Raw genomic sequence first — 57671 nt, forward strand, 5'->3', positions numbered from 1 at the left:
CCTCATCCCCGCACTTTTCAACGTGCGTGGGTTCGGGCCTCCATTCAGTGTTACCTGAACTTCACCCTGGACATGGGTAGATCACCTGGTTTCGGGTCTACGACCACGTACTCATGCGCCCTATTCAGACTCGCTTTCGCTGCGGCTCCGCATCTTCTGCTTAACCTTGCACGGGATCGTAACTCGCCGGTTCATTCTACAAAAGGCACGCCATCACCCGTTAACGGGCTCTGACTACTTGTAGGCACACGGTTTCAGGATCTCTTTCACTCCCCTTCCGGGGTGCTTTTCACCTTTCCCTCACGGTACTGGTTCACTATCGGTCACTAGGGAGTATTTAGCCTTGGGAGATGGTCCTCCCGGATTCCGACGGAATTTCACGTGTTCCGCCGTACTCAGGATCCACTCTGGAGAGAACGAAGTTTTGACTACAGGGCTGTTACCTCCTATGGCGGGCCTTTCCAGACCTCTTCATCTACCTCGTTCCTTTGTAACTCCGTATAGAGTGTCCTACAACCCCAAGAGGCAAGCCTCTTGGTTTGGGCTAATCCCGTTTCGCTCGCCGCTACTCAGGGAATCGCATTTGCTTTCTCTTCCTCCGGGTACTTAGATGTTTCAGTTCCCCGGGTCTGCCTTCTCATATCCTATGAATTCAGATATGGATACCACTCCATTACGAGTGGTGGGTTTCCCCATTCGGAAATCTCCGGATCAAAGCTTGCTTACAGCTCCCCGAAGCATATCGGTGTTCGTCCCGTCCTTCATCGGCTCCTAGTGCCAAGGCATCCACCGTGCGCCCTTTCTAACTTAACCGTTAAAAAGAATCACTATGTGATATCTTGTGTTACTAATTGAATGTGATGTCTACTGTTATCTAGTTTTCAAAGAACACGTTTCGAAGGAATGATCCTTCAAAACTAAACAAGACAGGGAACGTTCTGTTTATAAGACCCAAGGTCTTATATTCCGTAAATATCCTTAGAAAGGAGGTGATCCAGCCGCACCTTCCGATACGGCTACCTTGTTACGACTTCACCCCAATCATCTGTCCCACCTTCGGCGGCTGGCTCCATAAAGGTTACCTCACCGACTTCGGGTGTTACAAACTCTCGTGGTGTGACGGGCGGTGTGTACAAGGCCCGGGAACGTATTCACCGCGGCATGCTGATCCGCGATTACTAGCGATTCCAGCTTCACGCAGTCGAGTTGCAGACTGCGATCCGAACTGAGAACAGATTTGTGGGATTGGCTTAACCTCGCGGTTTCGCTGCCCTTTGTTCTGTCCATTGTAGCACGTGTGTAGCCCAGGTCATAAGGGGCATGATGATTTGACGTCATCCCCACCTTCCTCCGGTTTGTCACCGGCAGTCACCTTAGAGTGCCCAACTGAATGCTGGCAACTAAGATCAAGGGTTGCGCTCGTTGCGGGACTTAACCCAACATCTCACGACACGAGCTGACGACAACCATGCACCACCTGTCACTCTGCCCCCGAAGGGGACGTCCTATCTCTAGGATTGTCAGAGGATGTCAAGACCTGGTAAGGTTCTTCGCGTTGCTTCGAATTAAACCACATGCTCCACCGCTTGTGCGGGCCCCCGTCAATTCCTTTGAGTTTCAGTCTTGCGACCGTACTCCCCAGGCGGAGTGCTTAATGCGTTAGCTGCAGCACTAAGGGGCGGAAACCCCCTAACACTTAGCACTCATCGTTTACGGCGTGGACTACCAGGGTATCTAATCCTGTTCGCTCCCCACGCTTTCGCTCCTCAGCGTCAGTTACAGACCAGAGAGTCGCCTTCGCCACTGGTGTTCCTCCACATCTCTACGCATTTCACCGCTACACGTGGAATTCCACTCTCCTCTTCTGCACTCAAGTTCCCCAGTTTCCAATGACCCTCCCCGGTTGAGCCGGGGGCTTTCACATCAGACTTAAGGAACCGCCTGCGAGCCCTTTACGCCCAATAATTCCGGACAACGCTTGCCACCTACGTATTACCGCGGCTGCTGGCACGTAGTTAGCCGTGGCTTTCTGGTTAGGTACCGTCAAGGTACCGCCCTATTCGAACGGTACTTGTTCTTCCCTAACAACAGAGCTTTACGATCCGAAAACCTTCATCACTCACGCGGCGTTGCTCCGTCAGACTTTCGTCCATTGCGGAAGATTCCCTACTGCTGCCTCCCGTAGGAGTCTGGGCCGTGTCTCAGTCCCAGTGTGGCCGATCACCCTCTCAGGTCGGCTACGCATCGTTGCCTTGGTGAGCCGTTACCTCACCAACTAGCTAATGCGCCGCGGGTCCATCTGTAAGTGGTAGCCGAAGCCACCTTTTATGTTTGAACCATGCGGTTCAAACAAGCATCCGGTATTAGCCCCGGTTTCCCGGAGTTATCCCAGTCTTACAGGCAGGTTACCCACGTGTTACTCACCCGTCCGCCGCTAACATCAGGGAGCAAGCTCCCATCTGTCCGCTCGACTTGCATGTATTAGGCACGCCGCCAGCGTTCGTCCTGAGCCAGGATCAAACTCTCCGATAAAGTAGTTTGACTGACTACGCACATCGCTGTGCGATTTTATAATAAAACTTGAATTAACAGGTACGTTTTGTCTTGTTTAGTTTTCAAAGATCATTTTGTTTATCGCTTTGTTAAAGCAACTTTATTAGTATATAACGTCGCTTTCTCAAAGTCAACAACTTTTTTTATTTTTAATTGCACTAATGTGCAACTGCTTGGCGGCGTCCTATTCTCACAGGGGGAAACCCCCGACTACCATCGGCGCTGAAGAGCTTAACTTCCGTGTTCGGCATGGGAACGGGTGTGACCTCTTCGCTATCGCCACCAAACAATTGAGAGTGTTCTCTCAAAACTAGATAACAGGTGTAACATCATTAGATATTAGGTTAAGTCCTCGATCGATTAGTATCTGTCAGCTCCATGTGTCGCCACACTTCCACCTCAGACCTATCAACCTGATCATCTTTCAGGGATCTTACTTCCTTGCGGAATGGGAAATCTCATCTTGAGGGGGGCTTCATGCTTAGATGCTTTCAGCACTTATCCCGTCCGCACATAGCTACCCAGCGATGCCCTTGGCAGAACAACTGGTACACCAGCGGTGCGTCCATCCCGGTCCTCTCGTACTAAGGACAGCTCCTCTCAAATTTCCTGCGCCCGCGACGGATAGGGACCGAACTGTCTCACGACGTTCTGAACCCAGCTCGCGTACCGCTTTAATGGGCGAACAGCCCAACCCTTGGGACCGACTACAGCCCCAGGATGCGATGAGCCGACATCGAGGTGCCAAACCTCCCCGTCGATGTGGACTCTTGGGGGAGATAAGCCTGTTATCCCCGGGGTAGCTTTTATCCGTTGAGCGATGGCCCTTCCATGCGGAACCACCGGATCACTAAGCCCGACTTTCGTCCCTGCTCGACTTGTAGGTCTCGCAGTCAAGCTCCCTTGTGCCTTTACACTCTGCGAATGATTTCCAACCATTCTGAGGGAACCTTTGGGCGCCTCCGTTACCTTTTAGGAGGCGACCGCCCCAGTCAAACTGCCCACCTGACACTGTCTCCCCGCCCGATAAGGGCGGCGGGTTAGAAGGTCAATACAGCCAGGGTAGTATCCCACCGATGCCTCCACCGAAGCTGGCGCTCCGGTTTCCAAGGCTCCTACCTATCCTGTACAAGCTGTACCAACATTCAATATCAGGCTGCAGTAAAGCTCCACGGGGTCTTTCCGTCCTGTCGCGGGTAACCTGCATCTTCACAGGTACTATAATTTCACCGAGTCTCTCGTTGAGACAGTGCCCAGATCGTTGCGCCTTTCGTGCGGGTCGGAACTTACCCGACAAGGAATTTCGCTACCTTAGGACCGTTATAGTTACGGCCGCCGTTTACTGGGGCTTCAATTCGCACCTTCGCTTACGCTAAGCGCTCCTCTTAACCTTCCAGCACCGGGCAGGCGTCAGCCCCTATACTTCGCCTTACGGCTTCGCAGAGACCTGTGTTTTTGCTAAACAGTCGCCTGGGCCTATTCACTGCGGCTCTCTCGGGCTTGCACCCTAACAGAGCACCCCTTCTCCCGAAGTTACGGGGTCATTTTGCCGAGTTCCTTAACGAGAGTTCTCTCGATCACCTTAGGATTCTCTCCTCGCCTACCTGTGTCGGTTTGCGGTACGGGCACCTCTCACCTCGCTAGAGGCTTTTCTTGGCAGTGTGGAATCAGGAACTTCGCTACTATATTTCGCTCGCCATCACAGCTCAGCCTTATGGGAAACGGATTTGCCTATTTCCCAGCCTAACTGCTTGGACGCGGATATCCAATACCGCGCTTACCCTATCCTCCTGCGTCCCCCCATTGCTCAAATGGTGAGGAGGTGGTACAGGAATATCAACCTGTTGTCCATCGCCTACGCCTTTCGGCCTCGGCTTAGGTCCCGACTAACCCTGAGCGGACGAGCCTTCCTCAGGAAACCTTAGGCATTCGGTGGAGGGGATTCTCACCCCTCTTTCGCTACTCATACCGGCATTCTCACTTCTAAGCGCTCCACCAGTCCTTCCGGTCTGGCTTCACAGCCCTTAGAACGCTCTCCTACCACTGTTCGAAGAACAGTCCGCAGCTTCGGTGATACGTTTAGCCCCGGTACATTTTCGGCGCAGAGTCACTCGACCAGTGAGCTATTACGCACTCTTTAAATGGTGGCTGCTTCTAAGCCAACATCCTGGTTGTCTAAGCAACTCCACATCCTTTTCCACTTAACGTATACTTTGGGACCTTAGCTGGCGGTCTGGGCTGTTTCCCTTTCGACTACGGATCTTATCACTCGCAGTCTGACTCCCAAGGATAAGTCATTGGCATTCGGAGTTTGACTGAATTCGGTAACCCGGTAGGGGCCCCTAGTCCAATCAGTGCTCTACCTCCAAGACTCTTACCTTGAGGCTAGCCCTAAAGCTATTTCGGAGAGAACCAGCTATCTCCAGGTTCGATTGGCATTTCACCCCTACCCACACCTCATCCCCGCACTTTTCAACGTGCGTGGGTTCGGGCCTCCATTCAGTGTTACCTGAACTTCACCCTGGACATGGGTAGATCACCTGGTTTCGGGTCTACGACCACGTACTCATGCGCCCTATTCAGACTCGCTTTCGCTGCGGCTCCGCATCTTCTGCTTAACCTTGCACGGGATCGTAACTCGCCGGTTCATTCTACAAAAGGCACGCCATCACCCGTTAACGGGCTCTGACTACTTGTAGGCACACGGTTTCAGGATCTCTTTCACTCCCCTTCCGGGGTGCTTTTCACCTTTCCCTCACGGTACTGGTTCACTATCGGTCACTAGGGAGTATTTAGCCTTGGGAGATGGTCCTCCCGGATTCCGACGGAATTTCACGTGTTCCGCCGTACTCAGGATCCACTCTGGAGAGAACGAAGTTTTGACTACAGGGCTGTTACCTCCTATGGCGGGCCTTTCCAGACCTCTTCATCTACCTCGTTCCTTTGTAACTCCGTATAGAGTGTCCTACAACCCCAAGAGGCAAGCCTCTTGGTTTGGGCTAATCCCGTTTCGCTCGCCGCTACTCAGGGAATCGCATTTGCTTTCTCTTCCTCCGGGTACTTAGATGTTTCAGTTCCCCGGGTCTGCCTTCTCATATCCTATGAATTCAGATATGGATACCACTCCATTACGAGTGGTGGGTTTCCCCATTCGGAAATCTCCGGATCAAAGCTTGCTTACAGCTCCCCGAAGCATATCGGTGTTCGTCCCGTCCTTCATCGGCTCCTAGTGCCAAGGCATCCACCGTGCGCCCTTTCTAACTTAACCGTTAAAAAGAATCACTATGTGATATCTTGTGTTACTAATTGAATGTGATGTCTACTGTTATCTAGTTTTCAAAGAACACGTTTCGAAGGAATGATCCTTCAAAACTAAACAAGACAGGGAACGTTCTGTTTATAAGACCCAAGGTCTTATATTCCGTAAATATCCTTAGAAAGGAGGTGATCCAGCCGCACCTTCCGATACGGCTACCTTGTTACGACTTCACCCCAATCATCTGTCCCACCTTCGGCGGCTGGCTCCATAAAGGTTACCTCACCGACTTCGGGTGTTACAAACTCTCGTGGTGTGACGGGCGGTGTGTACAAGGCCCGGGAACGTATTCACCGCGGCATGCTGATCCGCGATTACTAGCGATTCCAGCTTCACGCAGTCGAGTTGCAGACTGCGATCCGAACTGAGAACAGATTTGTGGGATTGGCTTAACCTCGCGGTTTCGCTGCCCTTTGTTCTGTCCATTGTAGCACGTGTGTAGCCCAGGTCATAAGGGGCATGATGATTTGACGTCATCCCCACCTTCCTCCGGTTTGTCACCGGCAGTCACCTTAGAGTGCCCAACTGAATGCTGGCAACTAAGATCAAGGGTTGCGCTCGTTGCGGGACTTAACCCAACATCTCACGACACGAGCTGACGACAACCATGCACCACCTGTCACTCTGCCCCCGAAGGGGACGTCCTATCTCTAGGATTGTCAGAGGATGTCAAGACCTGGTAAGGTTCTTCGCGTTGCTTCGAATTAAACCACATGCTCCACCGCTTGTGCGGGCCCCCGTCAATTCCTTTGAGTTTCAGTCTTGCGACCGTACTCCCCAGGCGGAGTGCTTAATGCGTTAGCTGCAGCACTAAGGGGCGGAAACCCCCTAACACTTAGCACTCATCGTTTACGGCGTGGACTACCAGGGTATCTAATCCTGTTCGCTCCCCACGCTTTCGCTCCTCAGCGTCAGTTACAGACCAGAGAGTCGCCTTCGCCACTGGTGTTCCTCCACATCTCTACGCATTTCACCGCTACACGTGGAATTCCACTCTCCTCTTCTGCACTCAAGTTCCCCAGTTTCCAATGACCCTCCCCGGTTGAGCCGGGGGCTTTCACATCAGACTTAAGGAACCGCCTGCGAGCCCTTTACGCCCAATAATTCCGGACAACGCTTGCCACCTACGTATTACCGCGGCTGCTGGCACGTAGTTAGCCGTGGCTTTCTGGTTAGGTACCGTCAAGGTACCGCCCTATTCGAACGGTACTTGTTCTTCCCTAACAACAGAGCTTTACGATCCGAAAACCTTCATCACTCACGCGGCGTTGCTCCGTCAGACTTTCGTCCATTGCGGAAGATTCCCTACTGCTGCCTCCCGTAGGAGTCTGGGCCGTGTCTCAGTCCCAGTGTGGCCGATCACCCTCTCAGGTCGGCTACGCATCGTTGCCTTGGTGAGCCGTTACCTCACCAACTAGCTAATGCGCCGCGGGTCCATCTGTAAGTGGTAGCCGAAGCCACCTTTTATGTTTGAACCATGCGGTTCAAACAAGCATCCGGTATTAGCCCCGGTTTCCCGGAGTTATCCCAGTCTTACAGGCAGGTTACCCACGTGTTACTCACCCGTCCGCCGCTAACATCAGGGAGCAAGCTCCCATCTGTCCGCTCGACTTGCATGTATTAGGCACGCCGCCAGCGTTCGTCCTGAGCCAGGATCAAACTCTCCGATAAAGTAGTTTGACTGACTACGCACATCGCTGTGCGATTTTATAATAAAACTTGAATTAACAGGTACGTTTTGTCTTGTTTAGTTTTCAAAGATCATTTTGTTTATCGCTTTGTTAAAGCAACTTTATTAGTATACAACGTCGCTTTCTCAAAGTCAACAACTTTTTTAAATCTTTTTTGGTGGAGCCTAGCGGGATCGAACCGCTGACCTCCTGCGTGCAAAGCAGGCGCTCTCCCAGCTGAGCTAAGGCCCCATAAAAATGGTCGGGAAGACAGGATTCGAACCTGCGACCCCATGGTCCCAAACCATGTGCTCTACCAAGCTGAGCTACTTCCCGATTTCCCATATTGATAAAATATATGGCGCGCCCGAGAGGAGTCGAACCCCTAACCTTTTGATCCGTAGTCAAACGCTCTATCCAATTGAGCTACGGGCGCATTTTCACTTGTATCAACATCCCGTTGGGATGAAAAAATGGAGCGGAAGACGGGATTCGAACCCGCGACCCCCACCTTGGCAAGGTGGTGTTCTACCACTGAACTACTTCCGCATATCGCAATAAAAAAAGCTTTCTCCTTTTGAGAAACCTTGGTAAGAGTAATGCGTTTAAATAAAGCTTCCAAGCGGGCTCGAACCGCTGACCTCTTCCTTACCATGGAAGTGCTCTACCTGCTGAGCTATGGAAGCAATGGCTCCGCAGGTAGGATTCGAACCTACGACCGATCGGTTAACAGCCGATAGCTCTACCACTGAGCTACTGCGGAATGATATAAGCTTCATAAACAAACATGGTAGAAATAGATAAAACTGCTTGGCGGCGTCCTACTCTCACAGGGGGAAACCCCCGACTACCATCGGCGCTGAAGAGCTTAACTTCCGTGTTCGGCATGGGAACGGGTGTGACCTCTTCGCTATCGCCACCAAACAATTTGAGAGTGTTCTCTCAAAACTAGATAACAGGTGTGACATCATTAGATATTAGGTTAAGTCCTCGATCGATTAGTATCTGTCAGCTCCATGTGTCGCCACACTTCCACCTCAGACCTATCAACCTGATCATCTTTCAGGGATCTTACTTCCTTGCGGAATGGGAAATCTCATCTTGAGGGGGGCTTCATGCTTAGATGCTTTCAGCACTTATCCCGTCCGCACATAGCTACCCAGCGATGCCCTTGGCAGAACAACTGGTACACCAGCGGTGCGTCCATCCCGGTCCTCTCGTACTAAGGACAGCTCCTCTCAAATTTCCTGCGCCCGCGACGGATAGGGACCGAACTGTCTCACGACGTTCTGAACCCAGCTCGCGTACCGCTTTAATGGGCGAACAGCCCAACCCTTGGGACCGACTACAGCCCCAGGATGCGATGAGCCGACATCGAGGTGCCAAACCTCCCCGTCGATGTGGACTCTTGGGGGAGATAAGCCTGTTATCCCCGGGGTAGCTTTTATCCGTTGAGCGATGGCCCTTCCATGCGGAACCACCGGATCACTAAGCCCGACTTTCGTCCCTGCTCGACTTGTAGGTCTCGCAGTCAAGCTCCCTTGTGCCTTTACACTCTGCGAATGATTTCCAACCATTCTGAGGGAACCTTTGGGCGCCTCCGTTACCTTTTAGGAGGCGACCGCCCCAGTCAAACTGCCCACCTGACACTGTCTCCCCGCCCGATAAGGGCGGCGGGTTAGAAGGTCAATACAGCCAGGGTAGTATCCCACCGATGCCTCCACCGAAGCTGGCGCTCCGGTTTCCAAGGCTCCTACCTATCCTGTACAAGCTGTACCAACATTCAATATCAGGCTGCAGTAAAGCTCCACGGGGTCTTTCCGTCCTGTCGCGGGTAACCTGCATCTTCACAGGTACTATAATTTCACCGAGTCTCTCGTTGAGACAGTGCCCAGATCGTTGCGCCTTTCGTGCGGGTCGGAACTTACCCGACAAGGAATTTCGCTACCTTAGGACCGTTATAGTTACGGCCGCCGTTTACTGGGGCTTCAATTCGCACCTTCGCTTACGCTAAGCGCTCCTCTTAACCTTCCAGCACCGGGCAGGCGTCAGCCCCTATACTTCGCCTTACGGCTTCGCAGAGACCTGTGTTTTTGCTAAACAGTCGCCTGGGCCTATTCACTGCGGCTCTCTCGGGCTTGCACCCTAACAGAGCACCCCTTCTCCCGAAGTTACGGGGTCATTTTGCCGAGTTCCTTAACGAGAGTTCTCTCGATCACCTTAGGATTCTCTCCTCGCCTACCTGTGTCGGTTTGCGGTACGGGCACCTCTCACCTCGCTAGAGGCTTTTCTTGGCAGTGTGGAATCAGGAACTTCGCTACTATATTTCGCTCGCCATCACAGCTCAGCCTTATGGGAAACGGATTTGCCTATTTCCCAGCCTAACTGCTTGGACGCGGATATCCAATACCGCGCTTACCCTATCCTCCTGCGTCCCCCCATTGCTCAAATGGTGAGGAGGTGGTACAGGAATATCAACCTGTTGTCCATCGCCTACGCCTTTCGGCCTCGGCTTAGGTCCCGACTAACCCTGAGCGGACGAGCCTTCCTCAGGAAACCTTAGGCATTCGGTGGAGGGGATTCTCACCCCTCTTTCGCTACTCATACCGGCATTCTCACTTCTAAGCGCTCCACCAGTCCTTCCGGTCTGGCTTCACAGCCCTTAGAACGCTCTCCTACCACTGTTCGAAGAACAGTCCGCAGCTTCGGTGATACGTTTAGCCCCGGTACATTTTCGGCGCAGAGTCACTCGACCAGTGAGCTATTACGCACTCTTTAAATGGTGGCTGCTTCTAAGCCAACATCCTGGTTGTCTAAGCAACTCCACATCCTTTTCCACTTAACGTATACTTTGGGACCTTAGCTGGCGGTCTGGGCTGTTTCCCTTTCGACTACGGATCTTATCACTCGCAGTCTGACTCCCAAGGATAAGTCATTGGCATTCGGAGTTTGACTGAATTCGGTAACCCGGTAGGGGCCCCTAGTCCAATCAGTGCTCTACCTCCAAGACTCTTACCTTGAGGCTAGCCCTAAAGCTATTTCGGAGAGAACCAGCTATCTCCAGGTTCGATTGGCATTTCACCCCTACCCACACCTCATCCCCGCACTTTTCAACGTGCGTGGGTTCGGGCCTCCATTCAGTGTTACCTGAACTTCACCCTGGACATGGGTAGATCACCTGGTTTCGGGTCTACGACCACGTACTCATGCGCCCTATTCAGACTCGCTTTCGCTGCGGCTCCGCATCTTCTGCTTAACCTTGCACGGGATCGTAACTCGCCGGTTCATTCTACAAAAGGCACGCCATCACCCGTTAACGGGCTCTGACTACTTGTAGGCACACGGTTTCAGGATCTCTTTCACTCCCCTTCCGGGGTGCTTTTCACCTTTCCCTCACGGTACTGGTTCACTATCGGTCACTAGGGAGTATTTAGCCTTGGGAGATGGTCCTCCCGGATTCCGACGGAATTTCACGTGTTCCGCCGTACTCAGGATCCACTCTGGAGAGAACGAAGTTTTGACTACAGGGCTGTTACCTCCTATGGCGGGCCTTTCCAGACCTCTTCATCTACCTCGTTCCTTTGTAACTCCGTATAGAGTGTCCTACAACCCCAAGAGGCAAGCCTCTTGGTTTGGGCTAATCCCGTTTCGCTCGCCGCTACTCAGGGAATCGCATTTGCTTTCTCTTCCTCCGGGTACTTAGATGTTTCAGTTCCCCGGGTCTGCCTTCTCATATCCTATGAATTCAGATATGGATACCACTCCATTACGAGTGGTGGGTTTCCCCATTCGGAAATCTCCGGATCAAAGCTTGCTTACAGCTCCCCGAAGCATATCGGTGTTCGTCCCGTCCTTCATCGGCTCCTAGTGCCAAGGCATCCACCGTGCGCCCTTTCTAACTTAACCGTTAAAAAGAATCACTATGTGATATCTTGTGTTACTAATTGAATGTGATGTCTACTGTTATCTAGTTTTCAAAGAACACGTTTCGAAGGAATGATCCTTCAAAACTAAACAAGACAGGGAACGTTCTGTTTATAAGACCCAAGGTCTTATATTCCGTAAATATCCTTAGAAAGGAGGTGATCCAGCCGCACCTTCCGATACGGCTACCTTGTTACGACTTCACCCCAATCATCTGTCCCACCTTCGGCGGCTGGCTCCATAAAGGTTACCTCACCGACTTCGGGTGTTACAAACTCTCGTGGTGTGACGGGCGGTGTGTACAAGGCCCGGGAACGTATTCACCGCGGCATGCTGATCCGCGATTACTAGCGATTCCAGCTTCACGCAGTCGAGTTGCAGACTGCGATCCGAACTGAGAACAGATTTGTGGGATTGGCTTAACCTCGCGGTTTCGCTGCCCTTTGTTCTGTCCATTGTAGCACGTGTGTAGCCCAGGTCATAAGGGGCATGATGATTTGACGTCATCCCCACCTTCCTCCGGTTTGTCACCGGCAGTCACCTTAGAGTGCCCAACTGAATGCTGGCAACTAAGATCAAGGGTTGCGCTCGTTGCGGGACTTAACCCAACATCTCACGACACGAGCTGACGACAACCATGCACCACCTGTCACTCTGCCCCCGAAGGGGACGTCCTATCTCTAGGATTGTCAGAGGATGTCAAGACCTGGTAAGGTTCTTCGCGTTGCTTCGAATTAAACCACATGCTCCACCGCTTGTGCGGGCCCCCGTCAATTCCTTTGAGTTTCAGTCTTGCGACCGTACTCCCCAGGCGGAGTGCTTAATGCGTTAGCTGCAGCACTAAGGGGCGGAAACCCCCTAACACTTAGCACTCATCGTTTACGGCGTGGACTACCAGGGTATCTAATCCTGTTCGCTCCCCACGCTTTCGCTCCTCAGCGTCAGTTACAGACCAGAGAGTCGCCTTCGCCACTGGTGTTCCTCCACATCTCTACGCATTTCACCGCTACACGTGGAATTCCACTCTCCTCTTCTGCACTCAAGTTCCCCAGTTTCCAATGACCCTCCCCGGTTGAGCCGGGGGCTTTCACATCAGACTTAAGGAACCGCCTGCGAGCCCTTTACGCCCAATAATTCCGGACAACGCTTGCCACCTACGTATTACCGCGGCTGCTGGCACGTAGTTAGCCGTGGCTTTCTGGTTAGGTACCGTCAAGGTACCGCCCTATTCGAACGGTACTTGTTCTTCCCTAACAACAGAGCTTTACGATCCGAAAACCTTCATCACTCACGCGGCGTTGCTCCGTCAGACTTTCGTCCATTGCGGAAGATTCCCTACTGCTGCCTCCCGTAGGAGTCTGGGCCGTGTCTCAGTCCCAGTGTGGCCGATCACCCTCTCAGGTCGGCTACGCATCGTTGCCTTGGTGAGCCGTTACCTCACCAACTAGCTAATGCGCCGCGGGTCCATCTGTAAGTGGTAGCCGAAGCCACCTTTTATGTTTGAACCATGCGGTTCAAACAAGCATCCGGTATTAGCCCCGGTTTCCCGGAGTTATCCCAGTCTTACAGGCAGGTTACCCACGTGTTACTCACCCGTCCGCCGCTAACATCAGGGAGCAAGCTCCCATCTGTCCGCTCGACTTGCATGTATTAGGCACGCCGCCAGCGTTCGTCCTGAGCCAGGATCAAACTCTCCGATAAAGTAGTTTGACTGACTACGCACATCGCTGTGCGATTTTATAATAAAACTTGAATTAACAGGTACGTTTTGTCTTGTTTAGTTTTCAAAGATCATTTATGCCGCTTAACGAAGCAGCTTTATTACTATAACATTCAGCTTCTTTTAAGTCAACACCTTTTTTAAAGTGTTAATGAAGCTTTTATTTGTTGTCAGCTGTTCATCAGCGACGAATAATAATATAACACGGATATTATCAAATGGTCAATAACTAATTTAATCTGTTTTAAAGAGACTTTTTATCAGTTATATTCGTTTGGCCAGGCACATAAGATGTAACACAAGAATGATGGACAAGATAAGGAGGCATCATCAGTGAATCACTTCTATGTGTGGCACATAAAACGTGTTAAACAATTTATCATTATACTGATCGCCGCATTTGCTGCAGCCAGCTTTTTTTATATCCAAAGAGCTGTCCCGCTCCCTGTATTTTCGACTGATAGCGGACCGAAAGCCATTTATAAAGGAGAAACAGATTCAAAAGACATTGCGCTTACCTTTGATATCAGCTGGGGGGATGAAAAAGCTGAGCCTATTCTAAATACCCTGAAAGCCAACGGTATCAAAAACGCTACGTTTTTTCTTTCCGCTTCTTGGGCCGAGCGCCACCCGGACACGGTGGCTCGCATTGTAAAGGACGGCCATCAAATAGGGAGTATGGGTTATGCTTATAAAAACTACGCCAATCTAGAGGATAGTGAAATAAAAAAGGACATTAACCGTGCGCGGACTGCCTTTGAAAAATTAGGAATCAAAGACATACGGCTATTAAGACCTCCTACCGGCCAGTTCAATAAAAATGTCCTATCAATCGCAAAGCAGTATAACTATACAGTCGTTCACTATAGTGTGAACTCCCATGACTGGACGAATCCAGGCGTTGAAAAAATCGTCGATAATGTAAACCGTCAAGTTTCAGGAGGAGACATTATTCTTTTACACGCCTCAGACTCAGCTAAACAAACAGAAGAGGCTCTGCCTGAGATTATCCATCATATGAGAGAAAAAGGTTTAAAGAATGTCAACGTGGGAGATCTCATTGCAAACACAAATGCTAAATCCGCCGAAGTAAAATAAATTATTTCGCTGCAAATTTCGGCAGCATCAGCAATTGAAAAGCATTACACGCCATTAACGGAAAGAGCATCAAGTAAAGCCAGTCCTCATCATTTACTCTGAGCGCAGGAAACCATTCCAATGCAGTGATCACAACCATTAAAAATAAAGATGACACAAACGTTTTCTTTGAGGACTGCTTTTGTTTTATATACGCGGTAAGCAAACCGAAGATCAATAAAAATAACGGCAGCCAAGCATAGCCAGCCATTGACTCTCCTCTATCGCCGAAAAATAAAAACCGCACGTACATTAAATCAAAAGCGACAAACAGGATGAAAAACAGCTGCAGTAAATTCCATAAAGATGAAGATCTTAATATTTCGAGTGCAAACCGGTGAACTGTTAAAAACACGAAAAAGCCCATTTGGCTGATGACACTAAAAATCATACCGACACCGATAAACCAAAATAAAACAGAGAAAATCTGGCCCGCTTCAAAGTTCAGAAACAGCTCCTTATATCCCCCCCATTTTAAAGCAAAACCCACAACACTCGTGACAACCGCTCCGACAGCTAAAATAGAAAAGAAAAAACGAACTAAGCCACGGCTTTTCATTTCTTTATTCAACCCCTCAAAAATCGCAGATCGCGATATTTTGTTATGTATAATTCCAACCGGATGAATCATATTAAAAGTAAGATAAGTATGTGAAAGGAGCTTAAGCATGTCAAAAGCCAAAACGCTATTGATGGGCTGTTTTTTGATATTATCTGTAACAGCTTGCGCTCCAAAAGACCAAGCAGCGGATATGGATTATGATCAGACCAAAAAAATGGTTGTTGATATATTAAAAACAGATGATGGAAAGAAAGCAATTAAGGAATTATTAAACGATGATGCGATGAATGAAGCACTGGTGATTGATCAGGATGCCATTAAAAAAACAATAGAAAAAACACTCACCTCTAAAAAAGGTGCGGATTTTTGGAAAAACATCTTTGAAGACACTGAATTTGCGGAAAGCTTTGCTAAAACCCTTCAAACAGAGCATGAAAAAGTAATTAAAAAGCTAATGAAGGATCCGGATTACCAGAAAATGCTGATGAGTGTTATGCAGGACCCGGGAATGAATAAAAAATACAGCGAACTGGCAAAAAGCCAAGAATTCCGCAGTTATTTAGAACAAGTAATTACCGAAACACTTTCTAGTCCGCTTTACAAAAAACAGTTCGAAGATGAACTGAAAAAAGCAGCAGCAGAAACCGCTAAAGAAGGTGAGTAAAGGGAAGCCGGGATCAAAAAATCCCGGTTCGCCTTTTTATATTTGCACTTCCATTTTTTCAACGACTTTTTTTGCAATATCATGATATATTTCACCGATTGGATGGCTTTCGTCATAAACAGACGGAGCAAATTGATCTTTATCCCAATCAGGCTGTTTCAACGGTATTCTGCCGAGCAAAGGCACTTTAAGCTCCTCAGCAAGTTTATCTCCGCCGCCTTTGCCAAAGACATATTCTCTTTCCCCGGTCTTTGCACTTTCATAATAAGCCATGTTCTCTATGACGCCGACGACCTCATGATCTGTTTTAATAGCCATAGACCCCGCTCTGGCCGCAACAAAGGCTGCAGTCGGGTGCGGCGTTGATACGATAATTTCTTTACTGCTCGGAAGCATCGTATGTACATCAAGTGCGACGTCCCCTGTTCCAGGCGGAAGATCGAGAACGATATAGTCTACTTCTCCCCATTCTACTTCGTGGAAAAAGTTGTTGAGCATCTTGCCCAGCATTGGCCCTCTCCAGACGACAGGAGCATTTTCTTCAACAAAGAAACCCATCGACATGACCTTTACACCGAAGCGTTCAACAGGAAGCAGTTTGTCTCCTTCAATTGTTGGACGAACTGTAATGCCCATCATATCCGGCACACTAAAGCCATAGATATCCGCGTCAATTAAACCGACCTTTTTCCCAAGCCGAGCCAGAGAAATAGCAAGGTTCACTGACACAGTTGATTTGCCTACTCCGCCTTTTCCGCTCGCTACAGCAAGGAAAACCGGCGGGTTATCCATATTTAACAATGTTTTGTTTTCTGTTGACGGCGCCCGAAATTTCTCAACTGTTTCTTCAGGCAGCTCTTCAAATCGAAGGCCTACCGTCTCAGCGCCTGCCCCTTTTAAGACATTTACGATTTCTTGCTGAACCTGCATTTGTTCTGCTGTTCCGGTTTTTGCAAGAGCCACTTTTACACTGACATGCCGTTTTTCAGGCTTTATTTTTACTTCCTTAACGGCATCCAATTCTCCCAGAGGTCTTTGAAGAAAAGGTTCGCGCATTTCACCGACTAGTTTTCTTACTTCATCTTCTCTTATCATCGAACCTCACCCTTTTGTGTATTCGTTTACAAAGATTATTATATCATACATAAACAGCGGGTGTCTTTTGCTTAGAACCATGAGAAAACCCTCCTTTACTCCGGAGGGTCGCCTTTTTCTGTAAAGTATCTCAATATTCCTTTATATATGGAAGATGCCACTTTGTCCTGATATTTCGGTTTCCCCAGCATCTTTGCTTCTCCAGGATTGGATAGAAAACCGACTTCCACAAGCGCACCTGGTTTTGTGACGTTTTGCATTAAGTAAATTCCATGAATTCGCTTTGCTTTTCGGGTTGTATTCTCCAGGTTTGTTCTCAACTCATCTTGAATGTATTTTGCAATTTTCTCGTTTTCCTCGTATTTTCCGTAATAAAAGCTTTGGGCTCCGCTCCATTTTTGTGACGGGATCGCATTAAGATGAATGCTAAGGTAGAGCTCAGCCTCTGAATTGTTAATTAAGTTCACTCGCTGTCTTAAGTCTTCCGCTTTTCGTTTACTATAGCCTCTTGTCCCTTCAGGAGCTAGATCGGTGTCACTTTCTCTAGTCATAATCACTAAGGCACCTTGTTCCTGAAGATAATCCCTGACTCTGAAAGCCACTTCCAGGGTTATATCCTTCTCTAACAGCTTGCCGCCCACTGCCCCTCCATCCGGCCCGCCATGACCTGGATCAAGATAAATAATTTTCCCGCTCAAAGGCAGACTCCACGGATTCCAAGAATCGTTATTGCTGAATTGATACTTGAATAGAAACAGTAATACGATGAAGCCTAGCATAAAACTGAGCCATTTAAGCTTTTTCCTCATCCCTTCCCCTCCCGCTTGTCCGTTATTACATAAGTATGGGACAGGGTCGGGAAATATGATTAACGCATGCGAAGCTTACATTGTTTTTCTCTTTGGACAAAACCTTCTGTCCACCAGTCTTTGATGAATTTTCGCGCAGCTTCATAAACTGTGTTTTTATCAAACGTTGCGTATTGCTCATGTGTCCAATGATAAAGGTATTCAAAAAACTCCATACGAAGCTCTTCTTCTTCCCTTGCAGAGCGGGCACTAACACTTTGCATAGATTCTCCATAATACCCGAAAACACCGAAACGCCCGCCTAACAAATAAGCTTCTATCGCAAAATCAATACAGCCTTCACTAATAACGTCCCTTTCATCCTGCAAAAATGGAAATAATGGAGTAAGACAGGCCTTTACAGACTGAATGATTTGTCTAAGTGAGAGTTCTTTGAGCAAGTTTTTTTCTAATTCAAAATCCTTTTTGCGTTTCACATCCATAAAAGACAGTACCTCTGCCATACAAATTCACTCTCCTTTTACCGGTTATTTTGAGGTTTGGGAGGTGAAACCATGCCCGAATTCGGTTGGAAATTCGCCCAAATGAAGGTGTCGATAACTTGAACATATTAAAAAGAGTATAAAAAAAGCAGCTTTCTGCGGGTTTAGGAACGTATGTTTGTTCACGAAAGTAGAAGCAGCACAATAATAAAAGGCAGCTCCCTCTAATAGGTCGCTGCCTTCATACTTTAATGCTTCTTGTTGCAGAATATGTATTAATGTATTGATCCAATACAAAACCGCCTTTATCTTCATAAAAACCAGTGACAATAAAACCGGCGTCGAGCTGTCCCTTAATTTGGTCCTCTAAGGAATGCCCGAATTCCAGAGCTTCATTATTTTCAATCAGCTTTTTCACCTTATGTTTTGGAAGATCTTCTGAGTCGGCGTATGGAATAGAGTGCTTTACTTTTAAAACGCCCTGCTCTTCTAATTCAATGTCAAACAGAAAAACAACTGGATTAACAAATCCTGAAATTAAAACGCCATTTCTTTTCAGCACGCGGTTCGCTTCTTTCCAAACCGGCAGGATATCTTCAACAAAAACATTGGAAACTGGATGTACGATGAAATCAAATGATTCATCTTCAAATTGACTGAGATCATCCATACTTCCTTTAACGGTGCGTATGGTCAAGCCGTCGCGATCAGCAACCATTCTGTCCTGCTCCAGCTGCTGTTCTGAGTTATCTAAGACGGTGACATCCGCTCCGGCTGCCGCTAAAACCGGGGCCTGCTGTCCGCCTCCTGAAGCCAAACAAAGCACCTTCAAGCCTTTTACAGGAGGAAACCAATCCTTTGGCACATTTTTCATAGGGGTTAACCTTATATCCCAATTCCCTTTTTTCGCTTGTTCAATGACATGCCGCTCTACAGCAACAGTCCATTCATTGCCTGTCTCTACTTTTTGATCCCAGGCTTTGCTATTATGATCTACTAACGCATTCATGAATCGTTCTCCTTACTTTAATGTTTAGAGTATAACAAATATTTCTAGATTGATACCGCTTTCCCTTTTCATATTCAGAAAAAAATTCATAAAACCGCAATAAATTGACAAAGGAGCTATGTGATTTGATTGCTAGTGATTATAATATCACTTTTTCAAATCAAATTATTGGTAAAGCACTTGATGCCGGCATTACGCTTTTCATTGCCTTATGGCATGTAAGACTCACTTCAGCACTAGACGTTTCTTTCTGCGATGCGAGTCGGTATTTGAGCGGTTTCGTGTTTCCAAAAACGAGTTGAAAATCCTTCAATTTGTGATAACAAAGCATTTTAGCGATAAATGCGTATGCCATCTGCAAAGGACGTTTGAATGCAGCACGCAGAGGCGCCTCTATTTATCAAGATTCTGATACACTAGTCATAGCGCTTGAATTCATCTGTTCGTATCCAGTGGCTCATGAAGATCATTGAAGCATTGAATTGAATGGTGACACATTTTGTACTGCTAGCTGTTAAAAGCTTGTGAGAAAGACCAGCAATGAAAGACGGTCGTTTTATAAAACTAAAAACGGATGCCTGTTTAATCGCTTCTGCTTTAATTCTTAAAAGAAAATAAAAAAAGCCCCCAACCCATGGTTGAGAGCTTTGAAACGTAAAATTAACGTTTTGAGAACTGAGGTGCACGACGAGCGCCTTTAAGACCGTATTTTTTACGTTCTTTCATACGAGCGTCACGAGTCAGAAGACCTGCACGCTTAAGTGTTGCACGGTATTCTGGATCTGCTTCAAGCAAAGCACGAGCGATACCATGACGGATTGCTCCAGCTTGACCAGATAAGCCGCCTCCATGTACGTTTACTAAAACATCATAAGTGCCAGCTGTTTCAGTCAAAGTTAATGGTTGTTTGATATCTTCGATTAGAGCTGGAGATGGGATGTGCTCGCTGATTTCACGATTATTAACGACGATACGACCTTCTCCTGGAACTAAGCGCACACGCGCTACAGAACTTTTACGACGGCCAGTACCGTAATATTGAACCTGTGCCAAATTGGTAACCTCCTTTTTAATTAACCGCGAAGTTCGTAAACTTCAGGTTTTTGTGCTTCATGTGGATGCTCAGAACCACGGTATACGTTCAATTTTTTGAACATTTGACGACCTAGAGAACCTTTTGGAAGCATGCCTTTGATAGCCAGCTCAAGCATTTTCTCAGGGTAGTTTGTACGCATTTCAAGAGCAGTTCTTGATTTTAATCCGCCTGGATGTTGAGTGTGACGGTAGTAGATTTTGTCAGTTAACTTTTTACCAGTTAACTCGATTTTTTCAGCGTTGATGATGATCACATGATCTCCAGTATCAACGTGTGGTGTGTAAGTTGGTTTGTGTTTTCCGCGAAGGATAGCTGCAACTTCTGAAGAAAGACGGCCTAAAGTCTTGCCAGCAGCATCAACAACTAACCACTTGCGTTCAATAGTACTTGCGTTAGCCATAGGTGTTGTACGCATTGAATTTCCCTCCTAAATGATCTGTCATTTTCAATAAACTTCGATTACGTTCTATTTCACAACACAATAAGTTCCGGGGCTTATCGTGGGGTTGAAATACATACCATATGATATCTTATAACTTTATGCAGACTCTGTCAAGAAAATATTATACACCTGGTTTAGTTGTCATAGTAAACGTTCCATAAGTACAGTCCGTGTCCCGGTGCTGTGCGCCCTGCCGCTTCGCGATCCTTCGCTGCCAGCATGGATTTCACATCATCGGGAGAAATTTTTCCAATACCTGCATCCAGCAAAGTACCCGCAATAATTCTGACCATATTATATAGGAAGCCACTGCCTGTGATCCGCATTTGCAGGCCGTCATCAGTCTCAGTCCACTCGAGTTCGTAAATCGTTCTCACTTTGTCCTGCACTTCCGTTTTAGCCGCACAAAAGCTTGTAAAATCATGTGTTCCTAAAAGATGCTTTGCCGCTTCTCTCATGTTCTGCACATTGAGGCGATATGAAAAATGGTAAGCGTAATGCCGTTTAAATACGTCCGGGTGTTTCTCCGTGTATACAAAGTAGCGATATTCCTTTTTAACTGCGCTAAATCGTGCATGGAACCCATCATCCGCAATTTCTGCCGTTTTGACTGCAATATCGTCCGGAAGCAGTGCATTTAAAGCATATGGCCATCTCTCAACCGGAATAGAAAGTGGTGTATCAAAATGAATCACCTGTCCGGCTGCATGAACCCCGCTGTCCGTCCTTCCAGAGGAAACGACCGGGATCCTGTCTTTTGACTTATGCAGGACAGCCAGCGCCTTCTCCAGTTCATCCTGAACCGTTCTTTTACCCGGCTGTACTTGATATCCTTTAAACAAATGTCCGTCATAAGAAATTGTGCATTTCAGTCTCATAAAGCACCTCTAAGCCCTTAAGAAAAATAACAGAGCAGCCAATATGAACAAGCTGACGATGACAGAAGTATCCTTGGCCGTCCATACAAGCTTTCTATATTTAGTGCGTCCCTCTCCGCCTTGATAGCCTCGTGCTTCCATTGCAACCGCTAGCTCTTCAGCACGCTTAAACGCACTGACAAAGAGTGGGACTAGCAGCGGCACAATTGCCTTCACTCTGTCTTTAAGCGGTCCGCTTGTAAAATCAACGCCTCTCGCCATCTGAGCCTTCATAATCTTATCTGTCTCCTCCATCAAGGTTGGGATAAACCGTAAAGAAATCGACATCATAAGTGCCAGCTCATGAACAGGAAGCTTCAATTTTTTAAATGGGTTGAGCAGCTGTTCCATCCCATCGGTAATCTCAATAGGTGTTGTTGTCAGCGTTAATAGAGTTGTCATTAAAATCAGGTAGACGAACCTAAGGGAAATGAAAATCCCTTGTACCAAACCGCCCTCATAGATCTTGAAAAAGCCAAGTTCAAAAATGACCGGTCCTTCATGTGTCATGATAATATGAAGCAGGAACGTAAAAAGAACAATCCAAATGATCGGCTTTAGCCCTTTCATCAAAAAGGAAAAAGGAACTCTTGTTAAGGAAACAACGCCTGCTGTAAATAAACCAAGCACCGCATATGTCTGCACATTATTGGCCAGGAAAACGATACAGACAAACAAAAAGATCGTAATCAATTTTGTTCTTGGGTCAAGCCGGTGCACAAGTGAAGAACCCGGCACATACTTGCCGATAATCATGCTGTCCATCATAAGGGTTTTCCCCCCTGAAAAAGAGCACGGATTTCAGCAGCGGCATCTTCTATTGTGAGCAGAGGTTCTTTAAATTTGACACCAAGTGCGGCTTCCAGCTGTCTTTGGAATTTAATCGTTTCCGGAAGATCCAGCCCCCAGCCGGCCATTTCTTCCTCTTTTAAGAACAAGTCTCGCGGACTGCCTGATGCCTGGATAGTTCCTTTATGCATCACGATCATTTCATCAGCATAGGCAGCCGCATCTTCCATGCTGTGGGTGACAAGAATTGTCGTCAGGTTTCCCCGTTGGTGGAGCTCATAAAACATGTCCATGATCTCTTTTCGCCCTCTTGGATCCAGCCCTGCTGTCGGCTCATCGAGAACAAGCACTTCAGGATCCATCGCAAGCACCCCGGCAATTGCAACCCTGCGCATTTGTCCTCCGCTTAATTCAAAAGGTGATCTGTCCAGAAGCTCTTCAGATAAACCTACAAGCTTCAGCATCTCTCTCGCTTTTTGTTCAGCGTCTTCCTTTTTCACACCAAAGTTCATCGGTCCAAATGAAATATCTTTGAGAACTGTTTCTTCGAATAATTGATGTTCGGGGAATTGGAAAACGATTCCGACTTTTTTTCGGAGGGATTTAAGCTCTTTATTCTTTTTTCCTGCTTGTATAACGGTACTGCCTAATGAAATATGCCCCTTTGTAGGCTTCAGGAGACCATTCAGGTGCTGAAGAAGAGTGGATTTACCGGAGCCTGTATGCCCTATTACGGCCACATAGCTGCCTTCCTTAATCGATGCATTGATATCATACAGGGCAAGGCGCTCAAACGGCGTCTTTATCTGATAGCGATGCTCTACATCTTTGATTGTAATGTCCATAGCTCGTTCACCAGCCCTTCCTGAGTCAAATGATTTTCTTCCAAAGGCAGTCCATTTTCTCTTAAGAGCTGGCTGAGCTGGAATGAGAAGGGTAAATCAAGCCCGATTCGAACAAGTTCCTTATTCAATTTAAAAATTTCTTCAGGTATACCCTCGGCATATTTCTTACCGCCATTCATGACAATGATTCTGTCAGCTTTTGCTGCCTCATTCAGATCATGTGTAATCGAGATGACAGTTGCCATGCCTTGCTCTTTTAAATGTCTTACCGTTTCAAGCACTTCTTCTCGCCCAATCGGGTCAAGCATGGACGTTGCTTCATCTAAGATAATAATATCAGGACGTGCGGCAATAATCCCTGCTATCGCAACTCTCTGCTTTTGGCCTCCGGAGAGATGGTGCGGCTCTTGATCAAGAAAATCCTGCATGTTGACCTGTTTGACAGCCCAATCTACTCTCTCAATCATTTCTTCCCGCGGTACACCATTGTTTTCTAAACCAAAAGCCACATCATCGCGAACTGTCGTTCCGACAAATTGGTTATCCGGATTTTGAAAGACCATTCCAATCTTCTTACGCACTTCCCACACTGACTCCTCTGTCAGTTGAATTCCAGCAACCTTTATGTCGCCTGATTCAGGAAGGATTAAACCATTCAATGCCCGGGCCAGTGTTGATTTCCCTGAACCGTTATGACCTACAATTGCAAGCCATTCACCCTCATACACCTGCAGGGAGACGCCATCTAGTGCTCGTCTTTCTGCGTCTTTCCGATATCGAAAAACGATATCCTCTACCGATATCAACTGATTTTGATTCACGGACAACCGGCCTCCTCTCAGCTCATACTCTGCTTGTCTCTCTATTGAAAAAGTTACAGTATCTAAAAAAAGGGCATAGATCCAGTTAGAAACTGTCCCGCCCTTCTTTAGATACACAAAAATATGTGATTAAACCAATTCGATAATTGCCATTGGTGCTCCGTCACCACGGCGAGGACCAAGCTTCATAATACGTGTGTATCCACCTTGGCGCTCCTCGTAACGAGTTGCAATGTCAGAGAATAATTTTTGAAGTGCATCTTGGTTATTTTCTTCGTTAGCAACCTCGTTGCGGATGTATGCAGCAGCTTGACGGCGAGCGTGAAGATCACCGCGTTTGCCAAGCGTGATCATTTTTTCAACTACAGAGCGAAGTTCTTTCGCACGTGTTTCAGTTGTTTCGATTCTTTCGTTGATGATCAAATCAGTTGTAAGATCACGAAGCATAGCCTTACGCTGTGCACTCGTACGTCCTAGTTTTCTGTATGACATGTGATGTCCCCTCCTTTATTGGAATGCTTTTTCTGAATTATAAACACACGAAAATCCTAGTTCACAAGGGAAACTAGTCAATCGTCTTTGCGAAGTCCGAGTCCAAGTTCTTCTAGTTTCGCTTTCACTTCTTCAAGTGATTTACGTCCTAGATTACGAACTTTCATCATATCTTCTTCCGTCTTGTTCGCAAGCTCTTGAACCGTGTTGATACCCGCACGCTTTAAGCAGTTGTAAGAACGAACAGAAAGATCCAATTCTTCAATCGTCATTTCAAGAACTTTCTCTTTTTGATCTTCTTCTTTTTCAACCATGATTTCAGCATGCTGAGCTTCGTCAGTTAAACCAACGAATATATTAAGGTGTTCAGTTAAAATCTTTGAACCAAGCGCAATCGCTTCTTTAGGTCCAGTGCTTCCATCAGTCCAAACATCAAGTGTAAGTTTGTCATAGTTTGCAACCTGGCCTACACGAGTGTTCTCTACTTGATAAGATACACGAGAAACTGGCGTATAGATTGAATCGATCGGAATCACGCCGATAGGCTGATCGTCTCTTTTGTTTGCGTCAGCAGGCGTATACCCACGTCCTCTTTGAGCAGTAAGGCGAACTCGGAAACTCGCATTCTCACCAAGAGTCGCGATATGAAGATCAGGATTTAAGATCTCTACATCACTATCGTGTGTAATATCAGCTGCTGTTACAGTTCCATCACCCTGTACATCAATTTCTAGCGTCTTCTCTTCATCAGAGTAGATTTTCAATGCAAGCTTTTTAATGTTTAAGATAATCGTTGTAACATCTTCCACAACGCCTTCAATTGTCGAGAATTCGTGCAGTACACCATCTATCTGGATTGATGTTACAGCGGCACCAGGGAGTGAGGATAAGAGGATACGACGTAAGGAGTTACCCAGAGTTGTACCATATCCACGCTCAAGTGGCTCTACGACAAACTTACCAAATTTGGCATCGTCGCTGATTTCAACCGTTTCGATTTTTGGTTTTTCAATCTCGATCATTACTTAAAACCCTCCTTCAAAACGTCGAAACCTCGAATAGAATCATATGAGATTCCATCCGAAATTCCCCATTGTTTAGTCCCGTATGTGCTCAGGCAACGAGTCGGTGCATTCGTTTCATAAATAACTGTATCATAACCCATTATTGACAGGGACACAAAATCTATACAAACAAATTACACGCGGCGACGTTTTGGTGGACGGCATCCGTTATGAGGAACAGGAGTTACGTCTCTGATAGCAGTGACTTCTAATCCAGCAGCTTGAAGCGCACGGATAGCAGCTTCACGACCTGAACCAGGGCCTTTTACAGTAACCTCAAGAGTTTTAAGTCCATGTTCGATTGAACCTTTAGCAGCTGTTTCTGCAGCCATTTGTGCAGCAAAAGGAGTAGATTTACGAGAACCTCTGAATCCTAGAGCTCCGGCACTAGACCAAGAAAGAGCATTACCATGAGTGTCAGTGATCGTAACGATCGTGTTATTGAAAGTTGAACGAATATGAGCAATTCCAGACTCAATATTCTTTTTCACGCGACGTTTACGCGTGTTAGATTTACGAGCAGCAGCCATTGTTTAGGTACCTCCCTTACTTATTTTTTCTTGTTAGCTACAGTACGACGCGGACCTTTACGAGTACGCGCATTGTTTTTAGAGTTTTGTCCGCGAACAGGCAAACCTCTGCGATGACGGATTCCGCGGTAGCTTCCGATTTCGATCAGACGCTTAATGTTAAGAGAAACTTCACGGCGAAGGTCACCTTCTACTTTCAGTTTGTCAATAACATCACGGATTTTACCAAGTTCTTCTTCAGTAAGATCACGCACACGAGTATCTTCTGAAACACCAGCCTCTTTCAAGACTTGCTGAGCCGTTGTGCGGCCAATTCCGAAGACATATGTTAAAGAAATAACAACACGTTTGTCACGTGGGATATCTACACCAGCAATACGAGCCATTCTCTGGGCACCTCCTTATAAATTATCCTTGTTTTTGTTTATGCTTTGGATTTTCACAGATCACCATTACTTTTCCTTTTCTGCGAATAACTTTACATTTTTCGCAGATTGGTTTAACTGATGGTCTCACTTTCATGTGTTTCCAACCTCCTTCAGTTTCCGGAGTGCTTTATTTGTAACGGTACGTAATCCTGCCACGAGTTAAGTCATATGGAGATAATTCTACCGTAACTTTGTCTCCAGGTAAAATGCGAATGAAGTGCATGCGGATTTTACCAGATACGTGAGCCAAAACAGTGTGTCCATTTTCGAGTTCAACTTTGAACATCGCGTTTGGCAATGTTTCGACTATCGTACCTTCCACTTCAATTACATCGTCTTTCGCCATTCAAGTGTTCTCCCTTCTTCAAATCAGTAACTTGCTTTCTGACAAATTTCAAAAGAGAAAATCTCAGTTTTCCGTTTGTCACACGCCCTGTTTCGTTTATACTGTTCTGAACTTCCGGAGATACGCAATCATAAAGGGTTAAATGATTGATATTCTATTTCTTAGGAGAATGAAATGTACGCTTTTCTCCGTCTGCTATTAGTACATGATGATTACAATTCCACCGACAACGGCAAGATGAATTCGCTCCTGCCAATGTTAAACCGAACTTTCTGCCCTATCAAGCCGGAAAAAACATCTGCCTTCGGAATGATGTCATCATCTAGACTTTTGTCAGTATATCAAAACCCGTTTCCGTAATCGCAATTGTATGTTCAAAATGAGCACACTTTTTCCCATCTACCGTTACAACCGTCCAGTTATCAGCCAAAGTTTTCACATAGCGGCTGCCAGCGTTCACCATAGGTTCAATAGCGAGAACCATGCCAGGTTTGAGCCGTGGTCCTTTGTTGGGCGGACCGTAATGAGGAATTTGCGGGTCCTCATGCAAGTCTTGACCAACACCATGTCCAACATACTCCCTAACAACTGAAAACTGCTCATTTTCGACATACGTTTGTATTGCGTGGGAAATATTCGACAAACGTTCACCTGGTTTTGCTTCCTGCAAGCCTTTATATAAAGATTCCTCTGTCACTTCCAGAAGTTTTTTATCATCATCACTGATGTTTCCTACCGGATATGTCCATGCAGAGTCACCATGATAACCATTTAATTTAGCACCGATATCAATACTGATGATGTCACCGTCACGCAGCACCCTGCTGCCAGGAATGCCGTGAACGAGCTCTTCATTCACTGATACGCAAATGCTCCCGCGAAACCCATTATACCCCTTAAAAGATGGGATTGCACCCTGCTTCTTAATAAAACGTTCGGCAATTTGATCCAATTCTTTTGTCGAGATTCCTGGTTTAATGTGCTTTTTTAACTCTTCGTGAGTCAAAGCCACGATTCGCCCTGCTTCCCGCATGATACCAAGTTCACGTGGGGTTTTACAGATAATCATTTTTTTAATCCTCCAAGAAGATCCTTCACATCTGCATAAACATCTTGAATGTCCTGCTGGCCATTCACGTTTACAAGATAACCTTTCTCAGAATAGAAATCGAGTAAAGGCTGAGTCTGCTTCATGTTTACCTCAAGCCGTTTAGAGACTGTTTCCTCATTATCATCTGCCCGTTGATAGAGTTCGCCTCCGTCTTTATCACAAACACCCGGCGTTTTCGGCGGATTAAAGACTAAATGATAGGTTGTGCCGCAAACACTGCAAATTCTGCGTCCAGTCAGACGTTCCATTAAAGAATCTTTATCAACTTTAATGTTAATGACATAATCAATCGGCTTGCCGTATTCTTCAAGAATTTCTTCAAGAGCTTCGGCTTGAGCGACTGTTCGCGGAAATCCGTCCAGAAGAAAACCTCTTTCACAATCATCTTTGCCAAGTCTTTCTTTGACAATTCCAATTGTGACTTCATCAGGTACGAGCTCTCCCTTATCAATATAAGATTTTGCTTCGAGTCCGAGTGATGTTTCCTCTTTCATAGCAGCACGGAACATATCTCCTGTTGAGATGTGAGGTATTCCATAATCCTCAACAATTCGTTCGCCCTGTGTACCTTTACCGGCACCAGGAAGCCCCATTAAGACTAAGTTCATTCGGATTTCCCCCGTCCTCTCTTAATTAAGAGGGAATGGATAAATCCATTTCCTCTAGTTTTTCATAAATCCACGGTAGTTTCGTTTCACCAACTGGCTTTCTAGTTGTTTCATTGTCTCCAAGGCTACCCCGACAACAATTAACAAAGATGTTCCGCCAATTTGTGCACTTTGAGGCAATCCAGCGAATTGAATGAAAAAGATAGGAAGAATGGAAATCACGGCTAAGAATAAAGCACCCACAAACGTAAGTCGATACAAAATGCTCGTAATTCTATCTTGAGTCATTTTCCCTGGACGAACCCCCGGGATATAGCCACCCTGTTTTTTAAGGTTATCAGCCATTTGTTCAGGATTAACCTGGACAAATGCATAAAAGTACGTAAAGGCAATAATTAACGCAACATATATAGTCATCCCCACCGGATGTGTATTGTCAAAGTTGGCTTGAATCCACTTTGTCACATCGTTTGTTCCAAAGAATGACGCGATCGTACGCGGTGTTATTAAAAACGCAACCGCAAAGATTACTGGAATAACACCGGCAGGATTCACTTTCAATGGAAGGTGAGTAGACTGACCTCCGCCAGCAGGTGAACGACCTGTGCCTTTAGCATATTGAATCGCAATTTTCCGTACAGCTTGCTGAATGAAAATAACTCCAACAATAACTGCTAAAATCGCAATCACAAGAAGAGCGACTTTCACAATATGAATAAACAGCTGATCGTTGCTGCCGACAAATTGAGTCTCATATATTTGTCCAACCGTTTTCGGAATACTAGACACAATCCCCGCGAAGATAATGATCGATATTCCGTTGCCTACTCCATGAGATGTGATTTGTTCTCCAAGCCACATTAAAAAGGCAGTTCCGCCAGTGAGTACTAAAGCGATGATCAGATATGTGGATACGCCGGATTTTTCAATCAGCAATCCGTTAGCCAAATTGTTAAATCCGTATGACATACCCAACGCTTGGATAAATCCAAGGACAATCGTAAAGTATCTTGTGAACTGAGCCAATTTACGGCGGCCGACTTCACCCTGCTTAGACCACTCAGTAAACTTCGGCACAACATCCATCTGAAGCAGCTGGATGATGATTGAAGCTGTGATATAAGGAGTAATCCCCATTGCGAAAATAGAGAATTGGTAAAGCGCACCGCCGCCAAATGTATTAAGAAGATCAAATACTCCCATTTGAGACTGTGCCTGTAACACATCAGCGTTAACATACGGCACAGGAATAAACGCACCTATGCGAAAGACGATAAGCATGAGTAAAGTGAATATGATTTTATTCCGGATATCACTCACACGCATAAAGTTGGAGATTGTTTTAAACAAGTTAGATCACCTCAGCTGTACCGCCAGCAGCTTCAACAGCTTCTTTCGCAGAAGCAGAGAATTTATTGGCTTTTACAGTTAATTTTTTCTCTAATTTACCGTTGCCAAGAATCTTTACTCCTGCATTAAGTTTGCTTATAACACCAGTCTCAAGAAGAAGTTCAGGAGTGACTTCCGTTCCTTCTGCAAAACCGTTCAATTTGTCTAGGTTGACTACAGCGTATTCCTTACGGTTAATGTTAGTAAAACCGCGTTTAGGAAGACGTTGGAATAAAGGCATTTGTCCCCCCTCGAACCCTGGGCGTACACCGCCGCCAGAACGAGCGTTTTGACCTTTGTGACCTTTACCAGCTGTTTTACCATTGCCAGAACCAATACCACGACCTACGCGATTACGCGTTTTGCGTGAACCTTCTGAAGGTTTTAATTCATGAAGTTTCATTAGGACACCTCCTTATCCGATCAATTATTTTTATTGTTCTTTAACAGAAACTAAATGAGATACTTTATTAATCATGCCACGGATCGCAGCGTTGTCTTCATGAACAACAGTTTGGTTTGTTTTCTTTAAACCAAGTGTTCTCACAGTAACGCGTTGATCTTCCGGGCGACCGATTACACTTCGTTTGAGGGTAATTTCTAATTTAGCCATTAATATTCCCTCCTTATCCTAACAGTTCTTCTACAGATTTTCCACGAAGCTTCGCAACCTCTTCAGCACGCTTAAGTTCACTTAAGCCTTGAAGTGTTGCACGAATCATGTTGATCGGTGTGTTAGAACCTAAAGACTTAGAAAGGATGTCAGCTACACCAGCAAGCTCAAGTACCGCACGTACAGGGCCTCCAGCAATAACTCCAGTACCTTCAGAAGCAGGTTTTAACAAGATGTTACCTGCACCGAAACGTCCGATGATTTCATGTGGAATTGTAGTTCCAACCATTGGTACTTCAATTAAATTCTTTTTCGCATCTTCAACAGCTTTGCGGATCGCTTCTGGTACTTCTTGCGCTTTACCAGTACCGAATCCTACGTGTCCGTTTTTGTCACCGACAACGACTAGAGCTGCGAAGCGGAAACGACGACCACCTTTAACAACTTTCGCTACGCGGTTAACCGTAACTAAGCGTTCTTCTAACTCTAATTTGCTTGGGTCAATACGACGCATAATCATGTGTCCCTCCTTCTTTTATTAAAATTTAAGTCCAGCTTCACGAGCGGCATCAGCCAAAGCTTTTACACGTCCATGGTATAAGTATCCGCCACGGTCAAATACTACGTCAGAAACGCCTTTTTCAGCAGCGCGTTTTGCAACTAATTCTCCAACTTTAGCAGCAGCTGAAGTATCTCCAGTGCTTTCAACGTTCAAGTCTTTATCGAGAGTAGATGCACTAGCAAGTGTTACACCATTTACATCATCGATGATTTGAGCGTAAATGTGCTTGTTTGAACGGAAAACGTTAAGACGCGGTCTTTCAGCAGTACCAGAAAGTTTAGCGCGAACACGAGCGTGTCTTTTAAGACGAGCAGCATTTTTGCTAGTTTTCGTAATCATCTAGGTCACTCCTTTCTTCACTTTAAGCGATCTTACTTAGCAGATTTACCTTCTTTACGGCGAACAACTTCACCTTCGTAGCGGATTCCTTTACCTTTGTAAGGCTCTGGAGAACGGACAGCGCGAATGTTAGCAGCAATAGCTCCTACACGTTCTTTGTCTGTACCTTTAACGACTACTTTAGTTTGAGAAGGAACTTCGATATCGATGCCTTCTTCAGGGACGATCTCAACAGGGTGAGAGTATCCAACGTTTAAAACAAGTTTATTTCCGGATTTAGACGCACGGTAACCGACACCGACTAATTCCAAACCTCTTTCAAATCCTTTAGATACGCCTTCCACCATGTTGCCAAGCAGACTGCGAGTCGTACCATGCAGGGCACGGTGCTCTTTTTGATCAGAAGGACGAGCGACTGTAAGCACATTGTCCTCTATTTTAATCTCCATATCAGGGTGAAACGTACGAGTTAATTCTCCTTTTGGTCCTTTCACAGCTACAGTATTGTTATCGTTTAACGTTACTGTAACATCAGAAGGAATCTCAAGTAGCTTCTTACCTACACGAGACATACCAAACACCTCCATTCATGTTAAACTTTTTACCAAACGTATGCTAATACTTCTCCACCAGCTTGTTTCGCACGGGCTTCTTTGTCCGTTAAAACGCCATGTGATGTAGAAAGAATTGCGATTCCTAGACCGTTAAGTACACGCGGTACTTCATTAGATTTAGCATAAACACGCAAACCAGGTTTGCTGATTCTTTTAAGACCAGTGATTACGCGCTCGTTATTTTGTCCGTATTTCAAGAAAACGCGGATGATACCTTGTTTACTGTCTTCTACGAACTCAACGTCACGAATGAAACCTTCACGCTTTAAAATTTCAGCAATTTCTCTTTTCAATTTAGAAGCAGGAATTTCAAGCTTCTCATGACGTACCATGTTTGCATTACGAATACGAGTCAGCATATCTGCAATTGGATCTGTCATAACCATTATATAATTACCTCCTTCCCTTTCTTGGGGATTACCAGCTGGCTTTTTTCACGCCAGGAATTTGTCCTTTATATGCAAGCTCACGGAAACAAATACGGCAAAGTTTAAATTTACGAATGACTGAATGCGGACGTCCGCAGCGTTCACAGCGAGTGTACTCTTGTACTTTAAACTTTGGTGTACGTTGTTGTTTCGCAATCATTGACTTCTTAGCCACGATTTCGCCTCCCTTTCATTGATTATTTCTGGAACGGCATACCTACTTGAGTTAATAGCTCACGAGCCTCTTCATCAGAATTAGCAGTCGTTACAATAACGATGTCCATTCCGCGAACCTTTGTTACTTTATCGTAGTCAATTTCAGGGAAGATTAACTGTTCTTTGATACCAAGTGTGTAGTTACCGCGACCGTCGAAAGATTTTTTAGAAACCCCGCGGAAGTCACGTACACGCGGTAAAGATACAGAAATAAGTTTATCAAGGAAATCATACATGCGCTCTCCGCGAAGAGTTACTTTCGCACCGATAGGCATTCCTTCACGAAGACGGAATCCAGCAATTGATTTCTTCGCACGAGTAACGACAGGTTTTTGACCTGCGATAAACGTTAATTCTTCAACAGCACTGTCGATTGCTTTTGCGTTTTGAACAGCGTCACCAACACCCATGTTGATTACGATTTTTTCAATTTTAGGCACTTGCATAACTGAGTCATAGTTGAACTTAGTCATTAAAGCAGGTGCAATTTCTTTATTGTACTTTTCTTTAAGGCGGTTCATGAGATAGACCTCCCTTCCTTTAATACTATTTATCTAGAACTTGCCCAGATTTTTTTGCTACACGAACTTTTTTGCCATCTTCCACTTTGTATCCTACGCGAGTCACTTCACCTGTTTTAGGATCGAGCGGCATAACGTTTGATACATGAATTGGCGCCTCTTGATTAGAAATACCGCCTTGAGGGTTAGCTTGAGTTGGTTTAGAGTGTTTCTTTACCATGTTAACACCTTCAACTAAAACGCGGTCCTTTTTAGGGAAAGCAGCAAGGATTGTTCCTTGTTTGCCTTTATCTTTACCAGAGATAACCATAACTTTATCGCCTTTTTTTACATGCATCCTGATCGCACCTCCTTGAATAAGGCATTTATTTCATTAGATAACTTCTGGAGCTAGAGAAACAATTTTCATAAAGTTGTTTTCACGCAATTCACGAGCAACTGGTCCGAAGATACGAGTTCCACGCGGGCTCTTGTCGTCACGGATGATAACACATGCATTCTCATCGAAGCTGATGTATGAACCGTCACTTCTGCGCGCTCCGCTTTTAGTGCGAACGATAACAGCTTTTACGACTTCACCTTTTTTGACAACGCCTCCTGGTGTTGCTTGTTTAACCGTGCAAACAATTACATCACCAATGTTAGCTGTTTTACGACCAGAACCACCAAGAACTTTAATAGTAAGTACTTCACGTGCGCCAGAGTTGTCAGCTACTTTTAAACGAGTCTCTTGTTGAATCATTATTTGTTACCTCCCTTCGGAAAAAAGAATTCCGAACTTTATTAGATAATAACAGCTTCTTCGACAACTTCAACTAGACGGAAACGCTTAGTTGCAGACAATGGACGAGTTTCCATGATCTTTACGATGTCACCGATTTTCGCTTGATTATTTTCATCATGTGCTTTGAATTTCTTTGAGTATTTTACGCGTTTACCGTAAAGTGAATGTTTCTTGTATGTTTCAACAACAACAGTGATGGTTTTATCCATTTTGTCAGAAACAACACGGCCTTGGTAAACTTTGCGTTGGTTACGTTCGCTCATGCTCACGACCTCCCCTCAGTGATTATTTATTAGCAGCAATTTCTCTTTCACGAATCACAGTTTTCATGCGCGCGATAGCTTTGCGCACTTCACGAATGCGAGCAGTATTTTCAAGTTGTCCTGTCGCTAATTGAAAGCGAAGATTGAAAAGTTCTTCTTTAAGAGACTTTACTTTTTGTTCAATTTCAGCAGTGGTAAGGTCACGAATTTCATTAGCTTTCATTTGATTCACCACCAATTTCTTCACGTTTTACGAACTTCGTTTTAATTGGCAATTTGTGAGATGCAAGACGAAGTGCTTCACGAGCAACCTCTTCAGACACACCAGAAATTTCAAATAAAACTTTGCCCGGTTTTACAACAGCTACCCAACCTTCTGGAGCCCCTTTACCGGATCCCATACGTACCTCAAGTGGTTTAGCAGTGTAAGGTTTAGAAGGGAAAATTTTGATCCAAACTTTACCGCCACGTTTCATGTAACGAGTCATCGCAATACGGGCAGCTTCGATTTGACGGTTAGTGATCCAAGAAGCTTCTAGAGCTTGGATACCGAACTCACCGAAATGTACTTCAGTACCGCCTTTCGCACGGCCACGCATTTTTCCGCGATGCTCTCTGCGATATTTAACGCGTTTAGGTAATAACATATTATTTTCCTCCTTCCTCAGTTTTCTTCTTAGTAGGAAGAACCTCTCCACGATAGATCCAGACTTTTACACCAAGCTTACCGTAAGTAGTGTCAGCTTCAGATGTTGCATAGTCAATGTCCGCACGTAATGTGTGCAATGGAACAGTTCCTTCACTGTAGTATTCAGAACGAGCGATATCCGCACCGCCAAGACGACCAGAAACCATTGTTTTCACACCTTGTGCTCCAGCACGCATTGTGCGTTGAATTTGTTGTTTCTGCGCACGGCGGAAAGAAACACGGTTTTCTAATTGACGAGCGATGTTGTCAGCAACTAGCTGTGCATCAAGATCTGCTCTTTTGATTTCAAGAATGTTAATGTGTACACGCTTGCCAGTAAGGCTGTTAAGGGCTTTACGAAGTGCTTCAACTTCAGAACCGCCTTTACCGATAACCATACCAGGCTTAGCTGTGTGGATCGTAATGTTAACACGATTTGCTGCGCGTTCGATTTCAACTTTAGAAACAGAAGCGTCAGAAAGTCGTTTGCTAATGTATTCACGAATTCTTAAATCTTCGTGCAGGAAGTCAGCGTAATCTTTACCAGCGTACCACTTAGATTCCCAATCACGAATGACTCCGATACGAAGACCGACTGGATTTACCTTTTGACCCACTACTTATCCCTCCTTCTTTTCTGATACAACGATTGTAATGTGGCTCGTACGTTTGTTGATTTGGCTCGCACGTCCCATAGCACGTGGGCGGAATCTTTTTAACGTAGGGCCTTCGTCAACGAATGCTTGAGAAATAACCAAGTTGTTAGCGTCCATTTCATAGTTATGCTCAGCATTTGCAATAGCGGATTTTAATACTTTCTCGATAATTGGAGAAGCAGCTCTCGGTGTTAGGTTCAAGATTGACACTGCTTCACCTACTTGCTTGCCTCGAATCAGGTCCATTACTAGACGTGCTTTACGAGGAGCAATACGGACTGTTCTTGCAACAGCTTTAGCTTGCATTTAAAAGCCTCCTCTCTTAGCGTCTTGTTTTTTTGTCATCACTAGCATGGCCTTTGTACGTACGAGTTGGAGCGAATTCACCCAACTTATGCCCTACCATATCTTCAGAGATGAATACAGGCACGTGTTTACGTCCGTCATAGACTGCGATTGTGTGACCAATAAACTGTGGGAAAATAGTAGAACGACGAGACCAAGTTTTTACGACTTGTTTCTTGTCTGTTTCATTTAATTTCTCGATTTTTGTCATCAAGTGTCCATCGACAAATGGTCCTTTTTTCAAGCTGCGAGCCATTTTGGAACCTCCCTTCGTGATTGCACTACGGTCCGAAATGAACCGTAGACAACCCCGTTATTTATTTTTGCGACGACGTACGATAAATTTATCAGATTTGTTCTTTTTCTTACGTGTCTTGAATCCAAGAGTTGGTTTGCCCCATGGAGACATTGGTGATTTACGTCCGATTGGCGCACGTCCTTCACCACCACCGTGTGGGTGATCGTTAGGGTTCATTACAGAACCACGAACTGTTGGACGGATGCCTTTCCAGCGAGAACGTCCAGCTTTACCAATGTTGATAAGTTCGTGCTGTTCGTTACCTACTTGACCGATAGAAGCACGGCAAGCAGAAAGAATCATGCGAACTTCTCCAGAGTTAAGACGTACAAGAACGTATTTACCTTCTTTACCAAGAACCTGAGCAGATGTACCAGCTGAACGTACAAGCTGTCCGCCTTTGCCAGGTTTTAATTCAATGTTATGCACAACTGTACCAACAGGGATGTTGATAAGTGGAAGTGCATTACCTACTTTGATGTCAGCTTCTGGACCTGACATGATTTCAGTACCCACTTGAATTCCTTTTGGAGCAAGAATGTAACGTTTTTCTCCGTCTGCATAGTTGATTAGAGCGATGTTAGCTGAACGGTTTGGATCGTATTCAACTGTAGCAACGCGTCCAGGTATACCATCTTTATCGCGTTTGAAGTCGATAACACGGTATTGGCGTTTATGTCCGCCACCTTGGTGACGTACAGTCAATTTACCTTGGTTGTTACGTCCGCCTTTTTTGTGAAGGGGAGCAAGCAAGGATTTTTCCGGCTTGTCAGTCGTGATTTCAGCAAAATCTGAAGTTGTCATGCCACGACGTCCATTAGAGGTCGGTTTATACTTTTTAATCGCCATTTTGAATTTCCCTCCTTCTTTTTACAGATAATTAAGCTTCAAAAATTTCGATTTCTTTGCTGTCTGCAGTAAGTTTTACGATCGCTTTTCTGCGACGGCTAGTCATACCAGTGTAGCGTCCGACACGTTTTGATTTACCTTTGTAGTTCATGATGTTGACTTTGTCAACTTTCACTCCAAAGATGCTTTCAACCGCGTCTTTCACTTCTGTTTTGTTAGCTCTTACATCAACTTCAAAAGTATATTTCTTTTCAGCCATTAAATCAGCAGAACGTTCAGTAATGACGGGGCGCTTTAGAACATCACGAGGATCTTTCATTATGCAAGCACCTCCTCTACTTTTTCAACCGCTGCTTTTGTAATCAGAAGCTTCTCGTGGTTGACAACGTCTAAAACGTTGATTCCGTTAGCTTCAACTACAGTAACTCCAGGAATGTTGCGAGCAGATAAAGCTACTGCTTCGTTAGCATCTGCAGTTACGATTAAAGCTTTTTTCTCAACAGATAATCCTTTAAGGATAGCTGCCATTTCTTTTGTTTTAGCCGTATCAAGAGTAAGATCTTCAAGAACGATGATGTTGTTGTCGTTCACTTTAGAAGACAATACTGATTTGATTGCCAAGCGGCGAACTTTTTTAGGTAATTTATAAGAATAGCTGCGTGGTGTTGGGCCGAATACGACACCACCTCCGCGCCATTGCGGTGAACGGATAGAACCTTGACGGGCACGTCCAGTACCTTTTTGACGCCATGGTTTACGACCTCCGCCGCGTACTTCAGAACGATTTTTTACTTTATGAGATCCTTGACGTAAGGAAGCTCTTTGCATAAGAATAGCGTCGAATACAACACTTTCATTTGGCTCAATTCCAAATACAGAAGCGTTTAATTCGATGTCACCAGCAGTAGAACCGTTTTGGTTGTATAATGCTACTTTTGGCATGATCAATTTCCTCCTTTCCTAAGAGAGTTATTTAGATTTAACAGCACTTTTAACAGTGATTAAAGATTTTCTCGCACCAGGTACGTTACCTTTGATCAAAAGAAGATTGCGTTCCGCATCAACTTTTACGACTTCAAGGTTTTGAACAGTGATCTGCTCTCCGCCCATACGTCCAGGTAATAATTTACCTTTGAATACACGGTTAGGATCTACAGGTCCCATTGAACCAGGACGACGGTGGTAGCGTGAACCGTGAGACATAGGTCCGCGAGATTGTCCGTGGCGCTTGATCGCACCTTGGAAGCCTTTACCTTTAGATACTCCTGTTACATCTACGATTTCTCCAGCAGAGAAAATTTCAACCTTGACTTCCTGACCAACTTCATACGCATCCATTTCCACTCCGCGTAATTCTTTTACGAAGCGCTTAGGAGCAGTTTCCGCTTTAGCAACGTGTCCTTGTTCAGGTTTGTTAGAAAGCTTTTCGCGCTTGTCGTCAAAACCAAGCTGGATTGCTTCGTAGCCGTCGTTTTCAGCTGTTTTCTTTTGGAGAACAACGTTCGGAGCAGCTTCAATAACAGTTACCGGAATAAGATCACCGTTTTCTGCGAATACTTGCGTCATACCAATTTTTCTTCCTAAGATTCCTTTGGTCATTCGTCACACCTCCTATTAAGATCATTCTATATTTTAGAATTAAAGTTTAATTTCGATATCGACACCAGATGGTAAGTCTAATCGCATGAGCGCATCAACAGTTTGTGGTGTTGGGTTCACAATGTCGATTAAACGTTTATGTGTACGCATTTCAAATTGCTCACGAGAATCTTTGTATTTGTGCACCGCACGAAGGATTGTGTAAACTGATTTTTCAGTTGGCAACGGAATCGGACCAGATACGCTGGCACCAGAACGTTTTGCCGTTTCAACAATCTTCTCTGCAGATTGATCAAGGATTCTATGATCATATGCTTTCAAACGAATACGAATTTTTTGTTTTGCCATTATTTTCCCTCCTTTTCGCCTACTTCACGTTAGACAGTTCTCCGTGAGAAAAACCTGAACACCTTGCCATGGCAAAGCGGCCGGGTGTGTCAGCAACCTCTCACTTCATCGCAGTCAAAGACCAACATACACCATTATACAGAAAATAGACGTATGTTGCAAGACTTATTTAGAATATGCATGATTTGCACACTTTTAGTATTATACAGGTGTTTTTCTTATTTATCAAGAAGCGAGTGAATAAGGGAATTTTCTTCTATCATAAGTGGTACACTGCGTGTTTACTCAGAGTATCGGCAAATAATGATGGCTCCTCGATATGCGGCGTGTGGGCGGAGTTTTTAAAATAATGCCAGCGCTTTTCAGGAGCATCCACAAACAGATAATACTGTTTCGATGTTTCAGCAGGAACGATCAAATCATGTCTCCCCGAAATAAAAAAGCTCGGTACTTTAATAGAAGAAACTGATTTAAATGCATCAAAACGAAATAAATCATCAGTTAAATACTTTGCGCTGAAACGCTGTCCTCTGATGAAACGAGAGATGTTTTTCATTCCATACTCATTTCCAGCAAGCAACTGACACAATACTGTAAGAATGTGCCGGCGATGATGAGTGAATCCTCCCCTGCTCAGTTCAATACAGACTCGAAAGATGAAGTGCTGAGTTTTCTTTTTCCAAGGTGGAGGGCCGAGTAAGTCTAAGGCTAATGAAAGAAAGCGATTTGTCTTGCACAGAGAATGATAGGCCGTTTTTTCTTCTAGCTGAGTATTAGTGACCTGACTGATCCCATAATAAGCGTGAAAAAGATCCGGCCTTTCTTGCAGTACATGAAGAGCCAGCAGTGAACCCCAAGAGTGTCCTGCAAGGTACACCTTTGTTTTTGAGAAATGATCTAAAAGCCATTCAGTAACTTGAATAGCGTCTTTAATGATTTGACTGATTGTCATTGAACTCTGCGGAATCTGTTTAGTATAGGAAAGACCTGAACCCCTTTGATCCCAATTTACAACTGTAAAGTGCTGTTCCAGCTCCTTTTGATAGCTCCTGATAAATCCGATTTGGGATGCGCCGGGTCCACCATGTAAAAAAAGCAGCAATGGGTTCGCTATATCATTTCCATTGATCATGAGCATTTGCTTCGTATTTTCGATCCTCAGTTTTTTCATGAAAGAAATTGATGTGTTTTCACTCATAACCCATAGCTCCTCAAATAAGATAAACCTTATTATACAAGCAAACAAAAAAGTACACAAAAAAACGAGACCCAAAGGGTCTCGTTTTCAATATACTATTACTCAGTGATTGTAGAAACAACGCCTGAACCAACAGTACGTCCGCCTTCACGAATAGAGAAACGAGTTCCTTCTTCGATAGCGATTGTAGAGATAAGCTCAACGTTCATTTCAGTGTTGTCTCCAGGCATAACCATTTCTACGCCTTCTGGAAGATGGATGATACCAGTTACGTCAGTTGTACGGAAGTAGAACTGAGGACGGTAGTTAGAGAAGAATGGAGTATGACGTCCACCCTCTTCTTTAGAAAGAACGTAAACTTCAGCTTTGAATTTGCTGTGTGGAGTGATTGTACCTGGTTTAGCAAGTACTTGACCACGTTGGATATCTTCACGAGCTACACCGCGAAGAAGGGCTCCAATGTTGTCTCCAGCTTCAGCGTAATCAAGAAGCTTACGGAACATTTCAACACCAGTAACAGTTGTTTTGCTGTTTTCTTCTTGAAGACCGATGATTTCAACTTCGTCACCGACTTTAACTTGTCCACGCTCAACACGTCCAGTAGCAACTGTACCACGACCAGTGATTGAGAATACGTCCTCAACTGGCATCATGAATGGTTTTTCAGTGTCACGTTCTGGAGTTGGGATGTACTCATCAACTGCATCCATAAGTTCGAAGATTTTAGCTTCGTAATCAGCATCTCCTTCAAGAGCTTTAAGAGCAGAACCTTTGATAACTGGTACATCATCACCAGGGAAGTCGTATTCGCTAAGAAGATCGCGAACTTCCATTTCAACTAGTTCAAGAAGCTCTTCGTCGTCTACCATGTCGCATTTGTTTAAGAATACAACGATGTATGGTACACCAACGTTTTTAGAAAGAAGGATGTGCTCACGAGTTTGTGGCATTGGGCCATCAGCAGCAGATACTACAAGGATAGCTCCGTCCATTTGCGCAGCACCAGTGATCATGTTTTTAACATAGTCAGCGTGTCCTGGGCAGTCAACGTGTGCATAGTGACGAGTTTCAGTTTCATACTCAACGTGTGCAGTAGAGATTGTGATACCGCGCTCACGTTCTTCTGGTGCACCATCAATTTGATCGTACGCCATAGCTGTACCTTTACCAGATTTCTTATGAAGTACTGTTGTGATAGCAGCAGTTAAAGTTGTTTTACCATGGTCAACGTGTCCAATTGTACCGATATTGGCATGTGATTTGGAACGGTCGAATTTTTCTTTAGCCATTCTAAAATCCTCCTTAAGAGCTTTTAATTAGTAATGTATAGAGTGATAGGAAGTGAAAGAAAGCTTTCACTTCCTCATCTTACAATAGTAGTTATACTTGAGTTAAGAGGCAAAATCAATTATTCGCCTTTATTTTTTTTGATAATTTCTTCAGCAATGCTCTTCGGCACTTCTTCGTAGTGATCCATGAACATTGTGAACGTACCGCGTCCTTGCGTGTTAGAACGAAGGGCAGTAGCGTAACCGAACATTTCAGCAAGAGGTACCATCGCACGCACAACTTGAGCGTTACCGCGAGCTTCCATACCTTCTACGCGTCCGCGACGAGAAGTAACATCACCCATGATGTCTCCCATGTATTCTTCAGGAATAACAACTTCAACTTTCATGATTGGTTCAAGAAGAACTGGGTTACATTTGCTGACTGCATTTTTCAATGCCATAGAAGCAGCGACTTTAAACGCCATTTCGTTTGAGTCAACATCATGGTAAGATCCATCAAAAAGTTTTGCTTTAATGTCGATAAGCGGGAATCCAGCTAATACACCATTTTCAAGTGAATCTTCTAGACCTGCTTGAACAGCTGGGATGTATTCACGAGGAACAACCCCACCGACAATCGCATTTTCGAATTCAAAGCCAGCGCCTTCTTCGTTTGGTTCGAATTCAATCCAAACGTGACCGAACTGACCGCGTCCACCAGACTGACGTACGAATTTACCTTCAACTTTTGCACCGGTACGGAATGTCTCACGGTACGCAACTTGAGGAGCACCAACGTTAGCTTCAACTTTGAACTCACGCTTCATACGATCAACAATGATATCAAGGTGAAGCTCACCCATACCAGAGATGATTGTTTGACCCGTTTCAGGGTTTGTTTGTGTACGGAATGTAGGATCTTCTTCAGCGAGTTTCGCTAAAGCGATACCCATTTTATCTTGGTCAGCTTTTGATTTAGGCTCAATCGCTACGTCGATAACAGGCTCTGGGAATTCCATTGATTCAAGGATTACAAGATCCTTCTCATCACATAGAGTATCTCCAGTAGAAGTATCTTTTAGACCTACAGCAGCTGCGATGTCTCCAGCGTAAACAGTAGAGATCTCTTCACGGCTGTTAGCGTGCATTTGAAGGATACGTCCTACGCGCTCACGCTTGCCTTTTGTAGAGTTCTTTACATATGAACCAGAATCAAGTGTACCGGAATATACGCGGAAGAATGTCAGCTTACCGACATAAGGGTCAGTCATAACTTTAAATGCAAGTGCAGAGAATGGCTCTTCATCAGAAGAATGACGAACGATCTCTTCATCTGTGTCAGGACGGATACCTTTGATTGCAGCAACATCAGTTGGCGCAGGAAGGTAGTCAAGAACAGCATCAAGTACAAGCTGAACACCTTTGTTTTTGAAAGCAGATCCAACAAGTACAGGGTAGAATTCAACATTCAGTGTACCTTTACGGATAGCAGCTTTCAGTTCAGGGATAGTGATTTCTTCACCTTCAAGGTACTTTTCCATAAGCTCTTCATCAAGCTCAGCTACAGCTTCAATCAGGCTGCTGCGGAGCTCTTCAGCTTGCTCTTTGTACTCTTCAGGGATTTCTTTCGCATCTGAACGAGTTCCAAGGTCATCTTCATAGAAATAAGCAACGTTTTCTACTAAGTCGATGATACCTTCGAAGTTGTCTTCAGCGCCGATCGGCAATTGAATTGCGTGAGCGTTAGCTTGAAGACGGTCTCTTAAAGTGCCTACAGAGTAAAGGAAGTCTGCGCCGATTTTGTCCATTTTGTTGACAAATACAACGCGCGGCACTCCGTAAGTTGTTGCTTGGCGCCATACTGTTTCTGTCTGAGGCTCAACACCTGATTGAGCATCAAGTACGGCAACCGCACCATCAAGTACACGGAGTGAACGTTCAACTTCAACTGTGAAGTCTACGTGTCCCGGTGTATCGATGATGTTTACACGGTAACCTTTCCACTGTGCAGTCGTTGCTGCAGAAGTGATTGTGATACCGCGTTCTTGTTCCTGCTCCATCCAGTCCATTTGCGAAGCACCTTCGTGAGTTTCGCCAATTTTGTGGATACGACCAGTATAGAACAAGATACGTTCTGTAGTAGTCGTTTTACCGGCATCAATGTGAGCCATGATCCCGATATTACGAGTTTTGTCTAAGGAGAACTCTCTTGCCATTGGGTAATTTCTCCTTCCTTATTGGGAAATTGTGTTTTTTAGTATATAAATCCTACCAACGATAGTGAGCAAATGCTTTGTTTGCTTCAGCCATCTTATGAGTATCTTCACGTTTCTTAACAGCAGCACCAGTGTTGTTAGCTGCGTCAAGGATTTCGTTAGCTAAACGCTCTTCCATCGTTTTTTCTCCGCGAAGACGAGCATAGTTAACTAACCAGCGAAGTCCAAGAGTAGTACGACGTTCAGGACGAACTTCTACAGGAACTTGGTAGTTCGCACCACCTACACGGCGTGCTTTTACTTCAAGTACAGGCATGATGTTTTTCAATGCTTGTTCGAAAACCTCCATTGCATCATTGCCAGTACGTTCTTTAATGATATCGAATGACTTGTATAGGATTGTTTGAGACTTACCTTTTTTACCGTCGATCATCATTTTGTTGATTAGACGAGATACAAGCTTAGAGTTGTAAATCGGATCAGGTAAAACGTCTCTTTTTGCTACAGGACCTTTACGTGGCATCTGAATATCCTCCCTTCATCAATTATACGTTTATACGTTTATTATTTTGCTTTAGGACGTTTAGTACCGTATTTAGAACGGCCTTGCGCACGGTTTTCAACTCCAGCAGTGTCAAGCGCACCACGAACGATGTGGTAACGTACCCCTGGTAAGTCTTTTACACGTCCGCCGCGGATAAGTACAACACTGTGCTCTTGCAGGTTGTGACCGATACCAGGAATGTAAGCAGTAACCTCAATTCCGTTAGTCAAACGAACACGAGCATATTTACGAAGTGCTGAGTTCGGTTTTTTCGGTGTCATTGTACCAACACGAGTACATACCCCGCGTTTTTGTGGAGAAGATACATTAGTGTGCTCTTTTTTAAAGCTGTTGTATCCTTTGTTAAGTGCAGGAGACTTTGAGTTTTCTACTTTACTCACGCGTCCTTTGCGAATTAGCTGATTAATTGTAGGCATGTTTTGTTCCTCCCTTCATTACGTTTTATAACCCACATACCCAGGTGGTTCATCAATAGGCAAAAAACAATGTCTTTACACGAGAATAAATCTCACGCAAAAACAAGAAGTACGTTATAACATAATGGCAACAGCTGCTGCTCCTACTTCAATTCCGCAGGCTTTGCCGAGCTTTTTCATGGATTCAACCATTGAGACAGCAACCCCATTATCTTTCGCAAGTGTTATCACACTTGACGTAAGAATAGGATCCGCGTCTTTTGCAACGACTACTTCCTTTACTGAACCTCGTTTTAGAGCTTTCACTGTTTGCTTCGTACCAATAATAATTGATTTGGCCTGTGATACTTTATCATAAGACATAAACATATCCTCCAAAGTAACAGGTTTATTTCGAGCACCTTGGTTATATTATCATTCTAGGAGACGAATGTCAACAAGGTATGACATTTTTTAGTTTCTATCTTCTCATAGAGTGACTTTTTTATTTATATATGACTGCTGAAAGACTGTTTTGCAGTCTCTCAGCAGCATGATATCAGCTATTCAACCGGAACCATGTCCTCAGTCGGCTGAACATTTGAAACAGGTTTTACTTTTCGGTATTTCATCATTCCAGTACCAGCCGGAACAAGCTTACCGATGATAACATTCTCTTTCAGGCCGAGAAGTTCATCACGCTTACCTTTGATCGCTGCGTCTGTAAGGACACGTGTTGTTTCCTGGAAGGAAGCAGCAGATAAGAATGAATCAGTTTCAAGGGAAGCTTTGGTAATACCGAGTAAGACAGGACGGCCTGTAGCAGGACGTTTGCCTTCCAGCAATACCTTTTTGTTCGCTTCAGTAAATTGGTGAATATCAAGTAATGAGCCAGGAAGCACATCAGTCTCACCGGCATCAATCACACGTACTTTGCGAAGCATTTGGCGAACCATTACTTCTACGTGTTTATCGCCGATTTCAACACCCTGCATACGGTAAACCTTTTGAACCTCGTGAAGAAGATACTCTTGAACAGTAGTCAGGTCAGTCACTTTAAGAAGTTCTTTCGGATCGATTGAACCTTCTGTCAGCACTTGGCCTCGAGTAATTTTATCTCCTTCCGCTACTTTTAAGCGGGAGTTATATGGTGCCGTATAAGAGCGTGTTTCAACTGCGCCTTGAACCACAATTTCCTGCTGTTTGTCGCGAACTTCATTGATTTCAACGACTGTACCGTCGATTTCGGTAATTGTTGCCTGACCTTTTGGATTACGCGCTTCGAAAAGCTCTTGGATACGCGGAAGACCCTGTGTGATATCGTCTCCTGCAACCCCGCCTGTATGGAATGTACGCATTGTTAACTGTGTACCAGGCTCACCGATTGATTGGGCAGCGATGATTCCAACTGCTTCTCCGACTTCTACATCGGTACCAGTCGCAAGGTTTCGGCCATAGCATCGTTTACATACACCATGAGGCGTATTACATGTGAAGGCAGAACGGATCCACACTTCCTCAATGCCGGCTTCAACGATTTCAATCGCTTTATCTTCATCGATCAGTTCGTTTTCGTTTACAAGCACTTCACCTGTTTCAGGGTGTTTCACTTGTTTTCTTGCAAAACGGCCGATTAAGCGTTCTTCTAAGCGCTCAATGATTTCAGTGCCTTCTCTAAGCGGTTGAGCAAGGATGCCTCGGTCAGTTCCGCAATCAGTTTCGCGGATGATAACATCCTGTGCAACGTCAACAAGACGGCGTGTAAGGTAACCTGAGTCAGCAGTTTTAAGGGCGGTATCGGCAAGACCTTTACGCGCACCGTGAGTGGAGATAAAGTACTCCAATACTGTCAGACCTTCACGGAAACTAGATTTGATCGGCAACTCAATGATACGTCCAGCCGGGTTGGCCATCAGGCCGCGCATTCCAGCAAGCTGAGTAAAGTTAGACGCGTTACCACGGGCACCAGAGTCACTCATCATGTAGATCGGGTTGAGCTCATCAAGTGATTTCATCAGTTTGCCTTGGATCACGTCTTTTGCAGAACTCCAGATAGAGATAACTCTCTCATAGCGTTCTTCTTCAGTGATCAGACCGCGGCGGAACTGCTTCATAACGTTATCAACTTTGCCTTGTGCTTCTTCGAGAATTTCTTGTTTATCATCGAGAACGACGATGTCAGAAACCCCAACTGTAATACCAGCTTTTGTTGAATATCTGAAACCTAGGTTTTTCATGCGGTCAAGCATTTTAGACGTTTCCGTAATGTGGAATCGTTTAAAGATTTCCGCGATGATTTTACCCAGAATACCTTTTTTAAATGGTGCATTGATTGGCTGCTGTGCGATGGCAGCTTTTACATCGGCACCTTTTTCTAAGAAGAAACGGTCAGGTGTTTTCTCTTCAATGTTGCTCTTCGTTGGTTCATTCATGTAAGGGAATGATTCTGGAAGAATTTCATTGAAGACCAGTTTACCGACAGTTGTAATTAACAATTTTGAGCGCTGCTCTTCGGTAAATGTCACGTTCTTAAGGGAGTTTGCTGCAACAGCCACTCTCGTATGAAGGTGAACATATCCGTTTTGATAAGCAAGAAGCGCTTCATCCGTATTCTTGAAGACCATACCTTCACCAACAGCACCAGCACGCTCCAGAGTCAGGTAATAGTTACCCAGTACCATATCCTGAGACGGTGTTACAACCGGTTTACCATCTTTAGGGTTCAAGATGTTTTGAGCGGCAAGCATCAAGATGCGTGCTTCAGCTTGAGCTTCTGCAGATAACGGTACGTGAACCGCCATTTGGTCACCGTCAAAGTCAGCGTTATAAGCTGTACATACGAGCGGGTGAAGACGGATTGCACGTCCTTCAACAAGTGTCGGTTCAAACGCTTGGATACCTAATCTGTGAAGCGTAGGGGCACGGTTCAGAAGGACCGGGTGCTCCTTGATAACTGATTCTAGTACATCCCATACTTCAGGCTGTACGCGCTCAATTTTACGTTTCGCACTCTTAATGTTGTGAGCAAGACCCTTTTCAACAAGCTCTTTCATAACGAAAGGTTTGAAAAGTTCGAGCGCCATTTCCTTCGGTAATCCGCATTGGTACATTTTCAAATGAGGACCAACGACGATTACAGAACGTCCGGAGTAATCGACACGTTTACCAAGAAGGTTTTGACGGAAACGGCCTTGCTTCCCTTTCAGCATGTGAGAAAGAGATTTTAATGGTCTGTTACCAGGACCTGTTACAGGGCGTCCGCGACGGCCGTTGTCAATTAAAGCATCGACAGCCTCTTGAAGCATACGCTTTTCGTTTTGAACGATAATGCTAGGCGCACCAAGGTCTAAAAGGCGCTTCAAACGATTGTTACGGTTGATGACACGACGATAAAGGTCGTTTAAATCAGAAGTCGCAAAACGTCCGCCATCAAGCTGAACCATCGGTCTGAGCTCAGGAGGAATAACAGGAAGCACATCAAGGATCATCCAAGAAGGCTTGTTTCCTGAGTTACGGAAGGCTTCCAAAACTTCAAGGCGTTTGATCGCACGAGTACGACGCTGTCCTTGAGATGTTTTCAGCTCTTCTTTTAACATATCAACTTCTTTTACAAGATCGATATCTTGAAGAAGTTTATGAATCGCTTCCGCACCCATAGATGCTTGGAACTTATTACCGTACTTATCAAGATACGCACGGTATTCCTTTTCTGATAGAAGCTGTTTCTTTTCAAGCGGTGTGTTTGCCGGATCAGTTACAACGTAAGAAGCAAAGTAAATAACTTCTTCCAGTGCACGAGGCGACATATCTAACACTAGACCCATTCGGCTTGGGATACCTTTGAAATACCAAATGTGGGAAACTGGGGCAGCCAGTTCAATGTGCCCCATTCTCTCACGACGGACTTTAGCCCGTGTTACTTCAACTCCGCAGCGGTCACAAACTACGCCTTTATAACGAACTCGCTTGTACTTCCCGCAATGACATTCCCAGTCCTTAGTCGGTCCGAAAATGCGTTCGCAGAATAGACCGTCCTTTTCAGGTTTTAACGTACGATAGTTTATCGTTTCAGGCTTTTTCACTTCACCAAAAGACCATGAACGGATTTTATCCGGTGAAGCAAGACCGATGTTCATATACTCAAAATTGTTCACATCTAGCAAGGGGCCTACCTCCCTTTTTATCTTCGGATTAACCGATGTCACTTGCCTTTATAACTAGAGATTATTCTTTTGTTACTACATCGCGTTCAACGTCTGCAGATGCTGTTTCTTCCGGCTCTTCATCACCTGATAACGCCAGGCCGTCAGCTTGTTTTGCATCTTCTTCGTCTTCTAAATCTCTCATTTCTATTTCTTCTTCATCGCTAGAAAGGATTTTCACATCCATACCTAAACTTTGAAGTTCTTTAATTAATACTTTGAATGATTCCGGAACACCAGGTTCAGGAACGTTGTCGCCTTTAACGATGGCTTCGTATGTTTTCACACGTCCAACCACGTCATCAGACTTAACAGTCAAAATCTCTTGAAGAGTGTAAGCTGCACCGTAAGCTTCAAGTGCCCAAACCTCCATCTCACCAAAACGCTGTCCGCCAAATTGAGCTTTACCGCCAAGAGGCTGCTGCGTAACAAGTGAGTAAGGACCTGTAGAGCGTGCATGAAGTTTATCGTCAACCATGTGAGCCAGTTTAATCATGTACATGATACCGACAGATACACGGTTATCAAACGGCTCTCCGGTACGTCCGTCGTAAAGAACGGTTTTAGCGTCACGAGACATTCCGGCTTCTTCAAGTGTTTCCCAAACATCCTCTTCACGCGCTCCGTCAAATACCGGTGACGCAATGTGGATGCCGAGGTAACGAGCGGCCATACCCATGTGAAGCTCTAATACCTGCCCGATGTTCATACGTGATGGTACGCCCAGCGGGTTAAGCATGATATCAATTGGTGTGCCGTCAGGAAGATAAGGCATATCCTCTTCAGGAAGAATCTTAGAGATAACACCTTTGTTACCGTGACGACCGGCCATTTTATCCCCTTCAGAAATTTTACGTTTCTGAACGATATATACGCGTACTAACTGGTTTACACCTGGAGGAAGTTCGTCTCCGTCCTCACGGTTGAAGACTTTAACATCGTGAATAATTCCGCCGCCGCCGTGAGGCACACGAAGAGAAGTATCACGAACCTCGCGGGCTTTCTCGCCAAAGATGGCGTGAAGAAGGCGTTCTTCTGCAGTAAGTTCTGTTACACCCTTAGGCGTTACTTTACCAACAAGAAGATCTCCGTCTTTTACTTCTGCCCCGATACGGATAATTCCGCGGTCATCAAGATTGCGAAGCGCATCTTCACCGACGTTCGGAATATCGCGGGTGATTTCTTCAGGCCCGAGTTTCGTATCACGTGCTTCTGATTCATATTCTTCAATGTGAATAGATGTATAAACATCATCTTTCACAAGACGTTCACTCATGATGATGGCATCCTCATAGTTGTAGCCATCCCATGTCATGAAGCCGACCATTACGTTACGGCCAAGCGCAAGTTCACCAAGCTCCATAGAAGGACCGTCAGCAAGGATTTCTCCTTTTACCACTTCATCGCCGACACTTACGATCGGACGCTGGTTGTAGCAAGTACCTTGGTTAGAGCGGACAAATTTCAGCAAGCTGTATTTATCCAGGTTTCCTTTTACTTTTTGACCGTCTACTTCTTCATAGCGGCGAACCCAAACGTTTTTCGCTTCTACACGTTCAACGATACCAGGGTGTTTACAAATCACAGCGGCACCAGAGTCTTTACCTGATACGTATTCCATACCAGTTCCTACAAATGGCGCTTCCGGCTGCATCAAAGGCACAGCCTGACGCTGCATGTTCGCTCCCATTAGGGCACGGTTCGAGTCATCGTTTTCTAAGAACGGAATACATGCTGTCGCAGCAGATACTACCTGCTTAGGCGATACATCCATGTAATCAACACGGTTTCTAGGAACAACGGTGTTCTCTCCGCGGAAACGGGCTACAATGCTGTCATCCACAAACGCACCATCGTCATCGAGTCGTGCATTTGCCTGAGCAACAACGTAGTTATCTTCTTCATCAGCAGTTAAGTAATCGATTCTTGGCGTTACTTTTCCTGTTTCAGGATCAACGCGGCGATATGGCGTTTCAATAAAGCCAAAACGGTTTACTTTTGCATATGATGATAGTGAGTTGATCAAACCGATGTTCGGTCCCTCTGGCGTTTCAATCGGACACATACGGCCATAGTGGGAGTAGTGAACGTCACGCACTTCCATTCCGGCACGCTCACGTGTCAATCCGCCCGGTCCTAGAGCCGACAGACGGCGCTTATGTGTTAATTCAGCAAGCGGGTTCGTCTGGTCCATGAATTGAGAAAGCTGAGAGCTTCCAAAGAACTCTTTAATGGACGCAATAACAGGACGAATATTGATCAGCTGCTGAGGTGTAATTGTATTCGTATCTTGAATTGACATTCTCTCACGAACCACACGCTCCATACGGCTTAAACCGATACGGAATTGGTTCTGGAGAAGTTCACCTACAGAACGTAAACGGCGGTTTCCAAGATGGTCAATATCATCTGTGTCGCCTACTCCGTGCAGCAAGTTGAAGAAGTAGCTGATAGAAGAAATAATATCAGCAGGTGTAATGTTTTTAATCTCTTCTTCAACGTAAGCATTGCCGATGACATTAATAACCTGTTCTCCTTCTTGATCAGTAGGAGCAAAGATTTTAATGGATTGAAGCGTTACTTCATCCTCAACAACACCGCCGTTCGGATACAGCTTTCTGAAACCGATTCCGTTTTCTAAGTATGGCAGTACTTTATCAAGAGTTCTTCTATCAAGAATCTGACCTTTTTCAGCCAGGATTTCTCCTGTTTCAGGATCAACAAGCGTTTCAGCAAGTCTCTGATTAAAGAGGCGATTTTTAATATGAAGCTTTTTATTAATTTTATAGCGTCCTACATTGGCAAGATCGTATCGTTTCGGGTCAAAGAAACGAGAATCAAGCAAGCTTTTCGCATTTTCCACTGTAGGCGGCTCTCCAGGACGGAGGCGCTCGTAGATTTCGAGCAGCGCTTTATCGCTGTTTTCTGTGTTATCTTTATCAAGCGTATTTCGCAGGTATTCGTTTTCTCCTACAAGATCAAGAATCTCTTGATCAGAGCCGAAGCCGAGAGCACGCAAAAGAACCGTAACCGGCAACTTACGTGTGCGATCAATGCGTACATAAACAACATCTTTCGCATCAGTTTCGTATTCTAACCATGCGCCACGGTTTGGAATGACAGTTGCGGTAAAACCTTTTTTACCGTTTTTGTCTACTTTACCACTGAAATATACACTTGGAGACCGAACAAGCTGGGAAACGATAACGCGTTCCGCACCGTTAATGATAAAAGTACCTGTATCTGTCATAATAGGGAAATCCCCCATGAAGACATCTTGGTCTTTTACCTCTCCAGTTTCTTTGTTAATTAAACGAACCTTCACTCTTAGCGGAGCTGAGTAAGTCACATCACGTTCTTTTGATTCCTCTACCGGATATTTAGGCTCCCCTAAACTGTAATCAATGAACTCAAGAGAGAGGTTACCAGTGAAATCCTCAATTGGTGATATGTCTTGAAACATCTCTCTAAGACCCTCATCAAGAAACCACTGATAAGAAGAGGTTTGAATTTCAATGAGATTTGGTAATTCTAACACTTCGCTAATGCGAGCATAGCTTCTGCGCTGGCGGTGTCGTCCATACTGAACTAGTTGACCTGTCAACTGATTCACCCCTCAAATCATGCGTATTATATGTGTAATAAGCATTTCTTCCAAAGTAAGAAAGAAAACACTTTTACAAGACAAAAGAAAAAAGGGTTTCTAATTAAGAAAACCACATCCAAAAACAAATACCGATTTTATTAGCATTTCCATACTTGTATAATTTATACATAGATATTGACATTTCATCATATCAATCTAAATATATACATTGGCATTTTATAATATTAACATAGCCAAAATACCGAGTCAAACTTTTTTTGCTTTTATGATATAATAGCCTTTCTTTTTTTGAACAACAGAAACTTCTTCGAACAGTTCCTCAAGCTTTTCAATGGCAGAAGGCGCACCTTGTTTTTTCTGTATGACGATCCACAATTCACCTGAAGCTTTTAAGTGTTCAGCGCTTTTCTCAAAGATAGCATGGACAACTTTTTTTCCGGCTCGGATTGGGGGATTTGTAAGAATAGAAGCAAATGTTTGAGCAGAGTTAACGTTTGAAAACAAATCGCTTTGGTAAATCTCAACGTTTGTTATTCCGTTTTGTTCTGCATTTTCATTTGATAACTCTACGGCTCTTTCATTAACATCAATCATGTGGATGGTCCGGTCTTTAAAGTCGCTGGCCAGCGATAATCCAATCGGGCCATAGCCGCAGCCTACATCTAGAAAGCTGCCCTCAACTTCAGGCTCTTCAAAAGATTCGACCAGCAGGCGCGAGCCAAAATCGACTTCCTTTTTAGAAAAAACACCGCTGTCGCTGGTAAACGTAAACTCCTTGTTTCTAAGCCTAAAAGACCATGTTTGTTTGTTGCTTTTTACTGAAGGTTTTTCTGAATAATAGTGCTCACTCATTATTAGAACCTCCTTTTTTCATAACTTAAAGAATGGCAAAGAAAAAGCCCGCCTCATAAAAGCGAGCTTCCCCTACAGGCAAGTGAAGATTACTTAACTTCTACAGAAGCGCCAACTTCTTCAAGTTTAGCTTTAAGCTCTTCAGCTTCTTCTTTAGCAATACCTTCTTTAAGTGGTTTTGGAGTGTTGTCAACAAGTTCTTTAGCTTCTTTCAAGCCAAGACCAGTGATTTCACGTACAACTTTGATAACTTTGATTTTTTGAGAACCTGCACCAGCAAGGATAAGGTCGAATTCGCTTTGCTCTTCAGCAGCTCCGCCTGCAGCAGCTCCGCCAGCTACAGCTACAGGAGCAGCAGCAGTTACGCCAAATTCTTCTTCGATTGCTTTTACTAGGTCGTTCAATTCAAGTACAGTTGCTTCTTTAACGGAAGCAATGATTTCTTCGATATTTAAAGCCATTTGTAATTCCTCCATTTGTTTTGATTTTTAAAAACTGATTAGATTAAGCGCCTTGTTCTTCCTTTTGATCTGCCACAGCTTTTGCAGCAAGAGCAAGGTTGCGAACTGGAGCTTGAAGTACGCTAAGCAACATAGAAAGCAAGCCTTCGCGTGATGGAAGTTCAGCAAGAGCTTTCACTTCTTCAACAGTAGAAACTTTACCTTCGATAACGCCAGCTTTAATTTCAAGAGCTTCATGCTGTTTAGCAAACTCGTTAAGAACTTTAGCTGGAGCGACAACATCCTCAGTACTGAATGCAATTGCATTCGGTCCAGTTAAGACATCATTCAAACCATCAAGTTCAGCTTGTTCAACCGCACGGCGAGTCATTGTGTTTTTGTAAACTTTGAACTCAACGTTAGCTTCACGAAGCTGTTTACGAAGTTCTGTTACTTCAGAAACGTTAAGTCCGCGGTAATCAACGATGATCGTTGATTTGCTTTCTTTTAATTTAGAAGCAATTTCTTCAACAACAACTTTTTTTGTTTCAATTGCGCTGCTCATGGTTACACCTCCTGTAGATTCTTGTGTAACACTTATACCGTCAGGTGATCACGACTGAGAAACGGATTCCATATAAAAAGCCTCCATGAGACATGGAGGCTGTATATACAAGCATACGTAACGTAATAGCTGTGATAATATACACCTCGGTAGGATATTAAGCTGTTAAGCCCCTACTGTCTACGGTATAAATGATATATTATATTTTACAACATTTTGAATCATATCAGAATGTTGAATTCATGTCAATATTATTTTACGTTGAAAGTTGAAGCGTCTACTTTGACACCAGGTCCCATAGTAGAAGTTACAGCAACGTTTTTCACGTAAACACCTTTCGCTGCAGCAGGTTTTGCTTTCAGGATAGTATCATACATTGTTGTGAAGTTCTCAACAAGTTTTTCATCCTCGAAAGAAACTTTACCGATAGGAACATGGATGTTTCCAGCTTTATCAACGCGGTATTCAACTTTACCAGCTTTGATTTCGCCGATTGCTTTTTCAACTTCGAAAGTAACTGTACCAGTTTTAGGGTTTGGCATTAAACCTTTTGGTCCAAGCACACGACCGATTTTACCAACTTCACCCATCATGTCAGGTGTAGCTACGATTACATCGAAATCGAACCAGCCTTGTTGAATTTTGTTGATGTAGTCAGTATCTCCAACGTAATCTGCACCAGCAGCTTCAGCTTCTTTCGCTTTTTCGCCTTTTGCGAAAACGAGAACGCGCTGAGTTTTACCAGTTCCGTTTGGAAGCACAACTGCTCCGCGGATTTGCTGGTCGTTTTTACGAGGGTCAACCCCTAGACGGAATGCAACTTCAACTGTAGCGTCGAATTTAGCTGTGTTTGTTTTTTTAACGAGAGCTACTGCTTCAGAAACATCGTAAGCTTTCGCACGATCTACAAGCTTAGCAGCTTCTGCGTACTTTTTACCTTTTTTAGCCATTTTAAAATTTCCTCCTTATGTGGTTATAGCGGAATAACCTCCCACGAATAAGGGTTGCGAACTTGTGAAAACTCGCAACCCGACAAGAAACAAATTAATCCTCGATTACAATACCCATACTGCGTGCAGTACCTTCAACCATGCGCATTGCCGCTTCAACGTCTGCTGCGTTTAAGTCAGGCATTTTCGTTTCAGCGATTTCGCGTACTTTATCGCGCTTAACGGTTGCCACTTTATTACGGTTTGGTTCACCAGAACCAGACTCAATTCCAGCTGCATTTTTAAGCAATACTGCAGCAGGCGGAGTTTTTGTAATAAATGTAAATGAACGGTCTTCGTAAACCGAAATTTCAACAGGAATGATTAAACCAGCTTGGTCAGCTGTACGAGCGTTAAACTCCTTACAGAATCCCATGATATTAACACCGGCTTGACCTAGTGCAGGTCCAACTGGCGGCGCTGGGTTAGCTTTTCCAGCAGGAATTTGCAATTTTACAACTTTTACTACTTTTTTAGCCACGAGACACACCTCCTTAAGTCCGTGATGTGGTAATAGGGTAAACCCTCCCACTCAAGGTTTCATTCTTTATATGAATGACGAAATATCAAGCTAGCTGCCTTGGATAAGTCCAAGACGTACCTTTGCTATATTATCATTTATATATAGCAATTTCAAGTTTTTTCACATTACAATTTGTCGATCTGGGTAAATTCCAGCTCAACCGGCGTTTCACGGCCGAACATATTAACGAAAACTTTAACCTTGCTTTTATCGTAGTCAATCTCTTCAATTGATCCCGTAAAGTTGGCAAAAGGTCCGTCTATCACTTTCACTGTCTCTTTTAATTCAAAATCAATGTCAGTTTTGCGTTCGTCCATACCCATTCTCTTCAGAATGGTTTCTGCTTCGCCAGGAAGAAGCGGCGTCGGTTTTGAACCAGAGCCGGCAGAACCTACAAATCCAGTAACACCTGGTGTATTGCGGACAACATACCAAGAATCATCCGTCATTACAATTTCAACAAGGACGTAACCAGGGAATACTTTCTTTTTAACGACTTTTTTCTTGCCGTTTTTGATATCTGTCTCTTCTTCTTCAGGTACGACTACACGAAAAATCTTATCCTGCATCCCCATTGATTCAACACGTTTTTCCAAGTTGGCTTTTACTTTGTTCTCATAACCAGAGTACGTGTGAACAACATACCAATTCTTTTCCATTCTCTTCAGGACTGTCCAGTCCTTCCCTCCCCGCATTTGGTTTTAGTGTACTACCATAACGCTTCATGCAAAAAATAGGCGGTAAGCCTATGATAACTTTCATTTTTAACCCACAATAAAAAACCCGCTGAACGGGTTTTGGCAAGTGATATTATGATCTATTATAGCACGTATTGCTGATCATTATTCAACTATTAAACGAATTAATTGAGAAATTCCTGTGTCAAGGAGGGCAAAAAAGATAATAAAAAAGATAACTGTTGAAATAACCGTGATGGTATAGCGAGTTAACTCTTTTCCTTTAGGCCAGCTTACCTTTTTCATTTCTTTCCCAACATCTTTAAAGAATCTCATAATACGCATGTAAAAGACCTCCACAATTTAAAAGCGCAAACACTATTTTGTTTCAAGATGAGATGTATGTGAATTGCAAGTACTGCAGTATTTCTTTACTTCTAATCGCTCAGCCGCTGATGCAGAGCTCTTCATTGTCGTATAGTTACGGTTTCCGCATGTTTTGCATGCTAACGTAATCTTTTTTCTCATGTCATTACACCTTTTTCTAAATAGACATTATCTTTATCTTTAGTAACATATCATAGTCAGAAAAATACTGTCAATATACCATAAATCCCTATTACAAACTGATCTCGCGAATTTCCAGGTACTTCTCCAGCTTGCGTTTGACTCGCTGAAGGGCGTTATCGATCGATTTCACATGGCGGTTCAGCTCATCTGAAATCTCTTGATAGCTTCTTCCGTCTAGATATAATGCAAGTACTTTTCTCTCTAAATCACTTAAAAGTTCTCCCATTTTCATTTCAATATCATCAAATTCTTCCTGATTGATAATCATTTCTTCTGGGTTTAACGTTTTCGCTCCCGAAATGACATCAAGCAGCGTTCGGTCTGATTCTTCATCAAAAATCGGTTTATCTAATGAGACGTAGGAATTCAAAGGAATGTGTTTCTGGCGAGTAGCTGTCTTTATTGCGGTAATAATTTGGCGGGTAATACATAATTCTGCGAAAGCTTTGAAAGAGGTAAGCTTGTCCTCTCTGAAGTCACGAATAGACTTATAGAGGCCTATCATTCCTTCCTGAACAATATCTTCTCTGTCCGCGCCTATTAAAAAATAGGATCTTGCTTTTGCACGAACAAAGTTTCGGTACTTCGTAATCAAGTAATCTAACGCATCACTGTCCCCAACATGAACCTTTTCAATGACCTGCTCGTCCTCCAACTGG

At 44.6% G+C, this 57671-nt stretch carries 60 protein-coding genes, 6 tRNA genes, 8 rRNA genes, 1 pseudogene and 1 other annotated feature (2 of these 76 running past the window's edge); of the genes and pseudogenes, 2 read left to right on the plus strand and 73 right to left on the minus strand.

All coding sequences use genetic code 11. The features are described 5' to 3' along the window. The 14 genes from M1D69_RS20275 to M1D69_RS20340 all read right to left on the minus strand — a co-directional run. Positions 1–813: ribosomal RNA gene (locus tag M1D69_RS20275) — 23S ribosomal RNA — on the minus strand (it extends 2115 nt beyond the left edge of the window). A gap of 169 nt (positions 814–982) precedes the next feature. Then, positions 983–2532, minus strand: a 16S ribosomal RNA gene (locus M1D69_RS20280). Positions 2533–2724: 192 nt separating this feature from the next. Then, positions 2725–2840: ribosomal RNA gene (rrf, locus tag M1D69_RS20285) — 5S ribosomal RNA — on the minus strand. Positions 2841–2893: 53 nt separating this feature from the next. Beyond that, a 23S ribosomal RNA gene (locus M1D69_RS20290) occupies positions 2894–5821 on the minus strand. Positions 5822–5990: 169 nt separating this feature from the next. After that, positions 5991–7540 (minus strand): 16S ribosomal RNA (locus M1D69_RS20295). Between the two features lie 175 nt (positions 7541–7715). Then, positions 7716–7791 (minus strand) — tRNA-Ala (locus M1D69_RS20300). Positions 7792–7798: 7 nt separating this feature from the next. Beyond that, positions 7799–7875 (minus strand) — tRNA-Pro (locus M1D69_RS20305). A 23-nt stretch (positions 7876–7898) separates the two neighbouring features. Continuing rightward, positions 7899–7975, minus strand: a tRNA-Arg gene (locus M1D69_RS20310). Positions 7976–8013: 38 nt separating this feature from the next. Next, a tRNA-Gly gene (locus M1D69_RS20315) sits at positions 8014–8088 on the minus strand. A 64-nt stretch (positions 8089–8152) separates the two neighbouring features. Continuing rightward, positions 8153–8225, minus strand: a tRNA-Thr gene (locus tag M1D69_RS20320). Positions 8226–8227: 2 nt separating this feature from the next. Continuing rightward, positions 8228–8302 (minus strand) — tRNA-Asn (locus M1D69_RS20325). A gap of 45 nt (positions 8303–8347) precedes the next feature. Then, positions 8348–8463: ribosomal RNA gene (gene rrf / locus M1D69_RS20330) — 5S ribosomal RNA — on the minus strand. A 54-nt stretch (positions 8464–8517) separates the two neighbouring features. Beyond that, positions 8518–11445: ribosomal RNA gene (locus M1D69_RS20335) — 23S ribosomal RNA — on the minus strand. A gap of 169 nt (positions 11446–11614) precedes the next feature. Continuing rightward, a 16S ribosomal RNA gene (locus tag M1D69_RS20340) occupies positions 11615–13164 on the minus strand. Together the 16S, 23S and 5S rRNA genes with 6 tRNA genes alongside form the textbook arrangement of a ribosomal RNA operon. Before the next feature lie 352 nt (positions 13165–13516). Here M1D69_RS20340 and pdaB point away from each other — a divergent pair. Further along, the gene (pdaB, locus tag M1D69_RS20345; RefSeq protein ID WP_458105039.1) at positions 13517–14281 is read left to right on the plus strand and encodes a polysaccharide deacetylase family sporulation protein PdaB; all 765 of its coding nucleotides are present in this window, start codon (positions 13517–13519) and stop codon (positions 14279–14281) included. Between the two features lies 1 nt (position 14282). On the opposite strand, the gene kbaA is transcribed toward pdaB, so the two are convergent. Continuing rightward, positions 14283–14879: a KinB-signaling pathway activation protein gene (gene kbaA / locus M1D69_RS20350; RefSeq protein ID WP_044153392.1), complete on the minus strand. Its 597-nt coding sequence runs from the start codon at positions 14877–14879 to the stop codon at positions 14283–14285. A gap of 109 nt (positions 14880–14988) precedes the next feature. Here kbaA and gerD point away from each other — a divergent pair, with 109 nt between their 5' ends. Beyond that, complete coding sequence (gene gerD, locus M1D69_RS20355) at positions 14989–15546, plus strand: spore germination lipoprotein GerD (RefSeq protein WP_458105038.1); 558 nt, start codon at positions 14989–14991, stop codon at positions 15544–15546. A gap of 36 nt (positions 15547–15582) precedes the next feature. Here the strand turns inward: gerD and salA are convergent, their stop codons facing one another. From salA to sigH, 58 genes and pseudogenes are all read right to left on the minus strand, one after another. Continuing rightward, positions 15583–16641: an iron-sulfur carrier protein/transcriptional regulator SalA gene (salA, locus tag M1D69_RS20360; RefSeq protein ID WP_044153394.1), complete on the minus strand. Its 1059-nt coding sequence runs from the start codon at positions 16639–16641 to the stop codon at positions 15583–15585. 95 nt (positions 16642–16736) lie between these two features. After that, positions 16737–17450, minus strand: coding sequence for an N-acetylmuramoyl-L-alanine amidase CwlD (gene cwlD, locus M1D69_RS20365; RefSeq protein WP_044153395.1), 714 nt, complete (start codon positions 17448–17450; stop codon positions 16737–16739). A gap of 59 nt (positions 17451–17509) precedes the next feature. Then, positions 17510–17953 carry a YbaK family protein gene (locus M1D69_RS20370; RefSeq protein ID WP_458105037.1) on the minus strand — a complete coding sequence of 148 codons (444 nt, stop codon included), beginning with the start codon at positions 17951–17953 and terminating at the stop codon, positions 17510–17512. 220 nt (positions 17954–18173) lie between these two features. Beyond that, positions 18174–18941, minus strand: coding sequence for a class I SAM-dependent methyltransferase (locus M1D69_RS20375; protein ID WP_044153397.1), 768 nt, complete (start codon positions 18939–18941; stop codon positions 18174–18176). A gap of 660 nt (positions 18942–19601) precedes the next feature. Then, complete coding sequence (gene rpsI / locus M1D69_RS20380; protein WP_003225846.1) at positions 19602–19994, minus strand: 30S ribosomal protein S9; 393 nt, start codon at positions 19992–19994, stop codon at positions 19602–19604. Positions 19995–20014: 20 nt separating this feature from the next. Beyond that, the gene (rplM, locus tag M1D69_RS20385; RefSeq protein WP_003241966.1) at positions 20015–20452 is read right to left on the minus strand and encodes a 50S ribosomal protein L13; all 438 of its coding nucleotides are present in this window, start codon (positions 20450–20452) and stop codon (positions 20015–20017) included. A 161-nt stretch (positions 20453–20613) separates the two neighbouring features. Next, entirely contained in the window at positions 20614–21357 is a 744-nt protein-coding gene (gene truA, locus M1D69_RS20390) for a tRNA pseudouridine(38-40) synthase TruA (protein ID WP_458105036.1), read from the minus strand. A gap of 9 nt (positions 21358–21366) precedes the next feature. After that, positions 21367–22164, minus strand: coding sequence for an energy-coupling factor transporter transmembrane component T family protein (locus M1D69_RS20395; RefSeq protein ID WP_044153402.1), 798 nt, complete (start codon positions 22162–22164; stop codon positions 21367–21369). Next, positions 22161–23030, minus strand: a complete 870-nt coding sequence (locus M1D69_RS20400) for an energy-coupling factor ABC transporter ATP-binding protein (protein ID WP_458105035.1) — start codon at positions 23028–23030, stop codon at positions 22161–22163. The genes M1D69_RS20395 and M1D69_RS20400 overlap by 4 nt, the downstream gene beginning before the upstream one ends. Beyond that, positions 23006–23851, minus strand: a complete 846-nt coding sequence (locus M1D69_RS20405) for an energy-coupling factor ABC transporter ATP-binding protein (RefSeq protein WP_044153404.1) — start codon at positions 23849–23851, stop codon at positions 23006–23008. Before M1D69_RS20405 ends, M1D69_RS20400 begins: the two co-directional genes overlap by 25 nt. Before the next feature lie 129 nt (positions 23852–23980). Further along, positions 23981–24343 carry a 50S ribosomal protein L17 gene (gene rplQ, locus M1D69_RS20410; RefSeq protein WP_003225836.1) on the minus strand — a complete coding sequence of 121 codons (363 nt, stop codon included), beginning with the start codon at positions 24341–24343 and terminating at the stop codon, positions 23981–23983. A 77-nt stretch (positions 24344–24420) separates the two neighbouring features. Next, positions 24421–25365: a DNA-directed RNA polymerase subunit alpha gene (locus tag M1D69_RS20415; RefSeq protein WP_010332783.1), complete on the minus strand. Its 945-nt coding sequence runs from the start codon at positions 25363–25365 to the stop codon at positions 24421–24423. Positions 25366–25541: 176 nt separating this feature from the next. After that, entirely contained in the window at positions 25542–25937 is a 396-nt protein-coding gene (gene rpsK / locus M1D69_RS20420) for a 30S ribosomal protein S11 (protein ID WP_010332782.1), read from the minus strand. 20 nt (positions 25938–25957) lie between these two features. Continuing rightward, complete coding sequence (gene rpsM / locus M1D69_RS20425; protein WP_003156545.1) at positions 25958–26323, minus strand: 30S ribosomal protein S13; 366 nt, start codon at positions 26321–26323, stop codon at positions 25958–25960. Positions 26324–26345: 22 nt separating this feature from the next. Further along, complete coding sequence (gene rpmJ, locus M1D69_RS20430) at positions 26346–26459, minus strand: 50S ribosomal protein L36 (protein ID WP_003156543.1); 114 nt, start codon at positions 26457–26459, stop codon at positions 26346–26348. A 33-nt stretch (positions 26460–26492) separates the two neighbouring features. After that, positions 26493–26711, minus strand: a complete 219-nt coding sequence (gene infA / locus M1D69_RS20435; RefSeq protein ID WP_003156508.1) for a translation initiation factor IF-1 — start codon at positions 26709–26711, stop codon at positions 26493–26495. Continuing rightward, positions 26689–26925: pseudogene (locus M1D69_RS20440) on the minus strand (KOW domain-containing RNA-binding protein); the annotation flags it as partial. The pseudogene M1D69_RS20440 and the gene infA, both read right to left, overlap by 23 nt. Positions 26926–27033: 108 nt before the next feature. Further along, on the minus strand, positions 27034–27780 hold the full coding sequence (gene map / locus M1D69_RS20445) for a type I methionyl aminopeptidase (protein WP_044153406.1): 747 nt from the start codon (positions 27778–27780) through the stop codon (positions 27034–27036). After that, positions 27777–28430: an adenylate kinase gene (locus M1D69_RS20450; protein WP_010332780.1), complete on the minus strand. Its 654-nt coding sequence runs from the start codon at positions 28428–28430 to the stop codon at positions 27777–27779. The genes map and M1D69_RS20450 overlap by 4 nt, the downstream gene beginning before the upstream one ends. Positions 28431–28484: 54 nt before the next feature. Further along, complete coding sequence (gene secY, locus M1D69_RS20455) at positions 28485–29780, minus strand: preprotein translocase subunit SecY (RefSeq protein WP_044153408.1); 1296 nt, start codon at positions 29778–29780, stop codon at positions 28485–28487. 1 nt (position 29781) lies between these two features. Further along, positions 29782–30222 carry a 50S ribosomal protein L15 gene (rplO, locus tag M1D69_RS20460; protein WP_003225819.1) on the minus strand — a complete coding sequence of 147 codons (441 nt, stop codon included), beginning with the start codon at positions 30220–30222 and terminating at the stop codon, positions 29782–29784. A gap of 30 nt (positions 30223–30252) precedes the next feature. Beyond that, positions 30253–30432 (minus strand): 50S ribosomal protein L30, encoded by a 180-nt coding sequence (gene rpmD, locus M1D69_RS20465; protein WP_003156497.1) that lies wholly within the window; start codon positions 30430–30432, stop codon positions 30253–30255. Between the two features lie 13 nt (positions 30433–30445). Next, entirely contained in the window at positions 30446–30946 is a 501-nt protein-coding gene (gene rpsE / locus M1D69_RS20470) for a 30S ribosomal protein S5 (RefSeq protein WP_003156493.1), read from the minus strand. Positions 30947–30970: 24 nt separating this feature from the next. Continuing rightward, complete coding sequence (gene rplR, locus M1D69_RS20475; RefSeq protein ID WP_044153410.1) at positions 30971–31333, minus strand: 50S ribosomal protein L18; 363 nt, start codon at positions 31331–31333, stop codon at positions 30971–30973. A gap of 32 nt (positions 31334–31365) precedes the next feature. Continuing rightward, positions 31366–31905 (minus strand): 50S ribosomal protein L6, encoded by a 540-nt coding sequence (gene rplF, locus M1D69_RS20480; protein WP_010332777.1) that lies wholly within the window; start codon positions 31903–31905, stop codon positions 31366–31368. Between the two features lie 29 nt (positions 31906–31934). Then, a complete protein-coding gene (gene rpsH / locus M1D69_RS20485) occupies positions 31935–32333 on the minus strand; it encodes a 30S ribosomal protein S8 (RefSeq protein ID WP_010332776.1) in 399 nt (132 codons plus the stop codon). Between the two features lie 31 nt (positions 32334–32364). Next, a complete protein-coding gene (rpsN, locus tag M1D69_RS20490) occupies positions 32365–32550 on the minus strand; it encodes a 30S ribosomal protein S14 (RefSeq protein ID WP_003156488.1) in 186 nt (61 codons plus the stop codon). A 22-nt stretch (positions 32551–32572) separates the two neighbouring features. Beyond that, positions 32573–33112, minus strand: coding sequence for a 50S ribosomal protein L5 (gene rplE / locus M1D69_RS20495; RefSeq protein WP_044153413.1), 540 nt, complete (start codon positions 33110–33112; stop codon positions 32573–32575). A gap of 25 nt (positions 33113–33137) precedes the next feature. Further along, positions 33138–33449: a 50S ribosomal protein L24 gene (gene rplX, locus M1D69_RS20500; RefSeq protein ID WP_003156486.1), complete on the minus strand. Its 312-nt coding sequence runs from the start codon at positions 33447–33449 to the stop codon at positions 33138–33140. 36 nt (positions 33450–33485) lie between these two features. Next, positions 33486–33854, minus strand: coding sequence for a 50S ribosomal protein L14 (gene rplN / locus M1D69_RS20505; protein ID WP_003225805.1), 369 nt, complete (start codon positions 33852–33854; stop codon positions 33486–33488). 41 nt (positions 33855–33895) lie between these two features. Beyond that, on the minus strand, positions 33896–34159 hold the full coding sequence (gene rpsQ, locus M1D69_RS20510) for a 30S ribosomal protein S17 (protein WP_003178345.1): 264 nt from the start codon (positions 34157–34159) through the stop codon (positions 33896–33898). Positions 34160–34181: 22 nt separating this feature from the next. Continuing rightward, a complete protein-coding gene (gene rpmC, locus M1D69_RS20515) occupies positions 34182–34382 on the minus strand; it encodes a 50S ribosomal protein L29 (protein WP_003156482.1) in 201 nt (66 codons plus the stop codon). Then, on the minus strand, positions 34372–34806 hold the full coding sequence (gene rplP / locus M1D69_RS20520) for a 50S ribosomal protein L16 (RefSeq protein WP_003225801.1): 435 nt from the start codon (positions 34804–34806) through the stop codon (positions 34372–34374). Before rplP ends, rpmC begins: the two co-directional genes overlap by 11 nt. A gap of 1 nt (position 34807) precedes the next feature. Next, entirely contained in the window at positions 34808–35464 is a 657-nt protein-coding gene (rpsC, locus tag M1D69_RS20525) for a 30S ribosomal protein S3 (protein WP_010332773.1), read from the minus strand. A gap of 3 nt (positions 35465–35467) precedes the next feature. Further along, a complete protein-coding gene (gene rplV / locus M1D69_RS20530) occupies positions 35468–35809 on the minus strand; it encodes a 50S ribosomal protein L22 (protein ID WP_003156475.1) in 342 nt (113 codons plus the stop codon). 16 nt (positions 35810–35825) lie between these two features. After that, a complete protein-coding gene (gene rpsS, locus M1D69_RS20535; protein ID WP_003156472.1) occupies positions 35826–36104 on the minus strand; it encodes a 30S ribosomal protein S19 in 279 nt (92 codons plus the stop codon). A 57-nt stretch (positions 36105–36161) separates the two neighbouring features. After that, positions 36162–36995: a 50S ribosomal protein L2 gene (rplB, locus tag M1D69_RS20540; protein WP_003225795.1), complete on the minus strand. Its 834-nt coding sequence runs from the start codon at positions 36993–36995 to the stop codon at positions 36162–36164. A gap of 31 nt (positions 36996–37026) precedes the next feature. Beyond that, positions 37027–37314, minus strand: coding sequence for a 50S ribosomal protein L23 (gene rplW, locus M1D69_RS20545; RefSeq protein WP_003225793.1), 288 nt, complete (start codon positions 37312–37314; stop codon positions 37027–37029). Further along, complete coding sequence (gene rplD, locus M1D69_RS20550) at positions 37314–37937, minus strand: 50S ribosomal protein L4 (RefSeq protein ID WP_003242004.1); 624 nt, start codon at positions 37935–37937, stop codon at positions 37314–37316. Before rplD ends, rplW begins: the two co-directional genes overlap by 1 nt. Positions 37938–37964: 27 nt before the next feature. Next, on the minus strand, positions 37965–38594 hold the full coding sequence (rplC, locus tag M1D69_RS20555; RefSeq protein WP_059291697.1) for a 50S ribosomal protein L3: 630 nt from the start codon (positions 38592–38594) through the stop codon (positions 37965–37967). Positions 38595–38633: 39 nt separating this feature from the next. Continuing rightward, entirely contained in the window at positions 38634–38942 is a 309-nt protein-coding gene (rpsJ, locus tag M1D69_RS20560) for a 30S ribosomal protein S10 (RefSeq protein WP_003156464.1), read from the minus strand. A 259-nt stretch (positions 38943–39201) separates the two neighbouring features. Then, complete coding sequence (locus M1D69_RS20565; protein ID WP_458105034.1) at positions 39202–40140, minus strand: alpha/beta fold hydrolase; 939 nt, start codon at positions 40138–40140, stop codon at positions 39202–39204. A 98-nt stretch (positions 40141–40238) separates the two neighbouring features. Then, positions 40239–41429 (minus strand): elongation factor Tu, encoded by a 1191-nt coding sequence (gene tuf, locus M1D69_RS20570; RefSeq protein ID WP_458105033.1) that lies wholly within the window; start codon positions 41427–41429, stop codon positions 40239–40241. Positions 41430–41548: 119 nt separating this feature from the next. Continuing rightward, positions 41549–43627, minus strand: a complete 2079-nt coding sequence (gene fusA, locus M1D69_RS20575; RefSeq protein ID WP_458110419.1) for an elongation factor G — start codon at positions 43625–43627, stop codon at positions 41549–41551. A gap of 52 nt (positions 43628–43679) precedes the next feature. Next, complete coding sequence (rpsG, locus tag M1D69_RS20580; protein ID WP_003225784.1) at positions 43680–44150, minus strand: 30S ribosomal protein S7; 471 nt, start codon at positions 44148–44150, stop codon at positions 43680–43682. Between the two features lie 41 nt (positions 44151–44191). After that, the gene (gene rpsL, locus M1D69_RS20585) at positions 44192–44608 is read right to left on the minus strand and encodes a 30S ribosomal protein S12 (RefSeq protein WP_003156445.1); all 417 of its coding nucleotides are present in this window, start codon (positions 44606–44608) and stop codon (positions 44192–44194) included. Between the two features lie 114 nt (positions 44609–44722). Next, complete coding sequence (locus M1D69_RS20590; protein WP_268544677.1) at positions 44723–44971, minus strand: 50S ribosomal protein L7ae-like protein; 249 nt, start codon at positions 44969–44971, stop codon at positions 44723–44725. 179 nt (positions 44972–45150) lie between these two features. Next, complete coding sequence (gene rpoC / locus M1D69_RS20595; RefSeq protein ID WP_044153421.1) at positions 45151–48750, minus strand: DNA-directed RNA polymerase subunit beta'; 3600 nt, start codon at positions 48748–48750, stop codon at positions 45151–45153. 61 nt (positions 48751–48811) lie between these two features. Next, positions 48812–52393, minus strand: coding sequence for a DNA-directed RNA polymerase subunit beta (gene rpoB / locus M1D69_RS20600; protein WP_458105031.1), 3582 nt, complete (start codon positions 52391–52393; stop codon positions 48812–48814). 249 nt (positions 52394–52642) lie between these two features. Beyond that, positions 52643–53248: a class I SAM-dependent methyltransferase gene (locus M1D69_RS20605; RefSeq protein WP_458105030.1), complete on the minus strand. Its 606-nt coding sequence runs from the start codon at positions 53246–53248 to the stop codon at positions 52643–52645. Positions 53249–53337: 89 nt separating this feature from the next. Next, the gene (gene rplL / locus M1D69_RS20610) at positions 53338–53709 is read right to left on the minus strand and encodes a 50S ribosomal protein L7/L12 (protein ID WP_003156436.1); all 372 of its coding nucleotides are present in this window, start codon (positions 53707–53709) and stop codon (positions 53338–53340) included. A 43-nt stretch (positions 53710–53752) separates the two neighbouring features. Next, positions 53753–54253 carry a 50S ribosomal protein L10 gene (gene rplJ / locus M1D69_RS20615; RefSeq protein WP_044153425.1) on the minus strand — a complete coding sequence of 167 codons (501 nt, stop codon included), beginning with the start codon at positions 54251–54253 and terminating at the stop codon, positions 53753–53755. 64 nt (positions 54254–54317) lie between these two features. Next, positions 54318–54457: a sequence feature (ribosomal protein L10 leader region), on the minus strand. Positions 54458–54504: 47 nt separating this feature from the next. Further along, on the minus strand, positions 54505–55203 hold the full coding sequence (gene rplA, locus M1D69_RS20620; RefSeq protein WP_003225765.1) for a 50S ribosomal protein L1: 699 nt from the start codon (positions 55201–55203) through the stop codon (positions 54505–54507). A gap of 94 nt (positions 55204–55297) precedes the next feature. Beyond that, positions 55298–55723: a 50S ribosomal protein L11 gene (gene rplK / locus M1D69_RS20625; RefSeq protein WP_458105029.1), complete on the minus strand. Its 426-nt coding sequence runs from the start codon at positions 55721–55723 to the stop codon at positions 55298–55300. A 167-nt stretch (positions 55724–55890) separates the two neighbouring features. After that, a complete protein-coding gene (nusG, locus tag M1D69_RS20630; protein ID WP_003225764.1) occupies positions 55891–56424 on the minus strand; it encodes a transcription termination/antitermination protein NusG in 534 nt (177 codons plus the stop codon). Positions 56425–56607: 183 nt separating this feature from the next. Then, the gene (gene secE, locus M1D69_RS20635) at positions 56608–56787 is read right to left on the minus strand and encodes a preprotein translocase subunit SecE (protein WP_010327716.1); all 180 of its coding nucleotides are present in this window, start codon (positions 56785–56787) and stop codon (positions 56608–56610) included. Positions 56788–56820: 33 nt separating this feature from the next. Further along, positions 56821–56970, minus strand: coding sequence for a 50S ribosomal protein L33 (rpmG, locus tag M1D69_RS20640; RefSeq protein WP_044153430.1), 150 nt, complete (start codon positions 56968–56970; stop codon positions 56821–56823). A 91-nt stretch (positions 56971–57061) separates the two neighbouring features. Further along, a protein-coding gene (sigH, locus tag M1D69_RS20645) for an RNA polymerase sporulation sigma factor SigH (RefSeq protein WP_458105028.1) crosses the window boundary here: on the minus strand, positions 57062–57671 show its 3' portion. It continues 47 nt past the right edge of the window; the window shows 610 of its 657 coding nt (coding positions 48–657); its start codon lies beyond the right edge, outside the window; its stop codon occupies positions 57062–57064.

Source organism: Bacillus sp. PK3-037 (genome assembly GCF_054161355.1).

What these genes read in the sequence shown, in the direction of transcription:
- kbaA (WP_044153392.1), bottom strand. Translation starts at nt 14,879, where the DNA reads ATGAAAAGCCGTGGCTTAGTTCGTTTTTTCTTTTCTATTTTAGCTGTC.
- gerD (WP_458105038.1), top strand. Translation starts at nt 14,989, where the DNA reads ATGTCAAAAGCCAAAACGCTATTGATGGGCTGTTTTTTGATATTATCT.
- salA (WP_044153394.1), bottom strand. Translation starts at nt 16,641, where the DNA reads ATGATAAGAGAAGATGAAGTAAGAAAACTAGTCGGTGAAATGCGCGAA.
- cwlD (WP_044153395.1), bottom strand. Translation starts at nt 17,450, where the DNA reads ATGAGGAAAAAGCTTAAATGGCTCAGTTTTATGCTAGGCTTCATCGTA.
- M1D69_RS20370 (WP_458105037.1), bottom strand. Translation starts at nt 17,953, where the DNA reads ATGGCAGAGGTACTGTCTTTTATGGATGTGAAACGCAAAAAGGATTTT.
- M1D69_RS20375 (WP_044153397.1), bottom strand. Translation starts at nt 18,941, where the DNA reads ATGAATGCGTTAGTAGATCATAATAGCAAAGCCTGGGATCAAAAAGTA.
- rplM (WP_003241966.1), bottom strand. Translation starts at nt 20,452, where the DNA reads ATGCGTACAACACCTATGGCTAACGCAAGTACTATTGAACGCAAGTGG.
- truA (WP_458105036.1), bottom strand. Translation starts at nt 21,357, where the DNA reads ATGAGACTGAAATGCACAATTTCTTATGACGGACATTTGTTTAAAGGA.
- M1D69_RS20395 (WP_044153402.1), bottom strand. Translation starts at nt 22,164, where the DNA reads ATGATGGACAGCATGATTATCGGCAAGTATGTGCCGGGTTCTTCACTT.
- M1D69_RS20400 (WP_458105035.1), bottom strand. Translation starts at nt 23,030, where the DNA reads ATGGACATTACAATCAAAGATGTAGAGCATCGCTATCAGATAAAGACG.
- rplQ (WP_003225836.1), bottom strand. Translation starts at nt 24,343, where the DNA reads ATGTCATACAGAAAACTAGGACGTACGAGTGCACAGCGTAAGGCTATG.
- M1D69_RS20415 (WP_010332783.1), bottom strand. Translation starts at nt 25,365, where the DNA reads ATGATCGAGATTGAAAAACCAAAAATCGAAACGGTTGAAATCAGCGAC.
- rpsK (WP_010332782.1), bottom strand. Translation starts at nt 25,937, where the DNA reads ATGGCTGCTGCTCGTAAATCTAACACGCGTAAACGTCGCGTGAAAAAG.
- rpsM (WP_003156545.1), bottom strand. Translation starts at nt 26,323, where the DNA reads ATGGCTCGTATTGCTGGTGTAGATATCCCACGTGACAAACGTGTTGTT.
- rpmJ (WP_003156543.1), bottom strand. Translation starts at nt 26,459, where the DNA reads ATGAAAGTGAGACCATCAGTTAAACCAATCTGCGAAAAATGTAAAGTT.
- infA (WP_003156508.1), bottom strand. Translation starts at nt 26,711, where the DNA reads ATGGCGAAAGACGATGTAATTGAAGTGGAAGGTACGATAGTCGAAACA.
- map (WP_044153406.1), bottom strand. Translation starts at nt 27,780, where the DNA reads ATGATTATCTGTAAAACCCCACGTGAACTTGGTATCATGCGGGAAGCA.
- M1D69_RS20450 (WP_010332780.1), bottom strand. Translation starts at nt 28,430, where the DNA reads ATGAACTTAGTCTTAATGGGGCTTCCTGGTGCCGGTAAAGGTACACAG.
- rplO (WP_003225819.1), bottom strand. Translation starts at nt 30,222, where the DNA reads ATGAAACTTCATGAATTAAAACCTTCAGAAGGTTCACGCAAAACGCGT.
- rpmD (WP_003156497.1), bottom strand. Translation starts at nt 30,432, where the DNA reads ATGGCTAAATTAGAAATTACCCTCAAACGAAGTGTAATCGGTCGCCCG.
- rpsE (WP_003156493.1), bottom strand. Translation starts at nt 30,946, where the DNA reads ATGCGTCGTATTGACCCAAGCAAATTAGAGTTAGAAGAACGCTTAGTT.
- rplR (WP_044153410.1), bottom strand. Translation starts at nt 31,333, where the DNA reads ATGATTACGAAAACTAGCAAAAATGCTGCTCGTCTTAAAAGACACGCT.
- rplF (WP_010332777.1), bottom strand. Translation starts at nt 31,905, where the DNA reads ATGTCTCGTGTAGGTAAGAAGCTACTTGAGATTCCTTCTGATGTTACA.
- rpsH (WP_010332776.1), bottom strand. Translation starts at nt 32,333, where the DNA reads ATGGTTATGACAGATCCAATTGCAGATATGCTGACTCGTATTCGTAAT.
- rplE (WP_044153413.1), bottom strand. Translation starts at nt 33,112, where the DNA reads ATGAACCGCCTTAAAGAAAAGTACAATAAAGAAATTGCACCTGCTTTA.
- rplX (WP_003156486.1), bottom strand. Translation starts at nt 33,449, where the DNA reads ATGCATGTAAAAAAAGGCGATAAAGTTATGGTTATCTCTGGTAAAGAT.
- rplN (WP_003225805.1), bottom strand. Translation starts at nt 33,854, where the DNA reads ATGATTCAACAAGAGACTCGTTTAAAAGTAGCTGACAACTCTGGCGCA.
- rpsQ (WP_003178345.1), bottom strand. Translation starts at nt 34,159, where the DNA reads ATGAGCGAACGTAACCAACGCAAAGTTTACCAAGGCCGTGTTGTTTCT.
- rpmC (WP_003156482.1), bottom strand. Translation starts at nt 34,382, where the DNA reads ATGAAAGCTAATGAAATTCGTGACCTTACCACTGCTGAAATTGAACAA.
- rplP (WP_003225801.1), bottom strand. Translation starts at nt 34,806, where the DNA reads ATGTTATTACCTAAACGCGTTAAATATCGCAGAGAGCATCGCGGAAAA.
- rplV (WP_003156475.1), bottom strand. Translation starts at nt 35,809, where the DNA reads ATGCAAGCTAAAGCTGTTGCAAGAACAGTCCGTATTGCTCCTCGTAAA.
- rpsS (WP_003156472.1), bottom strand. Translation starts at nt 36,104, where the DNA reads ATGGCTCGCAGCTTGAAAAAAGGACCATTTGTCGATGGACACTTGATG.
- rplB (WP_003225795.1), bottom strand. Translation starts at nt 36,995, where the DNA reads ATGGCGATTAAAAAGTATAAACCGACCTCTAATGGACGTCGTGGCATG.
- rplW (WP_003225793.1), bottom strand. Translation starts at nt 37,314, where the DNA reads ATGAAAGATCCTCGTGATGTTCTAAAGCGCCCCGTCATTACTGAACGT.
- rplD (WP_003242004.1), bottom strand. Translation starts at nt 37,937, where the DNA reads ATGCCAAAAGTAGCATTATACAACCAAAACGGTTCTACTGCTGGTGAC.
- rplC (WP_059291697.1), bottom strand. Translation starts at nt 38,594, where the DNA reads ATGACCAAAGGAATCTTAGGAAGAAAAATTGGTATGACGCAAGTATTC.
- rpsJ (WP_003156464.1), bottom strand. Translation starts at nt 38,942, where the DNA reads ATGGCAAAACAAAAAATTCGTATTCGTTTGAAAGCATATGATCATAGA.
- M1D69_RS20565 (WP_458105034.1), bottom strand. Translation starts at nt 40,140, where the DNA reads ATGAGTGAAAACACATCAATTTCTTTCATGAAAAAACTGAGGATCGAA.
- tuf (WP_458105033.1), bottom strand. Translation starts at nt 41,429, where the DNA reads ATGGCTAAAGAAAAATTCGACCGTTCCAAATCACATGCCAATATCGGT.
- fusA (WP_458110419.1), bottom strand. Translation starts at nt 43,627, where the DNA reads ATGGCAAGAGAGTTCTCCTTAGACAAAACTCGTAATATCGGGATCATG.
- rpsG (WP_003225784.1), bottom strand. Translation starts at nt 44,150, where the DNA reads ATGCCACGTAAAGGTCCTGTAGCAAAAAGAGACGTTTTACCTGATCCG.
- rpsL (WP_003156445.1), bottom strand. Translation starts at nt 44,608, where the DNA reads ATGCCTACAATTAATCAGCTAATTCGCAAAGGACGCGTGAGTAAAGTA.
- M1D69_RS20590 (WP_268544677.1), bottom strand. Translation starts at nt 44,971, where the DNA reads ATGTCTTATGATAAAGTATCACAGGCCAAATCAATTATTATTGGTACG.
- M1D69_RS20605 (WP_458105030.1), bottom strand. Translation starts at nt 53,248, where the DNA reads ATGAGTGAGCACTATTATTCAGAAAAACCTTCAGTAAAAAGCAACAAA.
- rplL (WP_003156436.1), bottom strand. Translation starts at nt 53,709, where the DNA reads ATGGCTTTAAATATCGAAGAAATCATTGCTTCCGTTAAAGAAGCAACT.
- rplJ (WP_044153425.1), bottom strand. Translation starts at nt 54,253, where the DNA reads ATGAGCAGCGCAATTGAAACAAAAAAAGTTGTTGTTGAAGAAATTGCT.
- rplA (WP_003225765.1), bottom strand. Translation starts at nt 55,203, where the DNA reads ATGGCTAAAAAAGGTAAAAAGTACGCAGAAGCTGCTAAGCTTGTAGAT.
- nusG (WP_003225764.1), bottom strand. Translation starts at nt 56,424, where the DNA reads ATGGAAAAGAATTGGTATGTTGTTCACACGTACTCTGGTTATGAGAAC.
- secE (WP_010327716.1), bottom strand. Translation starts at nt 56,787, where the DNA reads ATGCGTATTATGAGATTCTTTAAAGATGTTGGGAAAGAAATGAAAAAG.
- rpmG (WP_044153430.1), bottom strand. Translation starts at nt 56,970, where the DNA reads ATGAGAAAAAAGATTACGTTAGCATGCAAAACATGCGGAAACCGTAAC.